This window comes from Thermanaerothrix sp., assembly GCF_056331585.1.
In genome coordinates this window covers 1-56,145 of record NZ_JBWGPQ010000013.1, presented here as the reverse complement: position 1 = coordinate 56,145, position 56,145 = coordinate 1, and the positions used below count along the sequence as shown (strand labels likewise).

55 protein-coding genes and 1 pseudogene (1 of these 56 only partly in view) are annotated in these 56,145 nt (G+C 54.4%); 32 read left to right on the top strand and 24 right to left on the bottom strand.

Annotation, left to right across the window (positions count from 1 at the left end):
* A protein-coding gene (locus AC01YT_RS06680; protein WP_476673870.1) for a sensor histidine kinase crosses the window boundary here: on the top strand, window positions 1-791 show its 3' portion. It extends 607 nt beyond the left edge of the window; the window shows 791 of its 1,398 coding nt (coding positions 608-1,398); its start codon lies off the left edge, out of view; the stop codon is at window positions 789-791.
* A gap of 36 nt (window positions 792-827) precedes the next feature.
* On the opposite strand, the gene AC01YT_RS06675 is transcribed toward AC01YT_RS06680, so the two are convergent.
* Window positions 828-1,565: a hypothetical protein gene (locus tag AC01YT_RS06675; protein WP_476673868.1), complete on the bottom strand. Its 738-nt coding sequence runs from the start codon at window positions 1,563-1,565 to the stop codon at window positions 828-830.
* Window positions 1,566-1,826: 261 nt separating this feature from the next.
* Between AC01YT_RS06675 and AC01YT_RS06670 the strand changes: the two genes are divergently transcribed.
* Window positions 1,827-2,228, top strand: coding sequence for a thioesterase family protein (locus AC01YT_RS06670; RefSeq protein WP_476673866.1), 402 nt, complete (start codon window positions 1,827-1,829; stop codon window positions 2,226-2,228).
* 67 nt (window positions 2,229-2,295) lie between these two features.
* Here the strand turns inward: AC01YT_RS06670 and AC01YT_RS06665 are convergent, their stop codons facing one another.
* From AC01YT_RS06665 to lysS, 3 genes are read right to left on the bottom strand one after another with little or no spacing between them, the layout of a single operon-like run.
* On the bottom strand, window positions 2,296-2,787 hold the full coding sequence (locus AC01YT_RS06665; protein ID WP_476673864.1) for a 3-isopropylmalate dehydratase small subunit: 492 nt from the start codon (window positions 2,785-2,787) through the stop codon (window positions 2,296-2,298).
* A 28-nt stretch (window positions 2,788-2,815) separates the two neighbouring features.
* Window positions 2,816-4,051, bottom strand: a complete 1,236-nt coding sequence (locus tag AC01YT_RS06660; protein ID WP_476673862.1) for a 3-isopropylmalate dehydratase large subunit — start codon at window positions 4,049-4,051, stop codon at window positions 2,816-2,818.
* A complete protein-coding gene (lysS, locus tag AC01YT_RS06655) occupies window positions 4,048-5,220 on the bottom strand; it encodes a homocitrate synthase (protein WP_476673860.1) in 1,173 nt (390 codons plus the stop codon). Before lysS ends, AC01YT_RS06660 begins: the two co-directional genes overlap by 4 nt.
* A 469-nt stretch (window positions 5,221-5,689) precedes the next feature.
* Here lysS and AC01YT_RS06650 point away from each other — a divergent pair, with 469 nt between their 5' ends.
* The 8 genes from AC01YT_RS06650 to AC01YT_RS06615 are packed head-to-tail and all read left to right on the top strand — an operon-like array spanning window position 5,690 to window position 13,735.
* Entirely contained in the window at window positions 5,690-6,949 is a 1,260-nt protein-coding gene (locus AC01YT_RS06650; RefSeq protein WP_476673858.1) for an argininosuccinate synthase, read from the top strand.
* A 26-nt stretch (window positions 6,950-6,975) separates the two neighbouring features.
* Complete coding sequence (argH, locus tag AC01YT_RS06645) at window positions 6,976-8,433, top strand: argininosuccinate lyase (RefSeq protein ID WP_476673856.1); 1,458 nt, start codon at window positions 6,976-6,978, stop codon at window positions 8,431-8,433.
* 22 nt (window positions 8,434-8,455) lie between these two features.
* On the top strand, window positions 8,456-8,626 hold the full coding sequence (gene lysW / locus AC01YT_RS06640; protein WP_315624508.1) for a lysine biosynthesis protein LysW: 171 nt from the start codon (window positions 8,456-8,458) through the stop codon (window positions 8,624-8,626).
* 45 nt (window positions 8,627-8,671) lie between these two features.
* The gene (gene lysX / locus AC01YT_RS06635) at window positions 8,672-9,538 is read left to right on the top strand and encodes a lysine biosynthesis protein LysX (RefSeq protein WP_476673892.1); all 867 of its coding nucleotides are present in this window, start codon (window positions 8,672-8,674) and stop codon (window positions 9,536-9,538) included.
* Entirely contained in the window at window positions 9,535-10,569 is a 1,035-nt protein-coding gene (argC, locus tag AC01YT_RS06630) for an N-acetyl-gamma-glutamyl-phosphate reductase (protein ID WP_476673854.1), read from the top strand. Before lysX ends, argC begins: the two co-directional genes overlap by 4 nt.
* 24 nt (window positions 10,570-10,593) lie before the next feature.
* A complete protein-coding gene (locus AC01YT_RS06625; RefSeq protein WP_476673852.1) occupies window positions 10,594-11,424 on the top strand; it encodes a [LysW]-aminoadipate kinase in 831 nt (276 codons plus the stop codon).
* 24 nt (window positions 11,425-11,448) lie between these two features.
* The gene (locus AC01YT_RS06620; protein ID WP_476673850.1) at window positions 11,449-12,660 is read left to right on the top strand and encodes an aspartate aminotransferase family protein; all 1,212 of its coding nucleotides are present in this window, start codon (window positions 11,449-11,451) and stop codon (window positions 12,658-12,660) included.
* Complete coding sequence (locus AC01YT_RS06615; protein ID WP_476673848.1) at window positions 12,650-13,735, top strand: [LysW]-lysine hydrolase; 1,086 nt, start codon at window positions 12,650-12,652, stop codon at window positions 13,733-13,735. The genes AC01YT_RS06620 and AC01YT_RS06615 overlap by 11 nt, the downstream gene beginning before the upstream one ends.
* Here the strand turns inward: AC01YT_RS06615 and AC01YT_RS06610 are convergent.
* The gene (locus tag AC01YT_RS06610) at window positions 13,721-15,052 is read right to left on the bottom strand and encodes a glycoside hydrolase family 1 protein (protein ID WP_476673846.1); all 1,332 of its coding nucleotides are present in this window, start codon (window positions 15,050-15,052) and stop codon (window positions 13,721-13,723) included. The genes AC01YT_RS06615 and AC01YT_RS06610 overlap by 15 nt on opposite strands.
* A gap of 89 nt (window positions 15,053-15,141) precedes the next feature.
* Between AC01YT_RS06610 and AC01YT_RS06605 the strand changes: the two genes are divergently transcribed.
* The 15 genes from AC01YT_RS06605 (at window position 15,142) to AC01YT_RS06535 (ending at window position 27,283) form a co-directional block, all read left to right on the top strand.
* The gene (locus AC01YT_RS06605) at window positions 15,142-15,657 is read left to right on the top strand and encodes a CinA family protein (RefSeq protein ID WP_476673844.1); all 516 of its coding nucleotides are present in this window, start codon (window positions 15,142-15,144) and stop codon (window positions 15,655-15,657) included.
* On the top strand, window positions 15,638-15,874 hold the full coding sequence (locus AC01YT_RS06600) for a hypothetical protein (RefSeq protein WP_476673842.1): 237 nt from the start codon (window positions 15,638-15,640) through the stop codon (window positions 15,872-15,874). Before AC01YT_RS06605 ends, AC01YT_RS06600 begins: the two co-directional genes overlap by 20 nt.
* A 13-nt stretch (window positions 15,875-15,887) precedes the next feature.
* Window positions 15,888-17,132: an MGDG synthase family glycosyltransferase gene (locus AC01YT_RS06595; protein ID WP_476673840.1), complete on the top strand. Its 1,245-nt coding sequence runs from the start codon at window positions 15,888-15,890 to the stop codon at window positions 17,130-17,132.
* The gene (locus AC01YT_RS06590) at window positions 17,129-17,839 is read left to right on the top strand and encodes a 5'-methylthioadenosine/S-adenosylhomocysteine nucleosidase family protein (protein WP_476673838.1); all 711 of its coding nucleotides are present in this window, start codon (window positions 17,129-17,131) and stop codon (window positions 17,837-17,839) included. Before AC01YT_RS06595 ends, AC01YT_RS06590 begins: the two co-directional genes overlap by 4 nt.
* Before the next feature lie 227 nt (window positions 17,840-18,066).
* Entirely contained in the window at window positions 18,067-18,582 is a 516-nt protein-coding gene (locus AC01YT_RS06585; RefSeq protein ID WP_476673836.1) for a cytochrome c maturation protein CcmE, read from the top strand.
* Window positions 18,583-18,672: 90 nt separating this feature from the next.
* Window positions 18,673-20,730: a heme lyase CcmF/NrfE family subunit gene (locus AC01YT_RS06580; protein WP_476673834.1), complete on the top strand. Its 2,058-nt coding sequence runs from the start codon at window positions 18,673-18,675 to the stop codon at window positions 20,728-20,730.
* Complete coding sequence (locus AC01YT_RS06575; RefSeq protein WP_476673832.1) at window positions 20,727-21,257, top strand: cytochrome c-type biogenesis protein; 531 nt, start codon at window positions 20,727-20,729, stop codon at window positions 21,255-21,257. Before AC01YT_RS06580 ends, AC01YT_RS06575 begins: the two co-directional genes overlap by 4 nt.
* A 24-nt stretch (window positions 21,258-21,281) precedes the next feature.
* The gene (locus AC01YT_RS06570; RefSeq protein WP_476673831.1) at window positions 21,282-21,845 is read left to right on the top strand and encodes a TlpA family protein disulfide reductase; all 564 of its coding nucleotides are present in this window, start codon (window positions 21,282-21,284) and stop codon (window positions 21,843-21,845) included.
* 13 nt (window positions 21,846-21,858) lie between these two features.
* Window positions 21,859-22,398 carry a zinc ribbon domain-containing protein gene (locus AC01YT_RS06565; protein WP_476673829.1) on the top strand — a complete coding sequence of 180 codons (540 nt, stop codon included), beginning with the start codon at window positions 21,859-21,861 and terminating at the stop codon, window positions 22,396-22,398.
* Window positions 22,395-24,317 (top strand): c-type cytochrome, encoded by a 1,923-nt coding sequence (locus AC01YT_RS06560; protein WP_476673827.1) that lies wholly within the window; start codon window positions 22,395-22,397, stop codon window positions 24,315-24,317. The genes AC01YT_RS06565 and AC01YT_RS06560 overlap by 4 nt, the downstream gene beginning before the upstream one ends.
* Window positions 24,318-24,322: 5 nt before the next feature.
* Complete coding sequence (ccmA, locus tag AC01YT_RS06555) at window positions 24,323-25,060, top strand: heme ABC exporter ATP-binding protein CcmA (protein ID WP_476673825.1); 738 nt, start codon at window positions 24,323-24,325, stop codon at window positions 25,058-25,060.
* Entirely contained in the window at window positions 25,057-25,746 is a 690-nt protein-coding gene (locus tag AC01YT_RS06550; protein WP_476673823.1) for a heme exporter protein CcmB, read from the top strand. Before ccmA ends, AC01YT_RS06550 begins: the two co-directional genes overlap by 4 nt.
* Window positions 25,747-25,764: 18 nt before the next feature.
* Window positions 25,765-26,463: a cytochrome c biogenesis protein CcsA gene (ccsA, locus tag AC01YT_RS06545; protein WP_476673821.1), complete on the top strand. Its 699-nt coding sequence runs from the start codon at window positions 25,765-25,767 to the stop codon at window positions 26,461-26,463.
* 12 nt (window positions 26,464-26,475) lie between these two features.
* A complete protein-coding gene (locus AC01YT_RS06540; RefSeq protein WP_476673819.1) occupies window positions 26,476-26,649 on the top strand; it encodes a hypothetical protein in 174 nt (57 codons plus the stop codon).
* A 19-nt stretch (window positions 26,650-26,668) separates the two neighbouring features.
* Complete coding sequence (locus tag AC01YT_RS06535) at window positions 26,669-27,283, top strand: ribonuclease H1 domain-containing protein (RefSeq protein WP_476673817.1); 615 nt, start codon at window positions 26,669-26,671, stop codon at window positions 27,281-27,283.
* A 119-nt stretch (window positions 27,284-27,402) separates the two neighbouring features.
* On the opposite strand, the gene AC01YT_RS06530 is transcribed toward AC01YT_RS06535, so the two are convergent.
* From AC01YT_RS06530 to AC01YT_RS06515, 4 genes and pseudogenes are all read right to left on the bottom strand, one after another.
* Window positions 27,403-28,782 carry a TrpB-like pyridoxal phosphate-dependent enzyme gene (locus AC01YT_RS06530; RefSeq protein WP_476673815.1) on the bottom strand — a complete coding sequence of 460 codons (1,380 nt, stop codon included), beginning with the start codon at window positions 28,780-28,782 and terminating at the stop codon, window positions 27,403-27,405.
* Window positions 28,783-29,554: 772 nt separating this feature from the next.
* Window positions 29,555-29,953 (bottom strand): annotated as a pseudogene (locus AC01YT_RS06525) (HEPN domain-containing protein).
* 149 nt (window positions 29,954-30,102) lie between these two features.
* Window positions 30,103-30,348, bottom strand: coding sequence for a hypothetical protein (locus AC01YT_RS06520; RefSeq protein ID WP_476673813.1), 246 nt, complete (start codon window positions 30,346-30,348; stop codon window positions 30,103-30,105).
* 221 nt (window positions 30,349-30,569) lie between these two features.
* On the bottom strand, window positions 30,570-30,920 hold the full coding sequence (locus tag AC01YT_RS06515; RefSeq protein ID WP_476673811.1) for a hypothetical protein: 351 nt from the start codon (window positions 30,918-30,920) through the stop codon (window positions 30,570-30,572).
* A 204-nt stretch (window positions 30,921-31,124) separates the two neighbouring features.
* Between AC01YT_RS06515 and AC01YT_RS06510 the strand changes: the two genes are divergently transcribed.
* Complete coding sequence (locus tag AC01YT_RS06510; protein WP_424911925.1) at window positions 31,125-31,736, top strand: inorganic pyrophosphatase; 612 nt, start codon at window positions 31,125-31,127, stop codon at window positions 31,734-31,736.
* Between the two features lie 16 nt (window positions 31,737-31,752).
* Here AC01YT_RS06510 and AC01YT_RS06505 read toward each other — a convergent pair whose 3' ends face one another.
* From AC01YT_RS06505 to nusA, 9 genes are all read right to left on the bottom strand, one after another.
* Entirely contained in the window at window positions 31,753-32,235 is a 483-nt protein-coding gene (locus AC01YT_RS06505; RefSeq protein WP_476673809.1) for a DinB family protein, read from the bottom strand.
* A 21-nt stretch (window positions 32,236-32,256) separates the two neighbouring features.
* Window positions 32,257-33,672 (bottom strand): FAD-dependent thymidylate synthase, encoded by a 1,416-nt coding sequence (locus AC01YT_RS06500; RefSeq protein WP_476673807.1) that lies wholly within the window; start codon window positions 33,670-33,672, stop codon window positions 32,257-32,259.
* On the bottom strand, window positions 33,662-34,591 hold the full coding sequence (locus tag AC01YT_RS06495) for a bifunctional riboflavin kinase/FAD synthetase (RefSeq protein ID WP_476673805.1): 930 nt from the start codon (window positions 34,589-34,591) through the stop codon (window positions 33,662-33,664). Before AC01YT_RS06495 ends, AC01YT_RS06500 begins: the two co-directional genes overlap by 11 nt.
* 140 nt (window positions 34,592-34,731) lie before the next feature.
* On the bottom strand, window positions 34,732-35,646 hold the full coding sequence (truB, locus tag AC01YT_RS06490) for a tRNA pseudouridine(55) synthase TruB (RefSeq protein WP_476673803.1): 915 nt from the start codon (window positions 35,644-35,646) through the stop codon (window positions 34,732-34,734).
* Window positions 35,647-35,661: 15 nt separating this feature from the next.
* Window positions 35,662-36,645 carry a DHH family phosphoesterase gene (locus tag AC01YT_RS06485; RefSeq protein WP_476673801.1) on the bottom strand — a complete coding sequence of 328 codons (984 nt, stop codon included), beginning with the start codon at window positions 36,643-36,645 and terminating at the stop codon, window positions 35,662-35,664.
* The gene (rbfA, locus tag AC01YT_RS06480) at window positions 36,642-37,064 is read right to left on the bottom strand and encodes a 30S ribosome-binding factor RbfA (protein WP_476673799.1); all 423 of its coding nucleotides are present in this window, start codon (window positions 37,062-37,064) and stop codon (window positions 36,642-36,644) included. Before rbfA ends, AC01YT_RS06485 begins: the two co-directional genes overlap by 4 nt.
* Before the next feature lie 27 nt (window positions 37,065-37,091).
* On the bottom strand, window positions 37,092-38,879 hold the full coding sequence (gene infB, locus AC01YT_RS06475) for a translation initiation factor IF-2 (protein WP_476673797.1): 1,788 nt from the start codon (window positions 38,877-38,879) through the stop codon (window positions 37,092-37,094).
* Between the two features lie 72 nt (window positions 38,880-38,951).
* Entirely contained in the window at window positions 38,952-39,293 is a 342-nt protein-coding gene (gene rnpM, locus AC01YT_RS06470) for an RNase P modulator RnpM (protein ID WP_476673795.1), read from the bottom strand.
* Between the two features lie 25 nt (window positions 39,294-39,318).
* Window positions 39,319-41,262 (bottom strand): transcription termination factor NusA, encoded by a 1,944-nt coding sequence (nusA, locus tag AC01YT_RS06465; protein ID WP_476673793.1) that lies wholly within the window; start codon window positions 41,260-41,262, stop codon window positions 39,319-39,321.
* Window positions 41,263-41,474: 212 nt separating this feature from the next.
* Between nusA and AC01YT_RS06460 the strand changes: the two genes are divergently transcribed.
* Together AC01YT_RS06460 and AC01YT_RS06455 are read left to right on the top strand one after the other, a co-directional pair.
* Window positions 41,475-42,443, top strand: a complete 969-nt coding sequence (locus AC01YT_RS06460; protein WP_476673791.1) for a hypothetical protein — start codon at window positions 41,475-41,477, stop codon at window positions 42,441-42,443.
* 31 nt (window positions 42,444-42,474) lie between these two features.
* Window positions 42,475-44,079, top strand: a complete 1,605-nt coding sequence (locus AC01YT_RS06455) for a glycoside hydrolase family 13 protein (RefSeq protein ID WP_476673789.1) — start codon at window positions 42,475-42,477, stop codon at window positions 44,077-44,079.
* Window positions 44,080-44,115: 36 nt separating this feature from the next.
* Here AC01YT_RS06455 and AC01YT_RS06450 read toward each other — a convergent pair whose 3' ends face one another.
* Genes AC01YT_RS06450 through AC01YT_RS06440 form a run of 3 tightly spaced genes read right to left on the bottom strand, consistent with a single transcriptional unit; the run spans window position 44,116 to window position 48,195 of the window.
* Complete coding sequence (locus AC01YT_RS06450; protein ID WP_476673787.1) at window positions 44,116-45,225, bottom strand: Ldh family oxidoreductase; 1,110 nt, start codon at window positions 45,223-45,225, stop codon at window positions 44,116-44,118.
* Window positions 45,226-45,251: 26 nt separating this feature from the next.
* Complete coding sequence (gyrB, locus tag AC01YT_RS06445; RefSeq protein ID WP_476673785.1) at window positions 45,252-47,165, bottom strand: DNA topoisomerase (ATP-hydrolyzing) subunit B; 1,914 nt, start codon at window positions 47,163-47,165, stop codon at window positions 45,252-45,254.
* Between the two features lie 34 nt (window positions 47,166-47,199).
* Window positions 47,200-48,195, bottom strand: coding sequence for a hypothetical protein (locus AC01YT_RS06440; RefSeq protein ID WP_476673783.1), 996 nt, complete (start codon window positions 48,193-48,195; stop codon window positions 47,200-47,202).
* A 258-nt stretch (window positions 48,196-48,453) separates the two neighbouring features.
* Here AC01YT_RS06440 and AC01YT_RS06435 point away from each other — a divergent pair, with 258 nt between their 5' ends.
* Complete coding sequence (locus AC01YT_RS06435) at window positions 48,454-49,230, top strand: SdrD B-like domain and LysM peptidoglycan-binding domain-containing protein (protein ID WP_476673781.1); 777 nt, start codon at window positions 48,454-48,456, stop codon at window positions 49,228-49,230.
* On the opposite strand, the gene AC01YT_RS06430 is transcribed toward AC01YT_RS06435, so the two are convergent.
* Window positions 49,174-50,172, bottom strand: coding sequence for a LysR substrate-binding domain-containing protein (locus AC01YT_RS06430; protein WP_476673779.1), 999 nt, complete (start codon window positions 50,170-50,172; stop codon window positions 49,174-49,176). The two genes, AC01YT_RS06435 and AC01YT_RS06430, sit on opposite strands and share 57 nt — an antisense overlap.
* A 159-nt stretch (window positions 50,173-50,331) precedes the next feature.
* Here AC01YT_RS06430 and AC01YT_RS06425 point away from each other — a divergent pair, with 159 nt between their 5' ends.
* The 3 genes from AC01YT_RS06425 to AC01YT_RS06415 are packed head-to-tail and all read left to right on the top strand — an operon-like array spanning window position 50,332 to window position 53,439.
* Window positions 50,332-50,568, top strand: coding sequence for a hypothetical protein (locus AC01YT_RS06425; RefSeq protein WP_476673777.1), 237 nt, complete (start codon window positions 50,332-50,334; stop codon window positions 50,566-50,568).
* A gap of 9 nt (window positions 50,569-50,577) precedes the next feature.
* The gene (locus tag AC01YT_RS06420) at window positions 50,578-51,684 is read left to right on the top strand and encodes a hypothetical protein (RefSeq protein WP_476673775.1); all 1,107 of its coding nucleotides are present in this window, start codon (window positions 50,578-50,580) and stop codon (window positions 51,682-51,684) included.
* Window positions 51,685-51,708: 24 nt separating this feature from the next.
* Window positions 51,709-53,439, top strand: a complete 1,731-nt coding sequence (locus AC01YT_RS06415) for a rhodanese-like domain-containing protein (protein WP_476673773.1) — start codon at window positions 51,709-51,711, stop codon at window positions 53,437-53,439.
* Between the two features lie 50 nt (window positions 53,440-53,489).
* Here the strand turns inward: AC01YT_RS06415 and AC01YT_RS06410 are convergent, their stop codons facing one another.
* Together AC01YT_RS06410 and AC01YT_RS06405 are read right to left on the bottom strand one after the other, a co-directional pair.
* On the bottom strand, window positions 53,490-55,841 hold the full coding sequence (locus tag AC01YT_RS06410) for a tetratricopeptide repeat protein (protein ID WP_476673771.1): 2,352 nt from the start codon (window positions 55,839-55,841) through the stop codon (window positions 53,490-53,492).
* A gap of 28 nt (window positions 55,842-55,869) precedes the next feature.
* On the bottom strand, window positions 55,870-56,145 hold a 276-nt coding region (locus tag AC01YT_RS06405), incomplete at its 5' end, for a DNA polymerase (protein WP_476673769.1).

The window sequence follows — 56,145 nt, the reverse complement described above, 5'->3', positions numbered from 1 at the left end:
TCCCCCTGGCGGGGCAAGAAACCGATGTGGAGTTTCGGCAACTGATCACAGCATTTAACACAACCTTGGAACGCCTGGAAAGTCTCTTCCATGCCCAACGGCGCTTCCTGGCCGATGTGAGCCATGAACTGCGTACTCCGCTCACGGTCATTAAAGGTGAACTTGGGCTGATGCGTTTGACCGGGACGGTGGAACCCGAATCAGTGGAAGCCATTGAGCAGGAAGTCGATCGTCTAACGCGTCTGGTGGGTGATCTCTTGCTGATGGCCCAGGCTGAAGCCGGTTCTCTGGCCCTGGACCGCCAACCTGTGGCTCTGGACAACCTGGTGCTGGAAGTTTACCAGCGGATGCAACACCTGGTAAAAAACGGACGTTCGCTGGATATTGCAGAAATTGAACCCATTACTTTTATTGGTGATAAAGATCGCCTTAAGCAAGTCTTGATCAATTTGGTGGGCAATGCCATCAAATATACGCTGGCCGGGGGTGAAGTGCGGTTAGGACTGCGGCGTGTGGGCAATGATATTCAGATTAGCGTAAGCGATAGCGGCCCGGGCATCCCTGAGGAAGATTTACCCCATATCTTTGAACGCTTTTATCGCGGGCGGAGTCAGAACGGCGAAAATGCGCCTTTTGGCTATGGGTTGGGTCTGGCGATTGCGCAGCGCATCGTCCAGAGTCACGGGGGGTGGATCGAGGTTCAATCCCGCCTGGGGCAAGGGACCACGTTCATTGTTCATTTACCTGCTGAAGGGCTGGCCCAAAATGGCGTCGAGCCCGATCCACCTTGAGGTTGTCGGGCTCGCGCCAGGAGGAGAAGGTAGGGGTTATAGGAGGGTGCGCGGGTGATCTTCACTGCCACGGGCAGGGCGGGCGTTCAGACTATGGTAGGTGGGTTCAGGGCGTGAGGGGTTGACGGTGGGGGTGGGCCGTGATGTCAGGTTGGCAGCCGGTGTGGGGCGCGGGGCGAAGGTTGAGGTGGCAACGGTAGGGCTGGTACTTGCAATGGGGCGTGTGCGGCGCAGGGGGGTGCGCAGCATGGGTTGATCTCCAGTTGAGAAGAGGCGTTCACCAGCGACGGAAAGCGTCCCAATGATGAGGATGCGAATCACCCATACCATTATGGCAACGAAGATGGGCACAACCGTGATCAGTGTGTCTCGATCAATGACGGAAGTGCTGGCCGGGGTATGGGAGACGATGGCCATGGAGACGCCCCACCAGGTTAGCAGAGCGTTGAACGTAGCGGCCAACAACCATGCCCCGAAGAGATACCAGACTTCTTTTGGCTCATAGGCTCCCTGCTCTGGGGTAAAGAGGCGGGCAATTCCGGCAAAATCAATGCCACAAAAGGCGAGGGCTAGAATGGTAGACCATTGGATGCCGGCGAAGGAAAGGTCACCCAATAGATCGCGTAGGGCGTAATCGGTGGTGCTGTAGTTGAAAATCTCAAAGGCCAGCAGTGCGGTGAGGATGATGATACCGAAGACAAAACCCGGGTGCAGACGTAAGCGCGTGATCAGGTTTGAAAACCACTGACTAGGGGAAAGAGATTGAGTATCCATGAGGTTCTCCTTTTTCTTTCGGCAGGAGTCGTAAATAACAGAGTTGTCTCGATTATAGAAAATATGTTCTATAATGTCAAGCGCCATAGGTGGGTTGAAAACAGAAAAAAGCACAATATATAGGGGTGATAGGGCGGGCCACGCCGGAGGATAGAAGGTTTGATTGTGATCGAAGCAAAGGGCCATATCATGATGCAGATGGGGTCTAGTTGAGCCGGATTGGGTTAAAATCGGGAACAAACCTTACTGGGAGTTGGCAGGATGAATCTCCAACCTGGCTTGAGTCACGAATTCAGCATCCTGGTTCAGGAGTCCGACACGACTCGCGCTTTAGGTGATGATACGCTTCCGGTTGTATTAAGCACACCGCGTCTGGTGGCTTACCTGGAACACGCCGCCCATCACACCGCGCTTCCGCACCTGGCAGAAGGGCAGACTAGCGTTGGAACCTTGGTGAATGTGCGTCATCTGGCGGCTACCCCGTTAGGGATGCGGGTGCGGTTTCGAGCAGAGTTAGTCGCTGTTGAGGGGCGACGCCTACGGTTTCGTGTTGAAGCCTGGGATGAGGTGGAAAAAGTCGCCGAGGGCGAGCACGAACGGTTTATTATTGACCGTGCCCGTTTTGAAGAGCGCCTGGTGCAGAAGCAAGCCATACAGAAATAAAAAATCGGGGCAGACGCACTGAGGTTATTACGGTGTCTGCCCCGCTGAGGATGGGATGATAAGCCGCTCAACCTTGGGGAAAGCGCTGATAGCGTTGGACGTAGGCCACAATTCCCCCGGCTTCCAGGATTTGGCGGAAGAAAGGCGGGGGCGGTGGAAGTTGCCATAGGTTATCCCGGACTTTGAGTTGCCAGGTTTGCGGGTCCAGGCTGGCTGGGTCACCATCCTGTACCGCGGCGACGATGTCGGGGGCTTCAAAAAGGGGCAAACCCAGGTTAATAGCGTTACGGAAGAAGATGCGGGCAAAAGAGACTGCAATGATGGCGGCAATCCCGCGTTTCTTCAGCGCTTCCGCGGCATATTCCCGTGAAGAACCACAGCCGAAGTTACGTCCGGCAACAATAATATCACCGACCTGGGCGTGAGCGGCGAACTCGGGACGTGCCTCGATAAACGCGGCTGTAGCCAGATCAGCGTTGGGCCGCATATAAGGGGCATATCGTCCGGGAACGATTTGATCCGTATCCACGTTATCACCGAATTTCCAAATGCGAGTCATGGGAATTCCTCCGTAGGAGCAAAGTGGTTCAGTCTAAGGTGGCGGGGTCAGTGATGTAGCCGGTGATCGCAGACGCTGCCGCAACTGCGGGAGAAGCCAGAAAGATGCGCGCCTCCGGCGCCCCCATCCGCCCGCGGAAATTGCGGTTTCCAGTAGAGAGGCAGATATCGTCCTCACCCAGGACGCCATGATGACGCCCCATGCAGGGACCGCAACCGGGCGTGGTTAATACAGCACCGGCCTCAATCAGCGTTTGAAGGCTGCCATCAGCCGCGGCACGAGTTAGGGCTTGCTGTGAGGCCGGAGTAACGATGAACCGCACCCCGGGTGCCACGCGCCGCCCGCGCAAGATCCGTGCTGCAGTAGCCAAATCTTCGTATCGTCCATTGGTGCACGTGCCTAAAAAGACCACGCTGATGCGCTGGCCGTGGATCTCGTTGAGATCCACGACGTTTTCTACCGTATGGGGTAATGCAATCTGCGGCGGTAAATCTTCCAGGTTGAGGGTGATGGTGCGGGAATAATGAGCCTTCTCATCCACGGTGAGCCATTCCGGGATGGGAAAATCGGCGCCCAGGCTGAGATCGGGGGGAAACAGCCCGGCTTTTGCACCCACCTCTACCGCCATGCTGGCCAAGGTCTGGCGTTCGGCCAGGCTCATCCAGGGGGCGCTATGATACTCCACCGCCATGTAGTTGGCACCATCCAATCCGATCTCGCGGCAGAGGCGCAACGCCAGGTCTTTGGCTTCCACCCATGGGCGGAAGCGCCCCTGCAAGATCACACGCAGGGTCTCGGGCACCCGCAGCCAGGTTTGGCCGGTAGCCCAGGCCAGGGCGATATCGGTTGAACCCATGCCACAGCCAAAAGCACCCACGGCGCCGTAAGCCGTGGAATGGGAGTCCGAGCCAATGACCACCTTTCCAGGTGTGGCAATACGTTCCTCTACCAACACTTGGTGGCAGATTCCGCGTCCAACTTCAAAGAGGCGAATGCCTTGCTCGGCGGCAAAGCGACGCACCCGATTCTGATCATTGGCGATGCTTACGGTTGCGGCAGGCACCACGTGATCCATGGTAAAGACCAGTTGTTGGGGGTCGGCCACGCGGGTGGCGCCTAACTGTTCGTGAAAGATTTTGAGGATAGAGGGGGTCAGCGAATCATGGGACATCACCACGTCTGGACGGATGACGACAAAATCACCTGCTCGGACGGGGTGTCCGGCGGCATGAGAGAGAATCTTTTCGCTCAGGGTTGGGCTCATGCAACACCTCCAGGAGTGAGTAAGGTAGGGTTCGATTCCAGGTTATGGTAATGGGCTTGCCACAACATGCGATCCACTTCATCCAGGGTCAGGGCCTGCACATCAGCCAGGGCTTTGATTTGGCGGGTGATCTCGCGAATTTGCTCATCGCTAAGGCTAACCCCGAGTTGCTCGGCACGGTGACGGATGGCATTCCACCCGGTCAGGCGGTGGGCAACGTGGATGTAACGGGTGAGACCAAAATCCTCCGGGCGTAGGACTTCGTAGGTGCTGGGATCGTTGAGCACGGCTTTAGCATGAATGCCAGCTTTATGCGTGAATGCGGCAAACCCGGTGATGTAGTTGTTGAAGGGAATATCCACGCCGACGATTTCGGCCACCCGCCGATCTAGATGAACCAGCAGAGGTAGGTTGTATTTGGCAACTAAATGTGGGTTGGTTCCGTAGAGGCGGGCAATCAAGCCCCCTAGGGGGGTGATGCCATTGCGTTCGCCAATGCCCAGCACGCTGGTATCCACATGGGTTGCACCGGCTTCCAGGGCAGCGTAGGCGTTGGCAATGGCGCACCCGGTATCGTTGTGCCCGTGAAATTCGATATCGGCCCGGATGCGCTGGCGTAAGGCTGAGACTAAGGCATAAATCTGATGGGGCGTGCCGATGCCAATTGTGTCGGCGATGCCGACCCGGTGCACGCCCATCTGATCTACTGCCTCATAAATGCGGAAGAGATCGGCAGGATCACTGCGCAGGCTGTCCTCGGTGCTAAAGCGCATTTCTACGCCCTGCGTGCTTAAGAAAGCCAGCACCTCTTGAGCGCGTTCGATAATCTCGTCAATGGTGAGATGATGGCTGAACTGACGCAACTTGGAGGAGGTACCGATAACCAGATCCACCCCTTGAACCCCAGTATCCACGGCGCGCTTAGCATCTTCGAGGTTGCAACGGACATGGGTGAGTACCTTGGCGTTGAGCCCCAGGCGAGCGAGCATCTGGCAGTCTTTTTCGCTTTGGGGAGAGGCGAGCGGGGTCGTTACCTCGATGTATTCAACCCCAAACGCGTCGAGCATTTGCGCAATTTCGATCTTTTGTTCTGGGGTGAAAAAGGCATTGACAAATTGCTCGCCTTCGCGTAGAGTGGAATCAATGATAAAGAAATGTTCTAAACTCATGTCCGACCTCCTCGGGTTGAAAAGGATATAAAAAACCACCTCACCGGTGTCTGGTGAGGTGGTTTTCTGAGCCTAATGATTGAGCAAGCAGAACCCGCCAGACTACCGGTGGGGTGTCCGTTGGATCTTCTTGCTCTTCTTCAATTCGGAGATCACAGCAGGAATTGCGATGCTCATGATTGGGCGCGATTATAGGGAATAGTGCCGGTTTTGTCAAGAATTTAACCTTAAAAAATCCAAAAAAGCCCTTGACAGTCAAAGGACTGCGTAGTAAATTTATGCCCAATGTTTAGCCAGATGTTCTTCACCCTGCCACGTTCCCGTCGTCCAAAGCCCACCTCCGCGCGGGAAGGCGGGGTTTTGTTGTTTGGTTAAACGTAATCGTTGAATCCTAACACCAGCCCGAAAGAAAGAGACCCCTCCTTCCCGCTAAGGAGGGGTCTTATTTTATATATCTCAGGAGGACGTGATGGTAAAAGCGCAAGTTAATCGAGTCGTGCTGGCCTATTCAGGGGGATTGGATACCTCGGTGATTGTGCCCTGGCTGCGTGAGAATTATGGCTGCGAGGTGGTCTGCTTCACGGCGGACATTGGTCAGGGTGAGGAGTTAGAAGGTTTAGAGGAAAAGGCATTGCGTAGCGGGGCCAGCCGTTTGATCATCCGTGATCTCAAAGAGGAATTTGCGCGCGATTACCTGTTCCGTGTGTTGCGGGCTGGGGCGATTTATGAGCGTAAGTATTTGCTGGGCACTTCGATTGCGCGCCCGCTAATTGCTAAACACCAGGTGGATGTGGCACACGAGGTGGGAGCAGATGCCGTAGCACACGGTGCTACCGGTAAAGGCAATGACCAGGTACGGTTTGAACTGACTTACATGGCGTTAGACCCACGTCTGAAAGTGATTGCGCCCTGGCGCGAATGGGAGATTCGCTCGCGCCAGGATGCCATTCGCTATGCCCGCGAGCGCAATATCCCTGTGACGGCGACGGAAAAATCCATCTACAGCCGCGACCGCAACCTGTGGCATCTTTCTCATGAGGGCGGCCCACTGGAAGACCCCTGGAATGAGCCGGAAGAGGGAATGTATCTCATTTCTACCTCACCTGAAAGCGCGCCGGACGAGCCAGAATACATCGAGATTTCGTTTGAATCCGGCACGCCGGTGGCAGTTAACGGCGTCAGTATGTCGCCGGCACAGATCATCCATCACCTCAACGCGGTGGGCGGACATCATGGCATCGGGCGGGTAGATTTGGTGGAAAGCCGCCTGGTGGGTATGAAATCACGCGGGGTTTATGAGACCCCTGGCGGCACGATCTTAATGGCAGCCCATCGCGAACTGGAATCCCTGGTTTTGGATCGGGATACGCTGCACTTCAAAGACTTGGTGGCGCTCAAATACGCCGAACTGGTTTACAGTGGGATGTGGTTCTCCCCCTTGCGCGAAGCCTTGGATGCCTTTGTGGATAGCACCCAAGGCCCGGTGACGGGCACGGTGCGTCTCAAACTCTATAAAGGCAACATTATTGTCGCTGGCCGCACCAGTCCCTTCAGCCTCTACCGCGAGGATTTTGCCACCTTTGGGCAGGATGATGTGTATAACCAGTCGGATGCCAAAGGGTTCATCAACTTGTTTGGCCTACCTCTCAAGGTGCGTGCGTTAAACGGCTTGCCGGTCTCCGGATTGGAAATGCCCAGACCGGATTACAGCCGCTTCAAACGGGATTAAGGCGTTGACTAGGAGGGCTTTGACCAATGGAAGGATCCTCTGCTTCTGCACCGCTATGGGTGGGGCGTTTTGAACAACCGATGGATGCGGCAGCCTGGGCGTTAAATGCCTCAGTGGATGTGGATCGTCGCTTGGCATTGGAAGATGTGCGGGTCAACCAAGCCTGGGCAGAAGCACTGCATGAAGCAGGGGTGTTGAGTGCGGCGGAGCGCGACGCCATTGTGGCTGGTCTGGGAGCGATTGCCCACGAGTTTCAAACCGAGACGTTTGTCTTCCAGTCCAGCGATGAAGACATTCACACTGCAGTTGAACGGCGCCTGCGCGAGTTGGTGGGGCCGCTGGGGGGCAAGATCGCCACCGGGCGCAGTCGCAATGACCTGGTGGCAACCGATTTTCGCCTCTGGCTGATGGGGCAGTTACCGCATCTGGAAGAAGACCTTATCCAGGTGCAAATGGCTCTGCTGACCCAGGCGGAGGCTAGTGGCGACATCTACCTGCCAGGTTATACCCACCTACAGCGCGCCCAACCGGTTCTGCTTGCCCACTGGTGGCTGGCTTTTTTTTGGATGTTGGAGCGAGATCGGCAGCGCCTGGGTGATCTCTATCCACGGGTGGCAGTGATGCCGATGGGGGCGGGGGCATTGGCCGGTGCGGGCTTCCCAATTGATCGTGAGAAACTGGCACAGCGTCTGGGCTTCCTCGCCATCAGCCAGAACAGCCTCGATGCCGTGGCGGATCGGGATTTTGCGGCGGAGTTTCTTTTTGCCGCTGCCATGTTGGGTGTGCATTTCAGTCAGTTGGCTGAAATGGTTGTGCTATTTTCCAGCCAGGAATTCGGCTTCTTGGAGTTGCCCGATACGTTTGCCACCGGTTCTAGCCTGATGCCGCAGAAGAAGAATCCGGACATTTTTGAGCTCACCCGGGCAAAGGCGGGGATCTTGCTGGGGCATCTGACAGCTCTCATGACGGTGCTAAAAGGGCTTCCGCTGGCCTATAACAAAGACCTGCAGGAAGATAAGGGCCAGGTGTTTGCAGCGATGGATACCCTGTTGGCTCTATTGCCAGTGCTGGCGGTGGCCCTGCGTGCAATGAACGTCAATGCTAATCGTGTGCGAGCGGCGGTAAGCGCTGAACTGATGACCACCGATTTGGCTGACTACCTGGTGGAGCAAGGGCTGCCTTTCCGTGAGGCCCATGCGGTGGTGGGACGAGTGGTGCGAGAGGCGCTGGCTTTGGGTTGCCCAATCACTGAATTGAGCGAGCAGGCCCTACAGGCTATCCATCCTCTGTTGACCCGAAGCACGCTGGCGATACTCGATCCCGTCCAAAGTTTGGCCCGTCGCAACCTGAGCGGCGGCAGCGGCCCTCAGGCAGTGGAAGCCCAATTACAAGCCGCTCGAGTAGTCTTAAACCAGCGACATGTGCCCATTTTGCGTGAGAATGTGCGGTCAATCCGCACTTCTGGAACATTAAAAGGGTTATAAATTTTCAAACAGGAGGTAAACGATGATGTCCACACATTGTCCTGAATGCGAAGCCGTGATTGAAGTCAATGAGGATGTGCAATTAGGTGAGATCCTAGTTTGCCCGGATTGTGGTGTGGATTTGGAGGTGACTGCGCTGGAGCCGTTCACCCTGGATCTGGCGCCGATGGAAGCGGAAGATTGGGGTGAATGAACCCGATTATCCTGGTGGTTAAGAGGTGTACCGATGAACCATCGTTTGCGGATTGGTGTGCTTTATTCGCGCCTACGGGTGGAGGAAAAGTGGATTTTCGCCGCCTTAGAACAGCGCGGTGTGGATTATGAACGCTTGGATGATCGTTTCGTCCACTTTGACCTGAATAACCCCGGCCCATGGCTGCAGTACGATGCCATCTTGGAGCGTAGCATCAGCTACGCACGTGGGCTATATGCCCTGCGCGTGCTCAACGCCTGGGGCATTCCAACCGTAAATACGGCCGCCGTGGCTGAGGTGTGCGGTGATAAACTGGCCACGACGGCTGCCCTGACGCGTGCTGGCATCCCACAGCCACGCACCGTTGTGGCGTTCACGGCGGAGGCCGCTCTGGAGGCGATTGAGCAGTTGGGGTATCCGGTGGTGCTCAAACCTGTGGTTGGTTCATGGGGACGCCTGCTTTCGAAAATCAATGATCGGGATGCTGCCGAGGCCATCTTAGAACACAAAGAGGTACTAGGGTCTTATCAGCACCAGATTTTCTATATCCAAGAATATATTGAAAAACCGGGGCGAGACATCCGTGCGTTTGTCTTGGGTGATCGCACCGTAGCGGCGATTTACCGCAAATCCGAGCACTGGATTACCAACACCGCCCGCGGTGGGCAGGGTGAGGTGTGCCCGATCACCTCGGAATTGGAAGATCTCTGCGGCCGTGCCGCCGCGGCGGTTGGCGGTGGTGTGCTTGCCATTGATATCCTGGAACACCCGGAGCGTGGATTGCTGGTTAATGAGATTAATCACACCATGGAGTTTCACACCACCGTGCCCACGACCGGCGTGGATATTCCGGGCATGATCGTGGACTACGTCCTGGCTGTGGCTCGCCAGCGCACGGGGGTGCCGATATGATCCGTGCTGCCATTGTTGGTGCATCCGGTTACGCCGGTGGTGAGGTGTTGCGGTTACTCCTGGATCACCCTGAGGTTGAGGTGGTGCAGGTAACCTCGCGCCGTCACTTGGGCGAATATGTCTATCAGGTGCATCCCAACCTGCGCAAGCGCACCACGCTCAAGTTCAGTGACCCGGCTCAACTGGAAAGCGTAGATGTGCTCTTCCTTGCCCTGCCGCATGGGGAAGCCCAGCATCAGATTGACCGGTTAGCCGGTTTGGCGACCTATATCATTGACCTTTCCGCCGATTTTCGCCTCAAGCGTGCGGAAGATTATGAACGCTGGTATGGTGCACCTCATGCAGCGCCGCACTGGCTGGGGCGTTTTGTCTATGGGTTGCCGGAACTTCATCGCGATGAACTGCGGAGCGCCCGTTATGCCAGCGGGGTGGGATGTAATGCCACTGCCGCTAACTTGGCGTTATGGCCCTTGGTGCAGGCGGATTTATTGGATTCTTCTTGCCCGGTGGTCGTTGAGATCAAGGTAGGATCCTCAGAAAGCGGTGCCGAGGGCAACGTGGGTAGTCATCACCCGGAGCGCAGTGGGGTCATTCGCACTTTTTCGCCCTTTGGGCACCGCCATACCGCTGAGGTGATTCAGGAGATGGGGCTGGATAATGTGGTGCTAACGATGACGGCTGTGGATTTGGTGCGTGGCGCATTAGCCACGGCACATGCGCAAGTCAAGCCCGGGGTTACCCAGCGCGATTTATGGCGGGCTTACCGTGCGGTGGTAAATGAAAATCCATTTTTGCGCCTGGTCAAGGAGCAACGCGGCATTTATCGGGTGCCGGAGCCCAAAATCCTGGCCGGCTCGAACTACGCTGACCTGGGTTTTGAACTGGATGAACGCACCGGGCATGTGGTTTCGATTTGTGCTCTGGATAACCTGATGAAAGGCGCTGCGGGTTCGGCGGTGCAGTGCATGAATCTAATGCTGGGTTGGGATGAAACCATGGGGTTAACCTTCCCGGGTTTGCATCCGATTTAGTGTTTGCCGAAGGAGGTTGAAGACGTGGATAGTAATGGGCATCTGCAAACCCTGGTGGTTAAGCTTGGGGGTACCGAAGGAGTTGATTTTGCGGCCATTTGCCAGGATGTGGTGACGTTGCAGCGCGAGGGCTGGCGAATGGTCCTAGTGCATGGCGGATCGGCAGAGGCGAATGCACTGGGTGAGACACTGGGGCATCCACCGCGTTTTGTCACGTCGCCCTCAGGGTTTACCTCGCGTTACACTGACCGCAAAACGCTGGAGATCTTTGCCGCCGCCGTCAATGGGCGGGTGAACACGCTGTTGGTCGAGCAGTTGCAGGCACTGGGAATCAATGCCTTGGGGCTGAGCGGGTTAGATGGGCGATTGTTGGTTGCACGCCGCAAGGAAGCGATCCGGATTATTGAGAACGGGCGGCAAAAAATCTTGCGTGATGATTACACCGGCACCATAGAAACGGTTAACGTCGCCCTACTGCGCCTTTTGCTCACAGAGGGGTATGTACCGGTTGTAGCCCCCTTGGCGCTCAGCCTGCAGGGTGAGGCGTTGAATGTGGATGCCGACCGCGCCGCGGCGATGATCGCGGCGGCTTTGCAGGCGGCAACGCTGGTACTGTTGACAGGGGCGCCGGGGTTGTTGCGCGCGTTTCCGGATGAGTCGTCTCTAATCCCTCGTTTGACCCTGGCCGAGATGGAGCGAGCCTTAGGATACGCGGAGGGACGGATGAAGAAAAAAGTTCTGGGTGCCCAAGAGGCACTGCGTGGTGGGGTGGGGCGCGTGATTATCGCCGACGGGCGGTATAACCAACCGTTATTAAAAGCTTTGCAAGGTGGAGGCACCTGGATTACCCCCTAAATAAGCATGTTGAAGGAGAAAGCGATGAGCACATTGACTATAAGCACGACCCAAGCCGTTGAGGCCCGCCATACCTCGGGTCTTTATAACAAACAACCTATTACCTTGGTGCGGGGTGAGGGGGCATGGTTATGGGACGAACAGGGACGGAATTATATTGACTGCACCAGCGGGCAGGGGGTGGCCAATCTGGGGCACGGGCGGATTGAAATTGCGCGTGCCATTGCCGAGCAGGCCCAGCGCTTGATCACCTGTCCGGAGACCTTTTATAACGATCAGCGCGCGGCCCTGATGGAGGAACTGACGGCACTTACACCAGGGTTGGATCGGGTGTTCTTCTGCAACTCGGGCACCGAATCTGTAGAGGCTGCAATTAAATTCAGCCGCTATAGTACCGGTCGCAAGCAGATCATCGCGACCATGCGCGGATTTCACGGGCGGACGATGGGTGCGCTTTCGGCGACTTGGAACAAGAAGTACCGTGAACCTTTTGAACCGTTGGTGCCCGGTTTTATCCATGTCCCCTACAACAACCTTGAGGCGCTGCAGGCGGCTATCAGTGAGGAAACGGCCGCTGTAATCCTGGAGGTGGTGCAGGGCGAAGGTGGGGTTTATCCTGGTGACCCAGAATATTTACGGGGTGTTCAGGCCCTCTGCCGTGAGCGTGGTGCTTTGCTCATCATTGATGAAGTACAAACTGGCTTTGGTCGTACCGGGCGTATGTTTGCCTATCAGCACTATGACTTGCAACCCGATTTGCTCTGTGTGGCCAAGTCTTTAGCTGGGGGGTTGCCGATGGGTGCTGTACTGATGGGGGAACGGGTGCGGGCGCTCAGCCCCGGGTTACACGGCTCGACCTTTGGCGGCAACCCGCTGGCCTGCGCAGCAGCGCGGGCAGCACTACGAATCCTGAAACGTGAGGATCTGCCAGCCCAGGCGGCGCGCAAAGGGGCTTATTTTATGGAACGCTTACGCCAAATCCGATCTCCTCTCATTCGCGAAATCCGCGGCTTGGGGTTGATGATCGGCGTAGAACTGAAACAGAAGGTCGCCCCATTTCTGGCACTGATGCAGGAACGCGGCATTCTGGCACTTTCTGCCGGATTAAATGTGATCCGTTTTTTGCCCCCTCTGGTCATTCGCGAAGCCCAGCTGGACCGCGTTGCCGAGACGTTGGAAGAAGTACTGGCGCTGGAACCGGTCGCCGCTGAGGAGGCAGGGGAGAATGGTCGCTGATCTTTCTTGGCGTGCGCCTGGCCTGGACACGTTGGTGGGGCTTTTGGAGCGCTACAGCCCAACCGGTGCGGAATCTGAAGCAGCGTCTTGGCTGGTCGAACGCATGCGCACCCTTGGGTTCAGCGCCGCCACCGTGGATGAAATCGGCAACGTGATGGGTTGGATCGGCGAAGGCCGGTATCAAGTAATGTTGTTAGGGCACATTGATACCGTCCCGGGTGAGATTCCGATCCGCCTGGAAGACGGTCGCCTTTATGGCCGCGGCGCGGTGGATGCCAAGGGACCATTGGCGGCATTTGTGGATGCCGTAGCCCGCGTAGGCGAGATGCCGGGGATACAGTGGATAGTGATCGGTGCCGTGGGTGAAGAAGGCGATTCGCGCGGTGCGCGCTATTTGCTCCCCCACTATCGGCCTCACCTACTCATCATTGGCGAGCCGAGTGGTTGGGAGCGTCTGACCTTGGGTTACAAGGGCAGTGCTTGGGTTCAGATCACGGCTCGGCGCACCCTTGCCCATACCGCGGCGCCGGTTGAAAGCGCTTGCGAAGCCGCAGTGGACATTTGGGCGTGCCTGAAGCAGCGGGTGCTGGCCTTTAACCAAGGCCGAGAGGGGGCATTTGACCAACTATTGGTCACCTTGCGGCGGATGGAATCGGGTTCAGATGGTTTTGAAGAATGGGCCCGTGTGCAGGTTGGTTTACGCCTTCCACCGGAGTTGGGGTTGCCGGCTCTGGATAAGATGTTAAAAGAAGTTACCGATGGTGCAACTTATGTGATTGAGGATTTTATTCCCGCTTATCGGGCAGAGAAAAATACCCCCCTGGTACGGGCGTTTTTAGCCGCCATACGCGCGCAAGGGGGCAAGCCATCGTTTACGCTCAAATCGGGCACCTCAGACATGAATCTGGCGGCGCCTGCGTGGGGTTGTCCAACCCTGGCATATGGGCCGGGGGATTCCAGCCTCGATCACACGCCGCGGGAACACATCCTGGTTGAGGAATACCTAAAAGCCGTAGATGTTCTTACCGACGCTTTGCGCGGTCTTGCTTTATCCCATTTGTCACTCCGGGAATAACTTCGCATAGATTTCGGGCGCAAAGCGCTGAACCATCTCGGCGGAGAGGCTGTTCGTTTTGCAAATCTCGGCATATAAATCCACACTAGGGCGGCGAATGCGGCGCTGGGTTTCAACCTCCAGCCCCCACAGGCCGAAGCGCTGCGTCCAACCGCGTTCCCATTCGAAGTTATCCACCAGCGACCAGTGAAAATACCCCTTGATTTGCCAGTTGAAATTAACGGCGCGCCAGACCTGATGAAGGTGCTGGATCAAATAGCGGGGGCGCAGATCGTCATCGGCATCTTCGACCCCGTTTTCGGTGATGATAATGGGTAACCCATAACGCTTTGCCCAGGCCAATCCCTCATAGATGCCCTCCGGGACGTTAGCCAGGAAGCCGGTATCGCTTAATTCCGCCTCTTGGGGGTAATGAGCGGTGTATAAGAAACCGGTCTTGGAGAAGGGGTTGAATGAGATCAGGTCGCGTGAATAATAATTGAGACCAAAGAAATCCTGGGTCTTCGCTGCGGCCGGAATCTCGGTGCGAAAGGTGGCAAAGCGCAGCTTGCCGTGGGTGATGGCTTCGGGGAAGGCGGCGTTAAAGCCCTGGTGGAGGAAATTGGTTATCCAGGTGTCGAGGGGAAACCACGGGCGCGCGGGACGAAAACTGCGATAATTCAGGGCGATGCCCACCCGTGCTGTCTTTTGAATGCGATGAATGGCCTGATACGCCGCGGCGTGACCTTTAACCAGATTGACCAGCACCTGAAATGCTGTGCGCAGATCGTTTTTGCCGGGCGGAAAACCGCCGCCCAGATAACCGCCATAAACATAAACGTTTGGTTCGTTGATGGTAACCCACAACGAAACGTAATCTTTCAGCGCTTCGACAACTTTTGCTACATAGCGTTCGAAGTAACGCGGAGCTTCTTCATTTTCCCAGCCCCCTTGCTCATATAACCAGATGGGATCAGTGAAGTGGTGAAGGGTGACCAGTGAAGTCATATTACGCTGATAAAGCCCGCGGATCATCTCACGATAGTAATCGAGCGCATCTTCATCCCAGCGCTCCGGAGTGGGTTGAATTCGACTCCACTCGATGGAAAGACGGTGGGCATTTTGCCCGGTTTCTGCCGCGCGGTCGAAATCCTCACGCCAGCGCCCACCCCACCAATCGCAGGCTAATCCTGAGCGATGTCCATGAAGGATGCGTCCAGGTTCATTCTCCCATAGATACCAGTTGTTGTTGGTGTTGTTCCCTTCCACTTGATGGGAGGAAGTAGCGGTGCCCCAAAGAAATCCGGTGGGGAAGTAGTAAGTTGCGCTTGGTGGCATGACAGGTTACTCCAGGTTTCAGGGTTATCAGCTGAGATTATTATATCCTGACCGCAGATGGGTGGGCTTCGTTTATAATACCCATGATCATGGATGATATCCTCAGTGCTACAGTTGGACGCCTGCTACGCCAGCGCGGTTTATACCTGGTAACCGCTGAATCATGCACTGGCGGTTTGTTGGGCCACCTTATTACGAATGTGCCCGGATCGTCGGACTATTTTCTGGGCGGGGTGGTTGCCTATGCCGATTCGGCCAAGCAGGCTTTGCTGGGTGTACGGGCTGAGACATTGGCGCGGTTTGGCGCGGTGAGCCGCGAGACAGTCCTTGAAATGGCACGTGGTGTGCGCGAACGTCTCTGCCCGCCTGGTGAAAATATGGCGCGCTTGATCGGTGTGGCCATCAGTGGCATTGCCGGTCCTGGCGGTGGCACAGCGGAGAAACCGGTTGGATTTACTTGGATTGCTTTGAGCACCCCAGAAGGAGATGGGGCATGCTCGTATCAGTGGAGTGGTCAACGGCTGCAGAACAAACACGCCTCAGCGGAGCAAGCCCTGCGCCTGGTATTGGCTTATTTGGAGGGGCATGGCTTACCGACGGGTTGAGGTGATTTTACGGACGCAAGGCGAACGTCAACTCCCATGGATGGTTGTTCAACAGGGACAGGTCTATCCCATTACCGAGTGGGGTCGGGCGTGGGTGGATTGGGACGGCGAACATTACCTGATTCACCTTGGGGATAGGGTCTGCGAATTATGGCATAACACGGCTGAAGCGGCGTGGTATTTAAGGCATCTGACCAAACCGATACAACCGGCCTAAAGGAGGAGATCCCGTGGGCGAATCCAAACGGATCCTAATTCTGACCGCTGATGCGGGTTTTGGACATCGCAGCGCGGCCAATGCGGTTGCCGCTGCCCTCCAGGAACGTTATGGGGATCAATGTGAAGTGCATATCCTAAATCCGTTGGAGGATAAGCGTGTCCCGTTTGTGTTGCGCGAGAGTCAGGCCGATTATGACATTCTAGTGCGCAGGGCGCCCGAACTTTATCGGCTGGGGTTTGAGGTTTCGGATGCCACGTTGCCCAGCGTGGTAGTCGAAGGGGCGTTGACGGTAATGCTCTTCGAGGTGCTGTGGGATGTGGTGCATGACTATCGTCCGGACGCAATTCTGACCACTTACCCCCTTTATCAAGCACCGCTAACGGCGGTTTTTACGATCTCACGGCGTTTTATCCCTCTTTTGACGGTCATCACGGATCTCGTAACTGTGCATCGTTTGTGGTTTCATGATCGTGTGGATTATTGCTTGGTGCCTACACAGGCGGTTTATGATCTGGCGTTGGAATACGGTTTAACGCCGCAAAAAGTGCGCCTTACCGGTATCCCGGTTCATCCCCGCTTTGCCCAGGAAACGCGTCCCAAAGCCGAGATCCGCCGTGAGTTGGGCTGGCAGCCTGACTTATTTACGGTGATGGCGGTGGGTAGTCGGCGCGTTGCTGGGCTTACAGATATACTCCACGTGCTGAATCACTTTGGCGCTCCCCTGCAGGTGGTAGTTGTTGCGGGGAAGGACGAGGAACTCTACACCGAATTGCAGCGGGTTGAATGGCACGTGTCGGCGTTTCTATATCTATACACGACTGAGATGCCCGCTTTCATGCATGCAGCCGATTTGTTAATCTCCAAGGCCGGTGGGTTAACCGTCACCGAAGCCCTAGCCAGCGGCCTGCCTATGATATTAATTGACGTCATCCCTGGTCAGGAGACCGGAAACATGCAGTATGTGGTGCAAAATGGAGCGGGGGATTGGGCTGAACATCCCCTTCAATTTCTGGAAGTCTTAGCCCATCTTCTACACCATGACCGTGCTTTGTTGCGTCAACGTGCCGAAAATGCCAGGCGCCTAGGACGACCCCGGGCGGCTTATGACGTGGCCGAGCTGGTATGGGAGGCAGCACAAACTGGGCCGGTGCGCAAAGCAGGAAACCGGTTAACAGGACGGCGGTCATTGCTTGATCTGTTGCGGCGCAATCAGGTTCATTGGAACGAGGTCACAGAGGTGGAGGGAGTCGAATGACTCGGGCAGATGCTGTGGTCATTATCTCGGCCCAAACGGAATGGGAGGTGGTAAGGGACGTCTATACGACTTTAGAAACTATGAAGAGCCCTTTTGGTGAGTTCGGTGAGACTGTTATTGAGGATTTCAAGGTGATCTTGATGCACGGGGGATGGGGAAAGATTGCGGCATCAGCCTCGGCCCAATACGCACTTGATCGGTGGCGACCCCGTTTGCTGATTAACCTGGGCACATGTGGCGGGATTGCCGGGCAGGTGCAAAAAGGGGAAATCCTCTTAGTGGAACAGACGGTAGTTTACGATATCTGCGAGCGGATGGGTGATCCCCAAGAAGCGCTGGATTTCTACACCACCTATATAGATCTTTCTTGGGTAGGAGACGCACTGCCGGCACCGGTGCGTCGGGTGCGCCTTCTCTCTGCGGACCACGACCTGGATCCTGGGGAAGTGCCGATATTGCGAGAGCGTTTTCAGGCCGTAGCGGTGGACTGGGAAAGTGGTGCCATTGCCTGGGTGGCGGTGCGTAATCATTGCCCTTGCCTAATCTTGCGTGGTGTCAGCGATTTGGTAGATGAGACGCGCGGCGAGGCCTACGTGGCTCTTTCCGTGTTTCAACATGGTGCAGAGGCCGTAATGCGCACGTTGCTCTCTGCGCTCCCGGCATGGCTTTCTCTGGGGCTGAAGGCGCAAATGTCAAAGCCGCTCTGATCTTAGACCTCTGTTATATCGTGACAATTTTCACTATATTTTAGTGCAGGTTGTCTATAGATTGGGTCTGAGGTCAATGATATACTGGGCAAATAAGAGCGATAAAGTAAAATTTCCTCGATACAATCTCAAACCAGAGTTCTCACTGTACATTAATCTTACTATGGCATAATCGGGCTGGATACCCTGGGCTAGACAAGAATATCGGTTTACCAAAAGGAGGTCAGATGGGTCAGTCGGCTGTTGGAACTCCCGTGCGAAGCGGAAACCGGGCAAAATTCTTAATTGGTGGTCTATTGATTGTGGCGGCGATCATTTATCTCATTGTTTCGTCCACCCAGGCCAGTGCGCAATATTTTCTCACGGTAGATGAACTCAATGCCAGGGCTGGGGAGGTGAGAGGCCGCGAAGTGCGCATCTCGGGGGCGGTGCTTGGGGATACTATTCAGTATGACCCGCAATCATTGCAGTTAAGTTTTGAGATTGCCCATGTCCCTGGTGATAATAAAGAGATTGAGGCGCAGGGTGGCTTAGCCGCCGTTCTTCACGCTGCGGTTTCCGATCCCACGCGAGCACGGATTAAGGTGGTATATCACGGGGTGAAACCCGACTTGCTGCGTCACGAAGCCCAGGCGATTGTAACCGGCCACCTGGGTGAGGATGGTGTGTTTTACGCTGAGGAGTTATTGCTCAAATGCCCGACCAAATATGAAGAAGCCCTGCCGGAGCAGGCCGGCAATTGATCCCCCTCATTTACCCTGGCGGATGGGTTCATTTTATAAATAAAAGCCATCCGCTGGTGTTTACCGGCCGGGATGTAGAGAGGAGAACCTATGATTGCTGAGGTTGGCTTTGGTGCGCTCGTTGTTGCGTTCATTGTGGCGATTTATGGCATTGTGGCAGCCGTTTATGGGGCACGTCGCCATATAGAACCATGGTTGGAAAGTGGGCGTCGCGCCATGCTGCTCACCTGGCCACTTATCACGTTATCGGTGGTGTGTCTGGTCAGTTTGTTGGTGAGTGGCCATTATGAAGTGCAGTATGTGTACAACGTTACCAGTAACTTCATGCCCCTTTACCTCAAGATCACTGCGTTGTGGGGCGGGCAGGCTGGTTCCTTGGTTTTTTGGTCCTGGTTGATGGCGGCTTTTGCCTCCGCTGTGACCTTGCGCAAGTGGGAAAGAGATCGTGAGTTTCTGCCCTGGGTCGTTGTTGTAACCCTGGTGACGCTGGCATTTTTCCTGGGGCTGGTCATCTTTGTTGAAAATCCTTTTGTCCGCTTCTGGCAAATGCCCGACGGGCGGCAGGCGGTGGCGATGTTCGCACCACGGGGAGCTATCCCACTGGTGCCGATGGATGGTCGTGGGCTTAACCCGCTTTTACGTCACCCGGGGATGATTCTGCATCCTCCTATGCTCTATTTGGGTTTTGTATCGTTTGTCATTCCTTATGCCTTTGGTGTGGCGGCGTTGATCACCGGGCGCACCGATGATCGCTGGATCCGCATCACCCGCCGCTGGACGCTGATAGCCTGGTTGTTCCTGTCGTTAGGCCTTATCCTGGGTAGCCGCTGGGCATATGATGTCCTGGGCTGGGGCGGTTATTGGGGCTGGGACCCGGTAGAGATTGCCGCTTTTATGCCCTGGTTGAGCGGGACGGCCTTTTTGCACTCGGTCATGATCCAGGAAAAACGCGGCCTTTTCAAGCGCTGGAACATGATATTGGTCATTTTGACTTACGCGTTAGTTATTTTTGGTACCTTCTTGACCCGATCAGGCGTACTTTCTTCCGTTCACGCTTTTGCTCAAAGTGCGATCGGCCCGCTCTTCTTTGGCTTTATTGCACTTACGTTTGCGGCATCCATGGGACTGTTGCTTTACCGTTGGAACGATTTACGCTCTGAGGGCGTGATGACCTCACTGCTCTCACGCGAAGCGCTTTTTCTGCTCAATAACCTGCTGTTTATGGGGATTCTGGTGGTGTGTTTCTGGGGGGTGATCTACCCCCTGATCTCGGAGATTGTCACCGGGCAGAAAGTTACCGTTGGACCGTCCTATTATGAGCGCTCAACTGGGCCACTTTTTGCCGCTCTCTTACTCTTGATGGGCATTGCGCCCCTCTCGGCCTGGGGGCATTCCACGGTAAAAACGCTGGGGCGGGCTTTGTGGAAACCGCTAGTAGCCTCAGTATTGGTGGTGATAGGGTTGTGGTTGAGTGGTGTTCGCGCCTGGAGTGCTTTGTTGGCTTTCTGGCTGGTGGCGCTGGTTGCGCTGGTCACTCTCTACGAATATTATCGCGCGGTGGTGGCGCGACATCGCCGTACCGGGGAAAACTACCTGCTGGCGCTGTGGAATTTGGCCGGGCGTAACCGCCGCCGTTACGGTGGTTATATCATTCACCTGGGTGTGGTTTTGATGGCATTGGGAATCATCGGGATTGAACTTTTCCAGACCGAGACCCAGGGCACCGTGCAGCCTGGCGGTTCGATCCGTTTGGGCGACTACACAATGCTCTTTCAACGCCTGGATGTCTTCGATACCCAGGATGGTCGCAACGTAGCCCGTGCTGTGATCTCGGTATTCAAAGGCGATCGCTTTGTGGGTGAATTGCACCCACGGCGCGACTTTTTCTACGACTCTCAACAGACCATGACCATTCCAGGGGTGCGCAGTACCATGGAAGATGACTTTTATGTCATCCTGGTGGATTGGCAATCTTCGGCTCAAGGGATCACGTTCAAGGTTTATCATAATCCGCTGGTTAACTGGCTTTGGCTGGGTGGCTTGGTCTTTATTTTAGGGACGCTGGTGGCGGCCTGGCCGGATCGTGAAGGAGAGCCGGCGCGCGCCCGGGCGTCCCAGACGCTGGTGACCCAAAGGGTGAAACCATGAGCGGTAAAGTTTGGCACGTGTTTCCCGCTCCATTGACGGTAGTGTTGGGGATCATTTTAAGCCTTGTGCTCGTCGGGATTGCGGCGGGGTGGGCTTCAGCCCAACAGCCCACCCCCTCGGATGATGAGGTCAACGCGATTGCTAAGACCATGTATTGCCCGGTGTGCGAGAATGTCCCTTTGGATGTTTGCCCCACCCAGGCGTGTGCGCAGTGGCGGGAACTCATTCGCCAAAAACTGGCTGAAGGGTGGACAGAGCAGCAGATTAAGGATTACTTTGTGGCTCAATATGGGGATCGCGTACTGGGGGAACCTCCACGTCGTGGTCTACACTGGTTGGTATATGTGTTGCCTCCTCTCTCTTTCCTCGTGGGCGTGCTAATTCTCGCGAATGTTTTTCGGAATATGCGCCGACCGAAAGCAGTTGCTATGTCACCCGGTCCGGCGATCCATGCTGCCCCGTCTGGAGATGATCCTTATGTGCAGCAACTTGAAGAAGAGTTGCGTCGGCGCGAGCGGGGCGACTGATTTATATCGTTAGGGAGAAACGCGATGAACACCGAATCCAAACCTGCAACGGGTTCACGACCTTTATCTCCGGTGATTGTTGTAGGTTCTTTCCTCTTGTTGTTGGCCTTTTTATTTCTAATCGGCCAAGGTTTGCGCCGCGCTTATGCTGGCCCGATCGCCATTGGTCAAAAAGTCCCCGCCTTTGAGTTAACCACCTTTGAGGGTGAGGTTATCCGTACGACGGATTGGCAGGGGAAGGTGATTGTGGTTAATTTTTGGGCCTCATGGTGTAAGCCCTGTGAACAGGAAGCGGCAGATCTAGAACGGGCTTGGCAGCACTATCGCGAAGGGGGAGAGGTACTGTTTTTAGGCGTGGACTATGTGGATACCGAGCCCGAAGCACGGGCCTTCATTGAAAAATTTGGCCTTACCTATCCCAACGGCCCGGATTTGCGCACCAAAATTTCCCAAATGTTTCGGATTCAAGGTGTGCCTGAGACTTATATTATTGACCGCGCAGGCCGACTGGCTTTTGTGAAAAAAGGGCCCACGTCTTTTAATGAGATAACAGGGGTTATTGACCGATTACTGGCGCAAGCCCCGTGAGGAGTTACCCTTTATGGAATTAGGTGCTTTATTTCTCATCCTGGCTTTAGCACTACTGGTTGGTTTTTACCTTAGCCAACCTCTGTTTGATCCGCGTTTACGACGAGTCTCGGTGGCGGCTCAGACCATTGCGGATACACGTGAGCATGTACGTTCCAGTTTGCTGGCCGAACGGGATCGGCTGATCAATGCCTTGCTTGAATTGGAATTTGATTATGCGCTGGGTAAAATTCCCGAGGAAGATTATCCCGTCCAACGCGACGCTTTGCGTCAGGCAGCCGTTCAGGTCTTACGCCAGTTGGATGAATTTGAGGTTAAACGTGACGAGAGCGTTGCCGAGGAGCAGTTAGAAGCGGCATTGGCAGCCCGCCGCGCGCAACGTAAAGGCGAGGCCTTACCCGAAGAAATGGACGAGATTGAACGTCTGATTGCCGAACGCCGCCGTGAACGGCAGGGGAAAGTGGCTGGCTTTTGCCCGCACTGCGGTCAGCCGGTGCGGCAAGAAGACCGGTTTTGCCCGAAGTGTGGTGTGGCGTTGAAGGGGGGTGAATGAACGCATCGAAGAATCACCGCACTCGTGTAGCTTTGGGTGTTCTTGTTGGGGGGTGGCTAGCTCTAATCCTAGCCGGGTGCTCGCTGGCAGCGGATGTCACCCCTCCCCCAGATGCTCAATCGTTCCTCGCTGCACAACCCACCCCGACTGGCGAAGCACTTCCGCTTGTTCCACCAGACCCGCGTCAGGGGGAAACGATTTACCGAGAAAAGTGTGCTCCTTGCCACGGCGAGCAAGGGATGGGCGATGGTCCTCAGGCAGCCCAGCTGCCTGTCCCCGTGCCTGCTCTGGCCGATCCGAAGCGGGCTCGTGAGGCTAATCCAGTGGCTTGGTATGATATGGTAACTCGGGGTAACATTGAACGCTACATGCCCGGTTTTCGGTCATTGAGTGATCGGCAGCGGTGGGATGTCGTGGCTTATGTGCTCTCATTGAGTCTCTCCTCCACCTCATTACAACGTGGGGCAGAGGTTTATGCCCAGAGTTGTCAATCCTGCCATGGTCCTGACGGGAGAGGAAATGGCCCTCAGGCCGTAGCATTGAGCACGAAGATATCCAATTGGCGCAGTGAACCGGGAATTTTGGCAGGGTATTCCCTACGCGATATGTTTACAAGGATTCAGAACGGCACGACAACGGGCATGCCCGCCTTTGGCGAAACCTTGAGCGAAGCCGATATATGGGCGGTGGCAGAGTACGTGCGTTACCTCTCTTTTGCCTCGGATTCCGTAGCCCCCGCCCCTGCCGAAGCCGAAACCCCCACCGTATCTGGAACGCCCGAAAGTGCGGTGGTCCCTGCCCCATTGACCGCCCCGCCATCATCCGTGGCATTCCTCACGGTTAAAGGACAGGTCAATAACGCAACTTTGGGAACGCCTTTGCCGGATTTCGAGGTGCATCTGCTGGCCTTTGATGGCATGAGCACAGTCTTTGAACGTTCCACCCGTACCGATTCAGAGGGTCGCTTCATTTTTACCGATGTAGAGGTTCAGCCGAGCCGCATTTTACTGGCTACGGTGAAATATCAAGGGCTCTCTTTTGAATCCCAAGCCTACCATGTCCAAGATCAGGATATGGCCGCGCCTGACCGACCCATTGATCTCTCCATTGCGGTGTATGAGACGACGACCGATCCCACGGTGTTACAGGCCGAACGGATGCATGTATTTCTGGATATTTTGAATCAGGAACGTTTGCAGGTGGTTGAACTTCTGCTCTATACCAATGCCGGGGATCGGGTGCTGGTGGCGGCACAAACCGGTGATCCCGTTTTCACCGTTGCGTTGCCGGCGGGCGCGGAAAACTTGCAATTTCAGGATAGCGTACTAGGCGAACGTTATGTAGAGACCCCAAACGGCTTCGGGGATACCCAACCGGTTTACCCGGGAATGAACAATCAACTATTGTTTGCCTATGAGTTGCCACTAACCCATCAAGTTTCGCTGGCGATTCCCGTACCAATGCCCGTTGATGCGGTGGTGGTCATGGCACCCCAGGAGGGGGTTACGCTGAGCGGGCCACAGTTACAGGCGATGGGCACGCGTCAGGTGCAGGGAATGACCCTCCAAGTCTACACCGCCTCGGCCTTGGAAGCCGGAAGTACCTTGAACCTCACTTTGGGGTTGCAGCAAACTTTTCCCTGGCGCCTAAACTTAACCACGGGCAGTGGTCTGATCCTGGGACTGACGGTGTTCATCCTGGTAGCCTTGGGTTTGGGATGGTGGTATTGGCGCCAGACGCGTCTTACACGGCTGCCGGAGCCGGTTGAGGTGGAAACCGATGATGCAACGGCTATTCTGGATGCAATTATCGCTCTGGATGATCTTTACCGGGCCGGTGAGCTGCCAGAGGAGGCGTATCGTACACGCCGTGAGGAATTGAAAGCACGCTTACGCGCTTTGAAATCGCGCGAAAGGTAAACGGTATGACGATCATTGAAGTGCGCCATCTCACCAAACGTTTTGGTCCTAAGGTGGTCCTCCGCGGCTTGGATTTATCGGTGGCAGAAGGTGAGTTTGTCGCATTACTGGGCCCGAACGGTGCTGGTAAAACCACGTTATTGCGCATTTTAGCCTCTCTTTCCAAACCGACCCTGGGAGAGGTGTGGATTGCCGGTTACCGCTTAAGCGACCAGGCGGCATGGGTGAGGCGGCGTTTGGGAGTGGTTTCTCATCAACCGTTGCTTTATGGTGATTTGAGCGCGGAGGAGAATTTGCGTTTTTATGCCCGCCTCTACGGGTTGAAAAACGCCGAGGCACGTGTTCGCGAAATCTTGAATCTGGTGGGTCTATGGCCGCGGCGGCGCGATTTGGTGCGCACTTTCTCGCGCGGGATGCAGCAACGTTTGGCAATTGGGCGGGCGATCCTGCATGATCCGGAGGTGCTCTTGCTTGATGAGCCCCACACCGGATTGGATCAAGAAGCCTGCGATATGCTTGATCATCTCTTGCGTCAGGTGGCGGCGTTGGGACGCACTGTCGTCATGACCTCGCATGACCTGGCGCGTGCTGCTGACCTAGCTTCACGCTTTGATGTACTCAGTGGAGGGCGTATTCAGGCCAGCGCGCGACGTGAGGACCTCGCGGGTGATGCCTTACTGACCTTCTATCGTCAGGCATTGATCCCTGATCCTAACGTGGTTTCAGAAAGGGTGCAGGCATGAAGGCGGCGGGGGTGGTGTCATTCTGGCAAGCAACCTTAGCGGTTCTTTGGAAAGATCTGGCCGCCGAATGGCGCAGCCGCGAGATGCTCTCGGCGATGTTGGTATTTGCTTTGTTGGTGGTCTTTATTTTTAACTTTGCCCTCGAACTGCAAACCCAATTGCGTGCCGGCCTGAGCGCTGGGGTGTTATGGGTGACCCTGACGTTCGCTGGGACGCTTGGCCTCAACCGTTCATTAGCGGTGGAAAAAGATCGAGGCTGCTTGGATGGGTTGCTGCTTGCCCCGGTGGATCGGGTAGCCATTTATGCCGGCAAGGCCCTGGCGAACTGGGTGTTTATGCTGATTGTGGCTGTGATTATGCTGCCGCTCTTTGGGCTTTTCTATAATGCCGGGCTGATTTTGCCCGGGGTTATCCTGGTGGTTCTGTTGGGGTCGGAGGGATATGTTGCCGTCGGTACGTTGCTGGCCAGCATGGCCGTTCAGGCCCGCACTCGAGATATCCTATTGCCCATCTTATTATTCCCGGTAGTGATTCCGGTCGTCGTGGCGGCGGTCAAAGCCACAGGCGGGTATTTGCAAGCATTGCCGATGGAGGAAATCCGGCCCTGGCTAAACTTACTCGCGGTTTATGATGTGATTTTCACCTCGGTGGCCTTTATGGTGTTCGACTCGATTTTGGAAGAATAATGCTGTAAGGAGGTAATAATGAGGACAACTCCCCGCACATTAGTGGTGATGGATGTTATTGCTGGTCTGGCGTTGGTAGTTGCGACCGGTATGGTCTTTTTATATGCCCCCCTGGAGCGGGTCATGGGGGCGGTTCAAAAAGTGTTTTATTTCCACGTTGCAGCCGGTTGGGTTGGGATGCTGGGTTTTGGATTGGCCGCTATCGCGGGAATCGCCTATCTTGTCACCCGCCAGGGACGTTGGGATCTGTTGGGTGTGGCTGCGATTGAGATTGGTTTGGTGTTTACCTTGATCAATGTGGTAACGGGGATGATCTGGGCGCGTCCGATTTGGAATACCTGGTGGACTTGGGATCCACGCCTTACCACGGCCACCATCATGGAACTGGTGTATATTGCCTACCTAATGCTTCGCCAGGGCATTGAAGAGCCAGAACGGCGAGCGCGCTTCAGTGCCGTTTATGCCATTGTAGGCTTTCTGAGTGTGCCGCTAACCTTCTTTTCGATTCGCATCTTTCGCACGATTCACCCGGTGGTGTTAGGGGGAGGGGATCCGACGGTGACGGGTACCTTCAGCATGACCCCGCGCATGACCCAGACGCTGATGGTCAGTCTGGCAGCATTCTCGCTGTTATTCGTTGCTTTGCTCTGGCACCGGGTGCGGCTGGGCAAATTGGGGGAACGGGTTGAGCAACTTCGCCTTAAATTACAGTCTTGAGGGACGGTGTCGATGGATCAACCGGCTAACACAGTGAATTATTTTATTGCGGGATATATTGTCATCTTTAGTGCCATACTGGCTTACCTGATCAGCCTGGTCGTGCGTTGGCACAATCTGCGCCAGGATGAGGATCTGCTGATGCAACTTGAAGCCGAGCAGCAGCGGCCTCGTGCCGATGAATGACCCAATAATCTGATAAATAATGGGAAAATCACCTAAGTATTACGCGGTATGGCGGGGGCGTCAGCCAGGAGTGTTTGACTCCTGGGAGGCGTGCCGGGAACAAGTGGAAGGCTTTCCGGGGGCGCAGTATTTAGGATTTGAGACCCGAGAAGCCGCGGAACAAGCCCTCCAAAGGCCGTACCACGAGGTATTGGCAGAACGCCGACCACAACCGCTTCAACCTCTTACCAAACCGACCCAGGGTTATTGCGTAGACGCGGCCTACGATACGGCTCATCGCCGTTTAGAATACCGCTGTGTTCAACTCCCCACCCGGCGCGAGGTCTTTCGAGTCGGGCCACTACCGGATGGAAGCAACAATATCGGCGAGTTTCTGGCCATAGTGGAAACGCTCATGTTACTAAAAGAACGCGGGGATGCGGCGCCGGTTTATTCGGATTCGCGGATTGCACTCCTGTGGGTAACGCTCAAACGCTGCCGCACCCGTATCCCTCCCCGTCCGGAATATGCGGCGCTTTTTGAGCGTATCCGGCGGGCTGAACGTTGGCTGCAGAATAACACTTTTGCTAATCCCTTGCTCAAGTGGGAGACGGCGCTTTGGGGTGAGAACCCAGCGGATTTTGGACGTAAATAGCAGGATCACTGGCATTAATGAATGCATCCAACGGGGTTTTAGATGTCCCGTTGGATGCATTTTCAGGGGTGTGGCTTCAGAAAACGTAGGTCCGGAGAGGTTCGATTTTGCGCGTGTCTCTACGCTGTTTGGTCTTGGGGAATCCGGGGCAATCGTGATGGGATAGCGGCGATTTCCTCTTCGGGGAGAGCCAAGTCTTCTAATTGCCCATTGTTGTAAGCATTGTAGGCGCTCAAGTCAAAATGTCCATGGCCGGAGAGGTTGAAGAGGATCACCCGTTTTTCTCCCGTTTCCTTGGCTTTGAGGGCTTCGTCAATAGCAACCCGGATAGCGTGGGCCGATTCGGGGGCGGGCAAGATGCCTTCGGTGCGGGTAAAGAGTACCGCAGCCTCAAAAACGGCGCGTTGGGGCACGGCCACGGCTTCAATGTAACCGGTGTCATAGAGGGCACACAAGGTAGGTGCCATACCGTGGTAACGCAGACCACCGGCATGAATGGCTGGCGGGACAAACGAATGTCCCAACGTATACATTTTCATCAAGGGGGTCATGCCAGCAGTATCGCCAAAGTCGTAGGCATAGATACCGCGGGTCAGGGAGGGGGCTGCGGTGGGCTCAACGGCGATCAGGCGAGTGCGGTGTCCGTTGCGCAGGTTTTCGCGAAGGAAGGGGAAGGCAATGCCAGAGAAATTGGAACCACCGCCGATACATCCGATCACCATATCGGGATATTCACCAGCCATGTCCATTTGTTTCAGTGCTTCTTCTCCAATAACGGTTTGATGTAAGACGACGTGATTAAGCACTGACCCCAGGCTATACTTCTTCTTACCGCCAGAAGTTGCTGCCACTTCAACGGCTTCGGAGATGGCTATGCCCAGAGAGCCGGGGCTTTCGGGATCAGCCGCAAGAATAGCTCGTCCGGCTTGAGTGCGGTCAGTGGGGCTGGCAAAAACCTGGGCACCATAGGTTTCCATGAGGAAACGGCGATAGGGTTTTTGTTGATATGAGACTTTGACCATGTAAACCTCGAGGTCAAGGTCAAAGAAACGGCAGGCCATTGCCAGCGCCGAACCCCATTGCCCGGCACCGGTTTCGGTTGTCAATGCTTGAGTACCTGCCACTTTATTGTAGAAGGCTTGGGCCAGAGCCGTATTCGTCTTGTGGCTCCCAGAGGGCGAAACCCCCTCGTATTTATAGTAGATATGCGCGGGAGTTCCTAACACTTTTTCCAAACGGCGGGCGCGGATCAAGGGCGTGGGGCGGTAAAGTTTATAGGCTTCGCGCACCGGTTCGGGGATCTCAATGTAGCGCTCCTGGCTGACTTCTTGCAGGATGAGATCCATTGGGAAAAGCACGCTGAGCGTATCGGGGGTTAAGGGCTGACCGGTGGCAGGGTGGAGAGGTGGGCTAAGGGGCACGGGCATGTCGGCCAAAATGTTATACCAGAAGCGGGGCAGGTCATTTTCGCTGAGAATAAAACGGGTTTGTTCAGTCATGGTATACCTCCTTTGGAATCTATAGAACTGTTTTTTGGCGATTAATCAAAAAGCGTGCTCGTCTCGATGGGAGACGAACACGCTTTGGTGTCCGCGGTGCCACTCCGATTAGGCGGCTTTGCTAATGAAAAACCCCTGGTGAAAGCACACAGGGGAAAAGCCAGCCTCACTCGTTACGGGTACGGTGGTTACCCACGATACCCTTTGCCCTGATAACGGTGGCAACTCCGGCTCAGGCTACTGCCCTCAAAACTTGAGGTGGTTCACCCTGCGACTCCGAGGTCCATTCGGCAGTGCTGTACGCGCAGGCTCTCACCTTACCCTGCTCTCTGGAGCGCCTTAGCGCTGCTTACTCGTCCTCTTCATCGTCTTTCGGGTATTTTGTTTGGCCTGATTATACGAGGTTTACCCAATTTGTCAATAGCCAGAGACCATAATTTTATCAACATATCAAGGGCTTCACGGTCGTAAACCCAATATATCTCGTTTGCAATCCGGCTTAATTGACCCTGGTGCATGCCGTTTTTGCCATTCGGCAAGGGATACACCAACAGGTCTACCGGAACGAGCAAAGCTGGGGTATCCCAAGGAACGGCACGTTGTTCTGAGGGTTGGTTTGTTGCACCAATCACGGCAATGACATTTAGATCACTGCCAACCCCTCCAGTCTCCTCTGGCATAAGGGCCAAAGTCGCCAATGCGGAGGATGTGTGAATGCGATTTTGCCGGATGCAAAGCCCACGTTTGGCGCGCTTGGCAAGCGCTCTTGGCATCAGGCCATTTTATGACGGACGAATTCAAGGATTTGGTGGGCATAATCAAGTGCTTGTTCACTTTGTAATGCATCATAATATTCAAATGGTGCTCCTGCAGGATGCCATTCGGGTAGCGGGTGGGGATGTAAAAATGGTCCAATACACGTGCTTTTTCAATCATGTTGGTGAGGATATTTACGTCGGGGGTGGTTCAATGAGCAGACGGGCCACCACATGTTCCCACGCTTCTTAGCGGTAAAAAAGGTGGAGCGCCTTAATGGCTTTCTCAGCGGCCTGGTGTGCTGCAAAACATGCCCCTTCGTGGCGTTCGGCACGCCCCGAGTCAGCAGTCAGTTCTAGGCCGCGCTCGGCCTGTTTCAACACCAACCAAGGGCACGATTAGGTATTGGATCCATGTCCTTTTATCATAATGATTAAAGTATAGGCTCGCCCCTTGCTACTAGGCGAAGCAATGCAATTAAATCCCTAAAGAGACGGACTGTTCTCTTCCTGTAGGCAGAGGTACGATAACGTCCATTCTGATGGTAAGGTCAGTATAAATCGGTTATGTGCTGGGGTGTGTTCGCTGAGTGAGCACAGCGGAGAGCAGGATGATGAACAGATAAGCCGTGATCGCTAATAGGATATAGGCCGTGGTGCGAATATCCATCGCCATTAAGAGCAGGCTGATGACCAATCCACCCAGCGGAACGGCGATGCAAGAGATGGTGAGAGCCTTGCGCTGAAGCCGCCGCAAACCATAACAGGCCACACAGGCAATTGTCCATAATAATACAACCACGTAATACATTGTGACCTCCCTATCCCCACCTGGCCTGAGTATGCGCAAGAAGGGCTTTATTGATCAAAGTGCAGGCCAAGTGACTACTTTCATTATATAAGAATATTTTATCAATTGCAATAAGAAATAATTATACTAAATGGACAATCAAAGTAAACAACAATGCCCCAATACCTTGTGGGTCCGGGGCATTGAGATGCAGTTGGTCAGGTTGATTAGAAGGCGGCGTCTTAAAGCGCGTTACGATTCATCAAATCCATCTCACGCAGGACATTTAACCCGAGAGCACCACCCTGCATGACCAGGAAAAGCCCGATTCCGGTGAAGAGAGGGGTACTGATATTGGTGATCAGGAATGAGACCGCGGAAGGCTGACGCAACACTTCTGCCAGACTCAAACTTTGTTGAGTGAGGGTGATTTGTACATTAACCGCTTGGGCCACGGCATCGGCTATAAAGGCAATAAGCACGACCCATGAAAAAACACCGAGCAACGTCGTGATTAGCGTGAGCGTTCTGCTATTATATAGCACTGGCTCATTGTTCTCTATGGTTTCAGATAAATCAGGGGTTGTTTCCACAGTTATAACTCCTTGGTTGTTATGATTCACCTCATCGCGAGGATGGAATCATTTTAACACCTAAACCCTTTCTGGTGCCGGTGAAATTTGGCAGGCGCGGTAAAGATGTGGCGCTGGCGCGATAGAGAGAGAGGGCTTAAAATTAGAGCGCTTGGCTATCCCAATTAGCCACTATATTGTCAGAATCTTTTCAAGGAGGGAACCTTGTCTTTTCCAAATCCCTTTTATCGCTGGCGTCCTCATCCCTGGCATGGTTTAGAAATCGGCCCTAACCCCCCGCAGTTGGTATATGCATATATCGAGTTAACACCGTTTGACCTGGTTAAATATGAGGTTGAAAAAACGACCGGTTACCTTAAGGTAGACCGACCTCAACGTACCTCTTCTCAACCGCCGACCTTGTATGGTTTCATACCGAGGACATATTGCGGTACTCGGGTGGGAGCATTGGCATCGGGTTCTTATCGCGGAGATGGTGACCCGCTGGATATCTGTGTGATCAGCGAACGACCAATTGCCAAATCGGAGGTGATCTTAACAGCGCGGGTTATCGGCGGGATGTTGATGATTGACAATGGGGATGCGGATGACAAGATCATTGCTGTCCTGGCCAATGATCGCTTCTGGGAAAACGCCAATGATGTCAATGATCTTCCCGATGTGCTGGTAGAACGATTGCGTCACTATTTCAGCACCTATAAACTGGTACCCGGCAAGGAATCCACGACTTTTATTGAGCGCATTTACGATGCTCAACACGCCATGCGGGTGATCGAAGCCGCCATCCAGGATTATATTGATATGTATGGCGGGTAATACCGATGGGTGAGGATCACCTTTCTATCCGCTGGCGCCAGGCTTCCAGATCGGCTGCATGGTCCTCTTCATGCTGGACGACCCACTCATAGACCAGGTCAGCCAGGCTCATTCCCAACCAGGGGGAACGGGTGGATGAACTTAGTTCATCCTCGTTAAAAGCGTCCAGGCGACGCAGGGTTTGCACCCGCACTCCCTGGAAATCCGTCCATACTTGTTCCCAGGGCCGATCTTTGGCTTGTTCGTACCACTGGGCGTTTTGTTGATCGGTATCGAAAGTTCTCAAGTGCAATGTGGTGGGTTTCATCCCTTGACGTACCTGATAGAGCAAGGTAACTGTTTGAGCTTCCCACATGGCCAGGTGAGCCAACACATCTTTCACCGACCATATCCCGACAGCGCTGGGCTGAGTGAGGTGAGTCGCATCTAAACCTTCGATGGCCTTTAAGAGGCGCTCCCGGCTATGGTTCAGGGCTTGGAAGAGTTCGTTCTTCTTCACGCTGATAGCTCCATCTATCTATCATGCCCGTAAAAAGTAATGGGCTTCAATCTGCTGCCAGGTTTCATCGGGATTGACTAACAAAAACTGGCCCAGCAGGGGTGTGACCGCCTGAATCCGTTCTGCCATGCGTTGTGCCAATCGCCGCAAAGAGAAGTGGGCATTAGCGGCACTGCGGAGGGCGATAAGGTGCCAGGCCTGACGAAAATTGAGACGAAGGAGGGCGCGACGGCGAAAGGCGTTAGGTACCATGTACGCCGCCACTTCGGGATGCCACGCCGCCAGTGCGCGGTAGGTTTGGTCGGCCATCTCCATGACGCGAGTGTAAGAGTCATAAAGTCCGGCAGCTTCGATGGCGCGGGGGATGGTATAACCCAGATAGGTGCTCAGCGGCTGTGGGCTGAGAGTCATCATGCGGTGGCGTTTCAGTTCGAAATAACCCCCCTGATCCAGTGTAACCTCAAAGGTATAACCAATATGTTCTAATTCCCGAATGGGGGGCGTAAAGCGATCCAAGTTGCCCAGGATGCGCTGAACCAGCGCAGTTTTTTCCTCCGCGGTAAGTGCGTTGACTTTCTTTCGGGCTTGCTCGAAGGTTAGATGAGAGTAACGGAAAAGACAAGCGGCAAGGGCGAGTGTTTCAGCCTCTGCATCCCAAGCAATCAAATGACACCAATCGTCACTTGCGAAGGGGGTACTCTCTGCCTCTTGGGCTAGAAAGGGGGGGAGAGCTTGGAGGTAAGGCACAGTATCAGCATATTTGACCAGGGTGGGCACAACATTTCGCGCTGCGTCTTTTATCTCGGTACCCAGCGCTCGCACTTCTTCTAAAGGGTGTGAGAGCATCTTACGCAAGGTATGCTCCAGTGCGCGGGCGTTAATGGTAACCCCGACATTAGCCAACGCGGCGGCAGGGAGGTAAAAGCGACAGACATCCACGTATTTCGAGCGGATACGGCGCTCCCAGGTAGCCTCGTCTTCATCGGGTTGGCGCGGATATTCGCTGGCGATCACCTCGCGCACTTTGGGAAGGGCCTGTTGATAATGCTCAAATAGGGTGCGGCAGGTTTCCAGGTAGCGATTTTCCAGTGGATGGCCAGCCAATTCGGGTGGGTGGAAGAAATCCTCGGGTCCCCATTTCTGATAGCGGGTAGACTTCTCGGTATAGGAGGCCAGGCGGCAGGACTCAAGGGTTTCAATGGCCAAACGTGAGGCATTCTCTACAGCAATATGAAGAACCGCGTGTTCGGCAACCGAGGCATGCCCGTAACCCACCACCCATTTCTCGTGAAAGGCGGCGCTTTTCTCTGCGGTGAGTTCGGCGGCAATATCGCGGAAACTTTGGGGAGAGCGGGAGGTCTTGGCAAAGGTGACGGCGATGGTTTCGGGGGGTAAGGACTGGGGATCCAATAGATAAACCTGGCGCTCAGGGCACATGATTAAGAATCTCCCGGGCGGTACGAATATCCTTCTGGATTTGGGCTTTTAGGTCTTCAAGGCTGGAAAAGCGCTGTTCGGGGCGCAGGCGCGCCACAAACTCCAGGGTGAGGGTTTGCTCGTAAAGGTCGCCCTCAAAATCCAAGAGATGAGCCTCAAGAAAGCGATAATGCAAGGGCGAAGCAAAGGTGGGGCGTACTCCCAGGTTGGTGACAGCGGCCAGGCGTTCTTTGCCCACCCAGGCCCAGGTGGCATAAACGCCATTCGCAGGGAGAAGTTTTTCGGGCCAGTAGGATAGGTTAGCGGTGGGAAACCCCAACACGCGCCCTCGTCCATCACCGCGTACTACGATGCCTTCAACGGCATAAAGTCGCCCTAACCATTGGTTGGCGGTTTCCAAGTTGCCTTGTTGAATGAATTGGCGGATTTGGCTGGATGAAATGGGCTGCTCTCCAGACTGAACGGGTTGGGCTAAAATAATCTCGTATCCCAACTGTTGCCCAATGGCTTTTAACCGTTCTGAGTTGCCCTCACGTCCCCGCCCAAGGGCAAAGTCGTATCCGATGACCAGGTAACGTATACCCAGATGCGCGGCTATTTGGTTCATAAAGTCCTGTGCACTTAGGCTTGACATGGCGTGGTCAAATGTCAGTGTGATCACCCAGTCTACGCCCAATTCACTTAGGTAGCGTGCACGTTCCTCTGGACTGGTCAAGTAACCGGGGAAAGGACCTTTACCCAGAACGACCGCTGGATGGGGGTAGAAGGTGACCACAACTGCAGGCTGATTGTGCCGGTGAGCACCTTCGACCAGGGTGTGGATCAGGGCTTGATGCCCTTTGTGAACACCATCAAAGGTTCCAATGGTCACCCATGAATCGTGTAATGCCAGCCCGTTCAGAGAAGTCACATGGGTCATGGTGATTTATCCACCTTTTACGTTCCAAAAGATAAGGCCAATATTCGTGTTCAAAAAAGCGCAGCAACCCCCGTTGTGGTGATTGCTGCGTTCCATGAGTTAATCCTTGGTGTTGGGTTTCCCACAGAAAAGATCTCCCACTATGAGAAGAACACCTTCTTGGGTTGCCATTCGTTGGTGTTTTCATCGTACTCTAATAGGGCAACCAATTCCCCTTGTTCGTTGATAGCACGCACCATTTTACCAATCCCGGGTTGGCCTGGGATGCGATGGCCGTGCCGGATCAGTTCGACCTCTTCGTGATCCAGCTCAACAGCCGGCCAATCGGCCAAAGCCTCGGCGGCGGGGATAAGGTATTGATACCAGGTGCCGTTCTCAAAGGCTTCGCGCAATTTACGCAAGGGAACGGCATCACGCAGGGTGAAGCGTCCACTGCGAGTGCGGCGCAAACCCACCAGGTGAGCTCCACATCCCAAGACGCGTCCCAGGTCGTTGGCCAGTGAACGGATGTAGGTACCCGAGGAGCAGTGAATATCAATTACGGCTTCTGGTGGCGCCCATTCCAACAGTTCCAGGCTATAGACTTTAATTTTGCGCGGTTGCAGGTCTACCTCTTCCCCTTCACGGGCCATTTCATAGGCGCGCCGCCCCTGGACTTTGACCGCAGAATACGGGGGCGGAACTTGCTCAATCTCACCGACAAACTGCTGTAAGGCTTCAACAAACTGCTCTTCGGTGATGTTGACCGGCGAGGTGCTAACGACTCGTCCTTCTGAATCATAGGTATCCGTGGCTTCTCCCAGCCGGATGACGGCCTGGTAACGTTTGTCGGAGGCAGAGACATACTCGCTCAGGCGTACCGCCGGTCCGATCAAAACCACCAGCACCCCCGAAGCGCGAGGGTCGAGGGTACCGGTGTGCCCAGCACGGCGGATGTTTGTTCCCTTCCGAATAATTTGCACCACGTCATGAGAGGTCAAGCCAACCGGCTTATCCACCACCAGGACGCCTGAAATGGCATTTTTAATGTCAAATTGACGGGATCGTTCATTCATGCTTGCTTCCTCTGATCAACCTCTGGCGGAATTCAAATTAATTGCCTGCTGCTCCCACAGCTCTTGTGTGGCTTTGAGGACTGTTTCCTGAACTTCTTCCAAGTTTCCATAAAAATCAGCGCCAGCGGCGGCAGGATGCCCGCCCCCGCCAAAGCGAGCGGCTAGAGTTGAGACATCCCAACCGGGTTTCGCGCGCCAACTCACCTTGATTCGTCCGTCTGCGTGCTGGATGAAAAGCACGGCAATGTCACCATCTTCGATACCTGAGAGTATATCTGTGAGATCTGCGTCATCGTTCCCCTGATAACCCGCGGCAGCCCGATCGGCCTGGGTAAGCGTGGTCCAGATCAGCCGACCTTGGCGTTTCAAGTTAACCAACCCGTAACCCCAGAAGCGTGCGGCTTCAAACGAACGATGGATAAGCGCACGTTTGTAGAGTTCAGGCAGGTTGGCCCCTCGCTCCATCAGGTCGGCTGCCAGGCGCAGCGCCTTGGGGGTCATATTGGACGTTCGGAATCCAATTGTATCGGTAATGATGCCAGTTAGCAAGGCGCTGGCAACATCAGATGTGATGGCCAAATCCCACGCCGGAAGATGCTCAGCCAGGATGGCAGCGGTGGCGACAGCTTCAGAGTCAATCAAATTAACCCTTGCAAACCCCGGGTTGGTCACGTGGTGATCAATGCATAGATCCACCTGGTAACCGTTCATTGAGGCCGAAATGCGCGGAATATCCGCCGTGTCCAGCACAATAAATAAATCGAACGGTGGTTGAACTTCACGCCGAATCTGATCACTGCCAGGTAAATGGCGAAAGACCTGGGGCATACCATCCGGGAGCACCATCTGTACGGATTGCCCGGCGTGCTGTAATGCCAAGCCCAAGCCCAGCAGGGAACCTACCGCATCACCATCCGGGCGAATGTGGGTGGTGATCAGGACGTGCTGCGCCTGATGGAGCATTTGGCGGATGGTAGCATCCACGTCAGCCGAGGTCATGGTGCTTCGTCCATGTCGTCGCTTTTGGCGGAAAGTGTGGAGGATGACGACAAGACCTCAGATGGCGTGGAACCACTGCGCAAAGAGGCCAGTAGACGTTCGATGCGATCGGCACGTTCTGGGGTGGGATCCCAGTGGAACCGCAGCCGTGGAAACACGCGCAATTCAATGCGTTCGGCTAATAAGCGGCGAATGTAACCACTGGCATGACTAAAGGCTTCCAGAATCTCGGGTGCCCGTTGGCTACCCTCTACAGCTGAAACATAGATATCCGCGAAGGCAAATTCCCGATCCACCTTGACGCCGGTAATGGTTACGCCGCTCAGGCGGGGATCGCGAATCTCGCCCATCACCAGCATTTCCGAGATTTCTTCTTGGATACGTTCCGCAATCCGTTGTAAACGTTGAGGTGTTGGCATGGTTCTTTACCCGACTTTCTTCACAAACTAGGCTGTTTTACGTTCGATAATATAACATTCGATTTCATCGCCAACCTGGATGTCATCAAAGCCCTTAAAGCCGGCACCACATTCCATGCCGGCGCGTACCTCACGCACATCATCCTTTTCGTGTTTTAGGGAAGCAAATTCTCCCTCATAAACGACCTCACCTTTGCGGCGGATGCGGACGCGGGCACCGCGGCGAAATTCACCTTGTAAAACACGGCAACCAGCCACATTGCCGACCTTGGAGATGTGGAACACGGCTAAGACAGTGCCTTTACCAATGGTGACTTCTTTTTCCATCGGCTCCAGCATGCCTTTGAGGGCTTTTTCTATATCCTCAGTTAGGCGATAAATCACATCGTATAGCCGAATGGAGACCCCTTCGCTCTCTGCCAGGCGACGTGCGGCATGATCTGCCTGGACGTTAAAGCCCAGAATGATCGCATGTGAGGCTGAGGCGAGCATAACGTCGCTTTCACTGACATTGCCGGTTTCAGCATGGAGGATGTTGATGCGAATCTCGCTTTCTTTGCTCAAGTCGTTTAGCGAGGAAATAATCGGCTCCAGCGATCCTTGTACATCGGCTTTGATAATCAGGCGGAGTTCCTGAGTCTCACCGGCTTGAACCTTGCTGAAGAGATCTTCCAGCGAAGCTTTGGGCAAGGCTTGGCGCCGTTGTTGACGTTGGAGCAAACGCTCTTCGACAACTTGGCGCGCTTCCCGTTCGTTTGCATACACCCGGAAGAGCTCACCAGCGTCGGGGACTTCATTGAGCCCCATGACCTGAACCGGAGTAGAAGGGCCAGCCTTACGGAGTTTACGCCCGCGGAAATCGAACATTGCGCGGATGCGACCGTAGGCCGTGCCAGCCACCACGATATCGCCGGCCTCAAGGGTCCCGTTATAAACCAGAAGGGTGGCCACTACTCCGCGGGCACGGTCAATCTTGGCTTCAATCACTGTGCCAAAGACCTGCCCATTGGGGTTGGCTTTGATGTCCAGACTATCGCTGACCAATAGGATGGCTTCCAACAGATCTTCAATTCCTTGCTTTAATTTGGCCGAAACCGGCACAACAATGGTATTCCCGCCCCATTCATCCGGAACCAGCCCTACTTCTGCTAACTGGCGCTTGGTGAAATCGGGATTGGCATCGGGGCGGTCAATTTTATTGAGGGCGACGATGATTGGCACGCGTGCAGCGTGGGCGTGGGCGATGGCTTCTCTGGTTTGGGGCATTACGCCATCGTTAGCGGCGACAACTAAAACCACAATGTCGGCCCCTTGCGCTCCGCGTGAACGCATGGCGGTGAAAGCGGCGTGTCCTGGGGTGTCTAAGAAGGTGATCAGGCGTCCCTTGTGCTCCACTTGATAGGCGCCAATATGCTGAGTGATGCCGCCCGCCTCTCCTGCGGCCACATTGGTATGGCGAATCGCATCCAAGAGAGTTGTTTTACCATGATCTACATGGCCTAAAATCGTGACCACCGGCGGGCGCGGTTGTAAAAAGCGCGGATCTTCCTTTGCGATTAACTGTCGCCACAGAGGCACCTCGCCGGTTTCTTTCTCTTCTTCGACTTCATGCACCTCGAGTTTGGCTTCAAAGCCCAATTCTGAGGCGACGATTGCAGCGGTGTCAAAGTCCACCATCTGGTTGATGTTGGCCATGACACCGTTATCCATTAAGATACGAATGACCTGTATCGGGCTGGCCTGCATACGTTGGGCCAGTTCGCGGACGGTCAAACTTGCCGGTAGTTCGATAGTTTTCGACCCGTTATCGCTCATAGACAATCCTCTCTTTCTAGTTGGTTTCCTGCGGTGGTCGAGCGATCGGGGTGGGCACCGCGGGGGATGTGACTACCCAGGCGGTGCTCCTGAATCGCGGGACTCAGTGTGGGGTTGAGAGGTGACCTCTTCCTCGGGGAGAATTGCCATAAAGGCGAGTAACTGCTCCCGGTCGGTGGGAGATATTTCCGTCCGCAGCGCCTGAGCCAGGGCACCTTTGAGTGCCCGCTCCCAACAGGAACGTTGGTTATGAAGATAAGCGCCACGCCCCCGCGCCTTGCCAGTAGGATCTACTTTTACCCCTTCAGGTGTCCGCACCAGGCGAATTAGGCTGCGTTTAGGGAGCACCTCCCGGCATCCCACGCAGGTGCGCTGGGGTACATGTTTGGTGCGCCGGGGTTTGGCTTTAGCCACCGCTCTCTACCCTCCGTCACGTTTTTCAGAGTTCCCATTCATCCCAATCTTCGTCTTCACGTTTGTGTTTCTTGCGAATCACCATCTGATCCCGATCCGGATCATATTCCAACGCCACGGGTTTCTTTCTCTTTTTGGTTTTCTTCTTCCCTTTGCTCCGTGTGGCGATTTCTTCTTCCTCTTCCTCGTCTTCATCGAGCGCTACTTTGCTGAAGATGTCGCTCTTGAGGGTGAAGAGTTGATCGAAGGAAATCTCTTCCTCAGGTTCTTCCTCAATGGTTTCCATTGGCGTTTCAACAGTTGCTTCAGCCACAGGTTCAATCTCAGGAGCGGCTTCGATTTCAGGTGCGCTTGCCAAGGGTTCGGAAACGACGGTTTCTTCAAGACTAGCCTCAACCGCTGGGAGTGATTCAGTCTCTATCTCGGTTGTAGGTTCAACCGCAGCTTCGGCCGTGCGCATTTGTTCTTCTAAGCGTGCCATCAATTTGTTAATTTCCTGCATGGCACGTGGCCCGATGCCGTTGAGGCGGAAGATTTCTTCGGGACGCACCTTCATCTGCACCGCCATTTCGCCTACCGTAGTATAACCGGCCTCTTGCAGGATGTAAGCCACGTGTTCAGGTAGGCCGCTGTCCAGAATGTTGGTTTCGAAGGCTTCCGGCGGAATTTGGGCTTTAATCTCTGCCAGTTTGTCGCTGGCCAGGGCTTTCGTCGCCGTCTCCGGGGCTCCTACACCTGCAATGACACGGCGCTCAACTCGGTCCACAAAACGGCTTAAAGTATCGTACTCTTCAGGCGTTAACGGGCGCCCTTCAGCCTTGCGTGCCAACATATCTTCGATTTGGGGGATCTGGTCGGCCAGTTGTTCGGCCAATACGGCGTAAGCCGAGTCTTTTTGCAACTTGTGTAGTGCATCAGCAGCGGCTTCGGTCAGGCTCTTGATGTCAATACGCCAACCGGTCAGGCGCGCGGCCAGACGGGCGTTTTGACCATCGCGACCGATGGCCAGGCTGAGTTGATCCTCGGGGACAACCACGGTAGCCGTCTTCCCCTGTGGGTTTTTCTCATCCAGGTACACCCCGGTCACCCGGGCCGGGCTGAGGGCTTTAGCGATGAACACCGCCGGATCCGGGTTCCATTCAATGACGTCAATCTTCTCGTCATGAAGTTCGCGCACAATAGCCTGAATGCGCACGCCGCGAATTCCAACGCAGGCACCGACCGGATCCACACCGGGTTGCGTGGCGGAAACGGCCACCTTGGCCCGCTCGCCGGGTTCACGAGCAATAGAGCGGATTTCGACGATGCCATGATAGATCTCAGGCACCTCGGTTTCAAGCAGGCGGCGTAGAAAATTCTTGTGGGTGCGTGAGAGGATGATCTGGGGTCCACGCGGTGTGTCCTTAACCTCGGCCACCAATGCGCGCACACGATCATGCACCCGGAAGCGTTCGCCCGGGATCATCTCTTTGCGCGGCATGGTGCCCTCGGCGCGCAGTTCCAGCCCAATCGTTAGTCCCTGGGGGGTGACGGCCTGAACAATGCCACTAACAATTTCGCCCAGTTGCTTTTGGTAGTAGTTCAGTTGCATCTGGCGTTCTGCATCCCGAATGCGTTGTTGGATGACCTGCCGCGCCGTCTGCGCTGCAACGCGCCCGAAGTCCTTAGGGGTGCTGTCTACGATGATCGTCTGACCGATCTCCACATTAGGGTCAATTTTGCGCGCCTCTTCCAGGGAGACTTCGGTGTAGGGATCCTGAACCGTTTCTACCACTTCCTTCTCGGCCAAGATCGTGACTTTACCGGTCTCGATGTCAATTTTGGCCTCAATGTGCTGAGCACCGGAAGCGTTTACAGCTTTGCGGTAAGCCGAGACCATTGCCGATTCCAGCGCTTTGAGGATAACCTCCTTCGGCAATTGTTTCTCTTCCAGAACCTCATTGAAGGCCAGGGTAAATTCGTTCTTCATGCTTGCTCGCTCTCCCAAAAGTTCACGTAACAGGATTAGGATCAATAGGTACTACTATAAGCAGAAAAGTGGGACTGGCCCACTTTTCAATGCTTGCGCTTTCTGTGGCGGCGTTGACGCTATGCATTTTAACACATCTCTTTAGGGGTGACAAGGGCAGTGTTGCTAATTTATAATACGGACGGGGATTGGGTTCATGAGAGGAGGGTCAAATGAAAGCCATTTATATTTACGTTGTTCTTGGAGGATTGATCGCGGGGGTGGTTCTGGGAGGATGCCAGCGTACACCTGTCTCTACCCCCATGGCTTCATTACCAGCACCTACACCGATATCGCCATTGTTACCCACACCTGCGGCTACCACTGCAATAGTCACGCCAACAACGGTGCCCGTTCCATCTACGACATCTAGCGCAACTCTGCCCATGCCCACACCCACAATGGAGGGTTTGTATACCTATGCTGTAGTAGGGGTGGGGCCTGACGAGGGGTTGAGTGTTCATTCTGGACCGGGGGTGAACTATGATGTGGTTAGCACCTTACCCTATGACGCAACCCAAATCCGTTTGACGGGCCAGAAAGCCCAGGCGCAAAATATCACCTGGGTGGAGATAGAGTGGCTCTCGGTAACCCCGCTCCGTGGTTGGGTTAACGGACGCTTTTTGACCCAGTATGTGCTGGCAGAGGCATTTTGTAATGCTGAAACCGCAAGCCTGATTGAGCAGTTTGGGCAAGCCATACGCCAGGCCGATGGCCGTCTGTTGGCAGCGCTGGTCAGCCCTGTCCATGGGGTGGATATCTGGCTTTGGCGCAGTGGTCGCGCTATCAACTTTGATCCGGCACATGCGCGGTGGGTTTTTAATAGCACTTATGTTCATAATTGGGGTGCCAATCCGGCCAGCGGGTTAGATACTCGTGGGTCCTTCCAGGAGGCTGTCCTACCGGTCTTACGCGATGCAATCCAAAATCCTCACGAGATCCGGTGTAACGACCGCACCGTTAGTGGCATTGCGGAAGAGTATGCCTGGCCGGCGCGTTATCGTAACATCAACGTTTATAAAATTTTCAAACCAGGAACGCCGGGGATAGACTTGGATTGGCGCATTTGGTTGATAGGGGTGGAATACGTTGAGGATAAGCCTTATCTCTTTGCGCTCATTCATTTTCAATGGGAGCCATAGATAAAAATTCTTTCATGGAGGAAACGTCTACATGCCTTCAACGGACTTTCTCTGGTGGCGTGATGGGGTCATTTATCAGATTTACCCTCGTTCGTTTGCGGATAGCAATGGTGATGGTCTGGGGGACTTACCGGGCATAACAGCGCGCTTGGATTACCTGGCCGATTTGGGTATAGATGCAATCTGGCTCTCACCCATTTTCCCCTCTCCAGATGTGGATTTCGGTTATGATGTCGCCGATTACTTGGCCATTGATCCCCGCTTTGGGAGCCTGGAGGACTTTGATCGGTTCGTGGCTGAGGCGCATCGCCGTGGCATTCGAGTTATCCTAGATCTGGTGCTCAACCACACCTCAGATCAACATCCTTGGTTTCAGGAATCACGAAAATCTCGCGATAATCCCTACGCCGATTGGTATTTGTGGCGCGATCCGCGTCCCGGAGGCGGACCGCCCAACAATTGGGCTTCGGTTTTTGGTGGGAAGGGATGGGAGTATGAACCTCAACGTGGTCAGTACTACTTTCATATGTTCTACAAGGAACAGCCTGATTTAAACTGGCGTCATCCAGCAGTGCGCGAGGCCTTGCTTGATGTCTTTCGCTTCTGGTTAGAGCGGGGAGTGGACGGCTTTCGCCTGGATGTGTTCAATGTGTATTTCAAGCATCCTGATTTTCCGGATAACCCCCCTCGTTTAGGGTTACGTGCTTTTGACCGCCAGCAGCATATTTACGATATTGACCAGCCGGAAATGTTCCCTCTATTGCGTGAAATACGTCAGATCTTAGATGCTTATCCCGAGCGATATGCAGTGGGGGAAACATTTCTGAGCACTCCTCAGAAGGCAGCACGCTATTGTGCTCCCGGCTTATTGCACGCAACGTTTGACTTTACCTTTCTTCATTCCCCTTGGCGGCCGGAGCGGTTTTTGCGTGCGATCCAAGATTGGGAGCAAGCTCTTGGGGATGACTCCTGGCCAACCTACGTGCTTAGTAATCACGATAATCCCCGTGCTGCTACTCGCTATGGACGCGGTGAGGACGATGCGCGTCTCAAGGTGGCGGCAACACTGTTATTAACTCTGCGGGGTACGCCATTCATGTATTATGGAGAAGAAATCGGCATGCGTGATATCCGGGTTTCGCGTGCGGAAATCAAGGATCCCGTTGGGAAACGTTACTGGCCGTTTTACAAAGGGCGTGATGGTTGCCGTTCACCCATGCAGTGGGATGATTCACCTCATGCGGGTTTCACCCTTGGCCACCCATGGCTTCCGGTTCATCCAAATTATCGTCACCGCAATGTGGAAGCCCAACGTCGAGATGCGCACTCATTGCTGAATTACTATCGGAGCCTACTGCGGTTAAGGAAGGAAAATTCGGCGCTAAGACGTGGTCTTTTCCAGCCGCTGACGTTTGAGCCACGGCGCTTGTTGGCCTATTTACGTCAAGATGAGCATCAAACCATCCTGGTGGCACTTAATTTCAGTTCGCGCCCGGTGCGTTTGGCCATGGGGAGAACGCTGAGTGCCTTGCGCTGGCGACCGCTGATCTCAACCAAGGATGAGCCGCTCATTCCGCGGGATGGATTCCTCACTCTGCGCGGCAATGAGGCAGTCATCCTAGAACGCGAGGCTTAGCACGCAACTGGTGTGAGCCTATGAGAAGACACTGGCCTACTCACTGTCTAAATCGGCCTCGCGCTCGCCCAGTGGCTCTAGGTCAAACGGCACCCCGACTTGTTCACCCCCTTCACGGAGAGATTTGACGACCTCTACCAGCAAGGGCACACCATCACGGGCGTACTTTTCGGCATTCTCGAATTCTTTCTCACCGTGGATATAGATGCGTTCTTCACCCTCGGCTTTAGGGGAGTCTTTGATCATGCGAATCAAACGATCCATATCGGCTTTGAATTCATCCACCGGGCGCAGGGCATCCACGCGAATGGCGGCAAAGAAATGGCCAACATTAGCCGCCTGGCCCTCACCGGGACGGGCTACATCAATGCTGTAAGCTGCACCCGAGAGCACGCCGGATAGAATGTCAACCACCATGGCCAACCCATATCCCTTATAGCCGCGCATTAGAGCGGTGCCGCCCAGGGGAAGCAAGGCGCCACCTTGCAACACGGCTTTAGGATCAGTGGTCACATTGCCTCGGGCATCAATTCCCCAGCCCTCGGGAATCGGTAACCCGGCTTTGTCGTAGACGGTAATCTTGCCAATCGGGACAATGCTGGTCGCCATATCCAGAACGAAGGGGCGCTCCTGGCCGGCAGGCACGGCAACCGCGATGGGGTTTGTACCCAGCATGGCTTTACGGCCATAGGTAGGCGCCACAAGCGGCTGTGAATTAGTTAGGCTGATCCCGATCATATCATGGGGAAGAGCCATCATAGCGTAGTAGCCGGCAATACCGTAGTGATTGCTGTTGCGTACCGTGACCATGGCCATACCCACCTCTTGCGCTTTCTCAATACAGTGTTGCATGGCGCGATAAGCAACCACTTGCCCTAAGCCTTGTCCGCCATCCAACAGCATCGTGGCCGGTGATTCGCGTACCACACGTAGGGGAGAGCGGACGTCAATCAATCCTTTGCGAATCCGGTTGCCATAGTAGGTGTGAAGACGAATGATGCCGTGTGAGGCAACCCCGCGCAGGTCAGCAGCCAGCAACACGTCAGCGGCAATTTGGGCGTCCTCGGCGGGGACGCCCAGGTGGGTAAAAAAGCGCTCCATATAGTGTTTTAGCGCCTCAGCCCGAAAAAGCAAGACCCGTGGCATGGACAACCTCCAGTAAGACCCTACGGCTAAATATCGAGATTTTTAACCAGTCGTGCGTGCGTTTGGATGAATCGTGTTCGGGGAGGTACTGCCTCGCCCATCAGCATGTCAAAGGTGCGGTCGGCGGCTGCAGCATCCTCAATTGTCACCATCATCAGGGTGCGATTTTGAGGATTCATAGTGGTCTCCCACAATTGTTGGGGATTCATCTCGCCCAAGCCTTTATAGCGCTGGATGGAGGCCTTCTCTGCGGGAATGCCTAACTCTTTGAGGATCTGGTCTTTCTGGGCTTCAGTATAGGCGTAGCGGACAAGATCTTTGTGGGCGATGCGGTAGAGCGGTGGCTGGGCGATGAAGAGGTGACCATTTTCGATCAGAGGTTGCATGTAACGAAAGAAGAAGGTTAGCAGTAAAGTGCGGATGTGGCTGCCATCCACATCGGCATCTGTCATAACAATGACACGCCCGTAGCGCAAATTGTTTAGATCAAAGGACTCGCCGATCCCGGTACCTAGGGCCGAAACTAGGGCTTTTACTTCGTTGTTTGAGAGGATTTTATCCAGACGGGCACGTTCGGTATTGAGAATTTTTCCCCGCAGGGGTAGGATGGCCTGGAAATGGCGATCTCGTCCCTGTTTAGCCGAGCCACCTGCGCTATCGCCCTCAACGATGAAGAGTTCGGTCTTCTGAGGATCGCGTTCGGAGCAATCGGCCAATTTACCGGGCAGAGTCAGGCTTTCCAATGCCGATTTGCGGATGACCAAATCGCGCGCTTTGCGCGCTGCATCGCGGGCGCGGGCAGAGGTCAGGCACTTTTGAATGATGGCTTTGGCGGCTGCCGGATTCTCTTCGAGAAAGGTTGCCAGCGCCTCACCCACGACTTGCTGAACGTAGGTCTGCACCTCGGGATTCATCAGTTTGACCTTGGTCTGGCTCTCAAACTGCGGGTCGGGGTGCTTAATGCTGACGATGGCGGTCATGCCCTCACGCGTATCGTCCCCAGTGAAGTTGGGGTCAGAGTCTTTGAGCAGACCATTGCGGCGGGCATAATCATTGAGGACGCGGGTGACGGCGGTCCGCAATCCAGTGAGGTGCGTGCCACCATCAATCGTGTTAATAGTATTGGCGAAGGAATACACCGATTCAGCGTAAGCGTCAGTGTACTGGATGGCGACCTCAATTCCGATGTTCTCAACCTCTTTCTCGACGTAGAAAACAGGGTGAAGTACCTCGCGGTTGCGATTGAGGTAACGCACGAACGAGATAATCCCGCCCTCAAAATAAAAGGTCATTTCACGCTGGGTACGCTCATCCACCAGCCGGATTTCGACCTTGCGGGTGACGAAAGCCATCTCGCGGAAGCGCTGTACCAGCGTCTCAAACTTGTAATCCACATCCCCTTTGAAAATTTCGCGGTCAAATTTGAACGTGGTAATGGTGCCGGTGTCTTCGGGGGCACAGGTACCAATGACCTTAACCGGTTCTAGCGGAATACCACGCTCATAACGCTGGAAGTGAATTTTGCCCTCGCGCTTGACTCGAACCTCGCACCATTCTGAAAGGGCGTTCACGGCAGAGACGCCCACGCCATGCAAGCCGCCGGAGACCTTATAACTGGTATGACCGAATTTTCCTCCTGCGTGCAAGGTGGTCATTACCACTTCCAGAGCCGATTTTTTCTTTTCGGGGTGGATATCTACCGGAATGCCACGCCCGTTATCCTCTACGGTAACGCTGCTATCGGGATGAATGGTCACCACGATGCGATTGCATGCCCCGGCCAGGGCTTCGTCAATGGAGTTGTCTACCACCTCGTACACGAGATGATGCAATGCTTTCAAATCGGTACCGCCGACGTACATCCCCGGGCGGCGGCGTACCGCTTCAAGTCCCTCTAGAACCTGAATATCCTTAGCGCCGTAACTTGTCGTTGCACTCATCTGTGCCACGCTTACCTCCAAATACCTTGTAACGTCATTTGCTTTCGGCCGTCATCTTGGCTGTCGTACGTTGGACTAAAAATTGCATCCATTGAATGCCGTCACGATAGTAGATAAAACTGGCGGCGAGAATGGCGGAGTAGATAAACGCATGTCCGAGGATGCCCACCAGGGTTAACCATGAATCGGGTGGAGCGGATCGCCACAATAAATCCAGACCTTGGCCCAAGATTAGCGCCACAAGGATAAACAGGGGCAACCGGGGTAAAAATGGGTGAACCAAGACCATGCTTTTAAGAGCAGCCTGGATAGGTTTGAGGTTCAAGGCGAATATCCCGTGAGGGGTGAAAATCAAGGGAAACAAGACCATGAAAATAAGCATGGTGACCACGAAGAAGGCAATGTTTCCCGCTCCGGGCAGCAGCCATAAAACGAAGCCCAAGATCAACAGGCCTGGTACGCTCATAAGGGCCAGGATAAGATAAAACAGAACGCAAAATAACAGCGCTGAGGGCATTTGTCGGGTAAAGAACAATTGCCAGTTGATGCGGTTATCCTCAGCCGTAGCACTAGCCAACAAGGCAAAATAAATGCAGCCCAGGGTGAAACCCACCACCAGCAACCCTATGCTAATCCCTAATAGCGCTCCCATGCTGGTGATTTGCACGTTGGGTGCAGTTCCAAAGGGATGGGTGGCGTCTGAGAACCCGGTGAGCAAACTGGGCACCCCGATGGGAAAGGTCTTAAGTAAACCTAATAGGTTAATCTCCTTAAGCAGGGGTTGCCACAACTCGCTAAGGGATGCAGGAGTGGTTGGTGTCCCCGAGCGCTCCAGGAGCGTGGTTGCCGTTTGAAAGTAGGGGGTAAGTAATTGCTCGATGCGCAAGCGAGGCGCAAACCACAATATCAAATCCACCCCTAACGGTAGCAGGATTAAATAGAGATGCCCTGCCACGGCGTTAAAACCGGCAATAAAAGCCGCCATGATGCCTGGCGGTTGCTCTTTAACTGATTCATGAAGACCAGCCATACGTGTTACATTTTACCACAGGCCTTATCCCGATCCTGTTAAAAGAATCGCCGACATGTTTCTGTGGTGGTGATTTTTGTACTCGGGTTTAAAATTATGGGGCTAAAGTATTCCAATGTCATCCCAGCATCTTGTGCCCAATTCTCTGAGGCGATTCACCATGGACGTCATCTCTTGAATGCCGCGAGGTTTTTGCGACACCGTCAATAAGATTGAAAAGGCTTTAAGGGGGTATGATATAATTTGCCCAACGCACCCATGAGACGCATCACTGGACTATTTCTTCTAACAGGGTTTTCAATTCTTTTGATGGCAGCAGTTTGGCCATCCCCAGCGGCACATCCACCGTCGCAGGTGAGTTATGCCACCCCAACTGCTTTGCCGGATGGTCGAATTTTGTACATCGTTCAACCCCAAGATACGTGTATCCGAATCTCACTGCTCACCGGGATTTCGATTGACGATCTCCGCTTGTTGAACGGCCTGGATGCAAATTGTACATTGCGCGAAGGGCAAAGCCTTCTGTTGGGTACTGTTGCCCCAACACCTACCCCCTTTGGCCCTACTGCAACACCCACACCGATCCTGCCTTCCCCCACGCCTTTCCGGGGGAACGGCCGCATTTGTGTTTTCCTTTTCAATGACATAAACGGTAATGCACAGGTTGAAAATGGCGAGGAAGGCATCTCCGGTGGAGCGATCAGCATTACTGACCGCTTGGGAAAGATTTCTCGTGAGGGGACTAGTCAGAGCGGAACAGATCCAGTGTGCTTTGATGAATTACCAGAGGGTGATTACAACATCAGCATCGCGGTCCCGGAAGGGTATAACCCCACCACACGCATGAATTACGCGTTGACCTTGCGCGCCGGGGATACCACTACGCTGGATTTTGGGGCTCAACTTAGCGCCCGCGCCCAGCCCGGCGAAGTGGCAGAAACCTCTCGCTCTCCGTTGTTGGCCATTTTAGGTGCCATTTTACTGGTAGTGGGGATTGGGCTGGGGATCTATGCCCGCCTGTTGCTGCGCCGCTGAGCGTTCATCGCATAATCCACGTTCAGATGTTTGGATGGCTAGGTCTTCTGGTGTTACTTGAGCCAAGAAATTCCAGAAAGCTTCTTGCGCGCTACCCAAGGGGTGCAGGCGATAGCGGCAAAAGAAAATATCCTCGATCAATTCCATATCACGCACCCGAACGATCACAACTTTCCCCTTGCCCACGTGCTCAACGGCGGAATGAGGCACAAATCCTACTCCGATCCCTCTTTGCACGGCAATCACAATGGACTCTGAGTTTCCCAATGTCAGGATGACGCGTAGGTCGTGTACATGCAAGCCGTGCCTGGCCAGGGCGTTGCGGACCACACGGTAAGTTCCTGCGCTTTCCTCACGCATAACGAAGCATTCGTTTGTGAGGTCTTGGGGTGAAATTTCGCCTTGGGTTGCCCACGGATGCTCAGGGGGGACGATCAGCACCACCGGCTCGCGGTAGAAAGGCCGAAATTCGATGTGCCGATCCAATTCGTCAAAACTGCTGGAGAAAGCGAAATCTACATCTTCTTTGCGCAGCATTTCCAACGCCAGCGCGCGTGGGGTTACATGGACGGTGGCTTGCACCCGTGGGTGTTGGGTCATGAAGCGCGCCAGGATGAGTGGGAGCAAATACTTGCCCGGTGTGGTGCTACAGCCTATTGTCAGATGCCCGATGACCTCGCCACGTAAACTTTGCATCAGTTCTTCTGCCCGTGAGTTCACCAGCAAGATCTGCCGTGCTAGAGGCACCAGAGCCATACCCGCTTCGCTGAGGGCCATTTTGCGCCCTTTGCGGATAAATAGGGTAACCCCTAACTGGCTTTCCAGCTGATGAATGTGCTGGGTGATCGAGGGTTGAGAAAGGCCAAGTTTCTCTGCGGCTCGGGAGAAATTCAGCGTTTCGGCAGCGGTCAGGAAGACTTGTAATTGGTAGGGGTTGAGCATAATTTGGTTTCTCTCCCTGAATTGTGATAAGTTTTTCTAATTATAAGCCATAATCAATTCGTTGCGGTGTTTGTGATAAAAGGCACTAATTATTTTGAGGTCAACTCCGTAAAATGAAAGGGAGATTAAAAGGAGTTTGTCCTACTTGGGAGAGAGAACATGCAACGGATACTAAAGATAATCATTGCGCTCGGGATAGGGATGTTAATGGGAGCGTGTGCGGCTCAGGCTAACCCTGCGCCCACCGCAGTGCCCACACCGACGCTTCCTGCGACGGTTTATACCCCCCAGAGTTCGGTAGATTACTGTGTATCATGTCATACCGATAAGAATGCACTCATTCAGACCGCTAAACCTGAAGAAAAGGCGCCCAGCGAGTCTGAAGGGGTGGGTTGAGGGGGTGATGTGGCTCCGTTGGAGCCTTGGGAGAAAGTTTTGGTCAATGCGGACTTCATTAACTCTATCCATGGGCGGGCAGGGTGTATTGCTTGCCATGGTGGACGGCAATCGCCGGATAAGGACACGGCCCACAGCGGTTTGATCGCTGATCCTAGCCAGGATGCCGGACGCATTTGTGGTGCCTGCCATGGAGAAATTGTGGATGGTTTCCCCACCAGTTTGCACGCCTCTCTACAGGGTTATCGGACGGTTGTCTACTCTCGCAGTTTGCCCGAGAATCATCCCGCTCTTCAAACTGCCATGCAGAACCATTGTTCGTCCTGCCATACGACGTGTGGTGATTGTCATATCAGCCAGCCCAAATCCGTGGGTGGTGGATTGCTTAATGGGCACCAGGTTGAGAAGACGCCCCCGATGACGCGCACCTGCACGGCATGCCATGGCACTCGCGTGGGCGCGGAGTATTTAGGCAAACATGAGGACATTCCCGGCGATGTTCACTTCCGCGAAGGCCGCATGAACTGCATGGCTTGCCATTCTGGAGATGACTTGCACACTGCCGAGGGAGACGCCGCCAAACACCGCTACTGGGGTAAACAACAACCGGCATGTGAGGATTGTCATGCTCAAGTAGGCCGGGCAGACGATCCTATTCCTCAACATACCATTCACGGTGACAAGGTGGCCTGCCAGGTTTGTCATGCTGTGGAATACACCAGTTGCGATGGATGCCATGTGGCCATCAGCGATAAAACGGGAAATCCGTTCTTCAAGACCGAGGCTACCTATCTTTCCTTCATGATTGGGCGCAACCCCTGGCCCAGTCGTGAACGTCCTTATAAGTATGTCCTTCTACGCCACGTACCGGTTGCACCGACCAGTTTTGAATATTACGGCCCGGATCTATTGCCTAACTACAACTTATTACCAACCTGGACCTACACCACACCGCATAATATTCAACGTCAGACCCCACAAAACCGCTCGTGTAACTCATGTCATGGGAATGCTTCACTCTTTTTGACCCCTGATAAAGTCAAACCCGAAGAATTGGAGGCCAATCGGAACGTAATTGTTGAAGATGTACCTGCCACACTACCCTTTATAAAGTAAATCTATATTTTGGAGGATTTTACAATGGTTCGTAAGGTTTCCACACCTCTCATTTTGTTGGTTGTGCTCAGCCTGGTACTGAGTGCGTGTACGCCTGCTGCACCTGCCGTCACACCAACCGTTGAGCCGACCGTAGCACCGACTCAGGAACCGACGGCACTTCCTAGTCCCACGATCGAAGTTAAGCCGGATATAGCGGCGCTGTGGACGCAGTTAATCGCTGATCTTCCGGCAGAAAAAGGATTCGGTACGATCAGCGCAGTCAAATTGAACGAGGAACTTGCCGAAAAGCCGGTATTCCTGCTTGACGTGCGCGAGGCAGGTGAGATCGAGAAGGACGGTTACATTGAGGGGGCAGTGCATATTCCGGTGCGCGAAGTGTTGAAGAACCTGGATAAGTTGCCCGCACCTGATCAGCCCATTGTCGTTTACTGCGCGTCTGGGCATCGTGGGGCGCTGGTTCTCTCTGCTCTCAAATTGTTGGGCTATACCAATGTCCGCAACCTGGGGGGTGGTCTGGGGGCCTGGAAGAAAGCCAATCTTCCGGTGGTAACCGGCTCAATGCCTGCTGCGCCTCAGACCGGGACGGCGCCGGGAATCAAAGACCAAGCCCTTTATCAGACGTTGAACGATTTCCTAAGCAACTTGCCCGAGGGTTTCTACACCGTCAAGGCGGATAAACTTAATGCCGATATGGTTGAGGGCAAGAAGTTAGTTCTAGTTGATGTGCGTACGCCCAAAGAGGTTGAAACTGAAGGGTACATCGCAGGGGCAATTCAACTGCCGTTTAGCGAGTTCATGAGCCATCTCAATGAACTGCCTACCAACACACCGCTGGTGATTTATTGTGCTTCGGGGCACCGCGGCGCCATTATTATGATGGGGTTGCGTCTGCTGGGTTATGAGGCAGTTAATCTGGCTGGTGGCCTGAATGCCTGGAAAGCGGCGCAGTTGCCCGTCGAAGGTGCGGTGGACTGGAACGCGACCTGGAACGATTTTCTGGCCAACCTGCCTAAAGACTTCTACGCCATCTCTGCGGCTGATCTGAATGCAGCCCTGGCTGATAAACCGCCCTTCTTGCTGGATGTGCGCGAAACCGCAGAACTGGAGAAGGATGGCTACATTGAGGGTGCGGTTCACATTCCTGTGCGTGAGGTTTTGAAGAGTCTGGATAAACTCCCGGCTCAGGATCAGCCGATTGTCATTTACTGTGCTTCAGGTCATCGCGGTGCGCTGGTCATGGCGGCACTGCGCCTGCTAGGCTATACTGATGTGCGTAATTTGGGCGGTGGTTTGAACGCCTGGAAGAAAGCCAATTTGCCGGTAGTGACCGGAAATGCGCCCGCAGCGCCAACAGCAGGTACGGCACCGGAGATCAAGAATCAGGCGCTCTTCAAAGGTCTGGACGATTTTCTTAGCAACTTGCCGGAAAACTTCTACACCATCAAAGCCCCTGATCTACAAGCCGCGTTGGGGGAGGCGAATAAGCCTTTTGTCTTGGATGTGCGCACTGCGGATGAATTGAAAACTGATGGCTACATTGAAGGTTCTGTCCACATTCCGGTCAACGAGCTCTTTGCCCGTATGAGCGAGTTGCCGCAGGACAAGGCGACACCGATTGTTGTGTTATGCAAGTCCGGTCATCGTGGGGCGCTGGCCATGATGGCGCTGCGGATGATCGGGTACTCGAATGTTAGCAACCTCGCCGGCGGTATTAATGCCTGGGTTGCCGCTCAATTACCCGTTGTGAAGTAAGTGCATGGATGGGGTGGAAAAATTGGGTGGGGATTACCCCACCCAATTTTTTATTCCCGGGAGGAGGGGGGGAGGCTATTCAACAATTTACGTAAGGCCAACTCGTAGTCGGCTTTATTAGGAGGGTTGAGGGCAATGATCTCACGCACAATGCGCACTGCCAGCTGGGGGTCACCGAGTTCAATGTAGGCATCGGCAATGACATCGAGTTCAGCCACGGCGTGATCCACGTGCTGAATCTGACGGTAAAGATGGGCGAGGCGATAGCGTAAAAGCAACTTTTTTGTAGGATATTCGAGGATTAAATCCTGCAAGAATTGGATGGCATCCTCAATACGATTGGCACTGATAAGAAAATGGATGTAGTTGTCAATTTCATTGAGGGCGGCAGTATCTTCTTCCAGTTGAAAATAGAGATCTACAATCTTTGTGCGTAAGTCACGATCATCGGGTTTTAGCGTTCGCATTTGTTCATAGACATTTACGGCCTGACGCCAATCTAGGCGTTGTTGGTCGAGATCGGCGATCTTACCCAGGATGAGCAGGGCCCACTGGCGATATTCCCGTGATTGCTGGGCTATGCGGAGGGCTTTCAAGTAAGTCTGGCGGGCGAGATCGAGATCTGCCAAGTGATAATGCATATCCGCCAGTGCCATGGTTTCCTGCACGGCCTCATCGGTACGCCCTTGGTGCAATAGCAGTTCAATGAGGTAGTTGCGGATCGAAAGTTCCATGGGTGCCATTTGCACACTGCGCTGAAGCAAGTTCACTGCCCGGCCGGTTTCGCCGCGCAGATGATATAAGCGCGCTACCAGACGGTATTTGTTGACCGCTTCCTGGGTCATCCCTTTTTGCATCATCAGGTCGCCGATTTGGACATGTAAGGGGAGATAGGTGGGGGCAAAACTTAATGCGCGGAAGGCTTCTTCCATGGCCGAGTAGAGTTTTTGCTGGGCTGCCAGTTGGCGTATGTGCTCGAGGGCTTCAATGACTTGCGAACTACGGGTTTCGAGTAACATCTCAGCAAGGGGTGGGGGAGACGTTTTGTCAGGCGCTTGTTGTTGCAATTGCTGGCGGGCTTTTTGGAGTAACTCGCGCCAGCCGGGTTGCGCTAATTGGCGTTCGATGCTCTCGCACAACGCCTTAAGTTTTTGGGCGTCTTTCTCGCTCCGTTGAGCCTCAATGATAGATTCATAGGTCTGGTTCAGGGCATCCACCTGAGCGGGAGGGACAGTTTGGGCATCCGCCAGACGCAAGGCCTGTAAGAAAGCCACCGCGGCTTCACTCAGATTGCCCAGTTTAGAAGCCACCCGTCCGATCAACAGGAAGGCCGCCAACGCAAAATCTGGGTGAGCCGTGGCGCGATAAAGGTATTGCAGGGCCCGGGCGGGGTCACGTTCGGCTAACAACAATCCCAAATTGTAGGATAGGGCTGGGTGCACCAGCCCCAACTTTTCTGCCCGTTCCAGTTCCTGCAGGGCCTGGGCATCGTCGCCGTGGGTTTGGGATTCGATGGCCTGGTTAAGATGAAGTAGCAACCGTGTTAAATCGGTTTGATTAGTGGGAAGCACGGTGCCACTGCCGCGGGTTAGGGCACTCAGACCTCGCCGTGACGAAGGGGCCGTGGTGGGGTTGACGGCATGTTCAGCCTGGTCAAATAACAAGGTTGCTAATTGGATCAAGGCCTGCTGGCGCGCCTCGCTAATGGGATCTAAGGGGGCGCGTTCTTCATCCTCGGCATCTGCTTGCAGGATTTCGGCCAGGCGCACCGGCCCGGTACCGCCACGGGGACGAGCGGGCTTGGGTAACGGCGTGCCGTTGCGCAGGGCTTGGAGGGCTTGGGTGGCTTCGGCGCTACCGGGAAGTAGTTCCAAGGCGTGCTGCACAGTTTGGATTGCCTTGGATACATCGTTGTTCTGTTGCAGGATACTGGCCATTGCCAGGTAGGCTTCTACGGCCTCTGCCTTGCGCCCCAGACGCTCGTAAATGAGTGCTAGACGACTGTGCGCGGTCAGGTTATCGGGTTGCAGGCTAAGCACGCGGATCAGGCTGGTAATGGTTTTTTCAACATCGCGATTTTTGAGGTAAAGATCTGCTGCCTGCAGACCCTGCCGCACGGCCTCTTTGAGTCGTCCCAGGCGCTCATATATCCGGGCCATTTTTTCGTAGGCCAGCGGCTCTTCAGGTTGAAGCGTGGCTAAGTGCTGATAAATAGTGAGGGCTTCATCGAATTGCTGTAATTCGAAAAGGGCCAACCCCAGGTTACTGAGCGCCTGCGGGTCTTCGGGGAATTCTTCCAAAGCCCGGCGGTAATGCTGAGCGGCCAGTTCCCAGTCCTGGTCCCAGGCGGCTGAATGCCCTTCGTTCATTTCGTGGTGATAAAGTTCGCGATTCCCGGCCACGTTTCCCTCATTCTTACTTATTGGTGTCTCAACTCAAATTTTCAAATGCAACCATTTCGCCCCAGTTTAAACCCCAGCGCGCCTCGGTGAGAAGGGGCACCACTAAAGTGTAGGCATTTTCCATTACGTTTTTCACCACGCGCGCGGTGCTCTCTTTCTCTTCGGTAGGACATTCTAACACCAGTTCGTCATGTACCTGCAGTAGCAGGCGAGCAGATAGTCCGGCCCCTTCCAAGGCTGATGGCAGTCTCACCATGGCAATTTTCATGATATCGGCGGCTGTGCCCTGGATTGGGGCATTAAT

What these genes read in the sequence shown, in the direction of transcription:
- AC01YT_RS06425 (WP_476673777.1), top strand. Translation starts at nt 50,332, where the DNA reads ATGCAACGGATACTAAAGATAATCATTGCGCTCGGGATAGGGATGTTA.
- AC01YT_RS06440 (WP_476673783.1), bottom strand. Translation starts at nt 48,195, where the DNA reads ATGGCTGGTCTTCATGAATCAGTTAAAGAGCAACCGCCAGGCATCATG.
- AC01YT_RS06670 (WP_476673866.1), top strand. Translation starts at nt 1,827, where the DNA reads ATGAATCTCCAACCTGGCTTGAGTCACGAATTCAGCATCCTGGTTCAG.
- AC01YT_RS06580 (WP_476673834.1), top strand. Translation starts at nt 18,673, where the DNA reads ATGATTGCTGAGGTTGGCTTTGGTGCGCTCGTTGTTGCGTTCATTGTG.
- truB (WP_476673803.1), bottom strand. Translation starts at nt 35,646, where the DNA reads ATGAATGAACGATCCCGTCAATTTGACATTAAAAATGCCATTTCAGGC.
- AC01YT_RS06665 (WP_476673864.1), bottom strand. Translation starts at nt 2,787, where the DNA reads ATGACTCGCATTTGGAAATTCGGTGATAACGTGGATACGGATCAAATC.
- AC01YT_RS06495 (WP_476673805.1), bottom strand. Translation starts at nt 34,591, where the DNA reads ATGACCCATGTGACTTCTCTGAACGGGCTGGCATTACACGATTCATGG.
- AC01YT_RS06435 (WP_476673781.1), top strand. Translation starts at nt 48,454, where the DNA reads ATGAGACGCATCACTGGACTATTTCTTCTAACAGGGTTTTCAATTCTT.
- AC01YT_RS06585 (WP_476673836.1), top strand. Translation starts at nt 18,067, where the DNA reads ATGGGTCAGTCGGCTGTTGGAACTCCCGTGCGAAGCGGAAACCGGGCA.
- AC01YT_RS06660 (WP_476673862.1), bottom strand. Translation starts at nt 4,051, where the DNA reads ATGAGCCCAACCCTGAGCGAAAAGATTCTCTCTCATGCCGCCGGACAC.
- AC01YT_RS06565 (WP_476673829.1), top strand. Translation starts at nt 21,859, where the DNA reads ATGGAATTAGGTGCTTTATTTCTCATCCTGGCTTTAGCACTACTGGTT.
- AC01YT_RS06610 (WP_476673846.1), bottom strand. Translation starts at nt 15,052, where the DNA reads ATGCCACCAAGCGCAACTTACTACTTCCCCACCGGATTTCTTTGGGGC.
- AC01YT_RS06675 (WP_476673868.1), bottom strand. Translation starts at nt 1,565, where the DNA reads ATGGATACTCAATCTCTTTCCCCTAGTCAGTGGTTTTCAAACCTGATC.
- AC01YT_RS06570 (WP_476673831.1), top strand. Translation starts at nt 21,282, where the DNA reads ATGAACACCGAATCCAAACCTGCAACGGGTTCACGACCTTTATCTCCG.
- AC01YT_RS06430 (WP_476673779.1), bottom strand. Translation starts at nt 50,172, where the DNA reads ATGCTCAACCCCTACCAATTACAAGTCTTCCTGACCGCTGCCGAAACG.
- lysW (WP_315624508.1), top strand. Translation starts at nt 8,456, where the DNA reads ATGATGTCCACACATTGTCCTGAATGCGAAGCCGTGATTGAAGTCAAT.
- AC01YT_RS06535 (WP_476673817.1), top strand. Translation starts at nt 26,669, where the DNA reads ATGGGAAAATCACCTAAGTATTACGCGGTATGGCGGGGGCGTCAGCCA.
- AC01YT_RS06520 (WP_476673813.1), bottom strand. Translation starts at nt 30,348, where the DNA reads ATGTATTACGTGGTTGTATTATTATGGACAATTGCCTGTGTGGCCTGT.
- AC01YT_RS06550 (WP_476673823.1), top strand. Translation starts at nt 25,057, where the DNA reads ATGAAGGCGGCGGGGGTGGTGTCATTCTGGCAAGCAACCTTAGCGGTT.
- AC01YT_RS06575 (WP_476673832.1), top strand. Translation starts at nt 20,727, where the DNA reads ATGAGCGGTAAAGTTTGGCACGTGTTTCCCGCTCCATTGACGGTAGTG.
- ccsA (WP_476673821.1), top strand. Translation starts at nt 25,765, where the DNA reads ATGAGGACAACTCCCCGCACATTAGTGGTGATGGATGTTATTGCTGGT.
- AC01YT_RS06455 (WP_476673789.1), top strand. Translation starts at nt 42,475, where the DNA reads ATGCCTTCAACGGACTTTCTCTGGTGGCGTGATGGGGTCATTTATCAG.
- argC (WP_476673854.1), top strand. Translation starts at nt 9,535, where the DNA reads ATGATCCGTGCTGCCATTGTTGGTGCATCCGGTTACGCCGGTGGTGAG.
- AC01YT_RS06415 (WP_476673773.1), top strand. Translation starts at nt 51,709, where the DNA reads ATGGTTCGTAAGGTTTCCACACCTCTCATTTTGTTGGTTGTGCTCAGC.
- argH (WP_476673856.1), top strand. Translation starts at nt 6,976, where the DNA reads ATGGAAGGATCCTCTGCTTCTGCACCGCTATGGGTGGGGCGTTTTGAA.
- AC01YT_RS06590 (WP_476673838.1), top strand. Translation starts at nt 17,129, where the DNA reads ATGACTCGGGCAGATGCTGTGGTCATTATCTCGGCCCAAACGGAATGG.
- AC01YT_RS06615 (WP_476673848.1), top strand. Translation starts at nt 12,650, where the DNA reads ATGGTCGCTGATCTTTCTTGGCGTGCGCCTGGCCTGGACACGTTGGTG.
- AC01YT_RS06600 (WP_476673842.1), top strand. Translation starts at nt 15,638, where the DNA reads ATGGCTTACCGACGGGTTGAGGTGATTTTACGGACGCAAGGCGAACGT.
- AC01YT_RS06485 (WP_476673801.1), bottom strand. Translation starts at nt 36,645, where the DNA reads ATGACCTCGGCTGACGTGGATGCTACCATCCGCCAAATGCTCCATCAG.
- AC01YT_RS06560 (WP_476673827.1), top strand. Translation starts at nt 22,395, where the DNA reads ATGAACGCATCGAAGAATCACCGCACTCGTGTAGCTTTGGGTGTTCTT.
- AC01YT_RS06540 (WP_476673819.1), top strand. Translation starts at nt 26,476, where the DNA reads ATGGATCAACCGGCTAACACAGTGAATTATTTTATTGCGGGATATATT.
- infB (WP_476673797.1), bottom strand. Translation starts at nt 38,879, where the DNA reads ATGAGCGATAACGGGTCGAAAACTATCGAACTACCGGCAAGTTTGACC.
- nusA (WP_476673793.1), bottom strand. Translation starts at nt 41,262, where the DNA reads ATGAAGAACGAATTTACCCTGGCCTTCAATGAGGTTCTGGAAGAGAAA.
- AC01YT_RS06450 (WP_476673787.1), bottom strand. Translation starts at nt 45,225, where the DNA reads ATGCCACGGGTCTTGCTTTTTCGGGCTGAGGCGCTAAAACACTATATG.
- gyrB (WP_476673785.1), bottom strand. Translation starts at nt 47,165, where the DNA reads ATGAGTGCAACGACAAGTTACGGCGCTAAGGATATTCAGGTTCTAGAG.
- rbfA (WP_476673799.1), bottom strand. Translation starts at nt 37,064, where the DNA reads ATGCCAACACCTCAACGTTTACAACGGATTGCGGAACGTATCCAAGAA.
- AC01YT_RS06530 (WP_476673815.1), bottom strand. Translation starts at nt 28,782, where the DNA reads ATGACTGAACAAACCCGTTTTATTCTCAGCGAAAATGACCTGCCCCGC.
- AC01YT_RS06620 (WP_476673850.1), top strand. Translation starts at nt 11,449, where the DNA reads ATGAGCACATTGACTATAAGCACGACCCAAGCCGTTGAGGCCCGCCAT.
- lysS (WP_476673860.1), bottom strand. Translation starts at nt 5,220, where the DNA reads ATGAGTTTAGAACATTTCTTTATCATTGATTCCACTCTACGCGAAGGC.
- AC01YT_RS06500 (WP_476673807.1), bottom strand. Translation starts at nt 33,672, where the DNA reads ATGTGCCCTGAGCGCCAGGTTTATCTATTGGATCCCCAGTCCTTACCC.
- ccmA (WP_476673825.1), top strand. Translation starts at nt 24,323, where the DNA reads ATGACGATCATTGAAGTGCGCCATCTCACCAAACGTTTTGGTCCTAAG.
- AC01YT_RS06650 (WP_476673858.1), top strand. Translation starts at nt 5,690, where the DNA reads ATGGTAAAAGCGCAAGTTAATCGAGTCGTGCTGGCCTATTCAGGGGGA.
- AC01YT_RS06460 (WP_476673791.1), top strand. Translation starts at nt 41,475, where the DNA reads ATGAAAGCCATTTATATTTACGTTGTTCTTGGAGGATTGATCGCGGGG.
- AC01YT_RS06605 (WP_476673844.1), top strand. Translation starts at nt 15,142, where the DNA reads ATGGATGATATCCTCAGTGCTACAGTTGGACGCCTGCTACGCCAGCGC.